Annotated in this window: 53 protein-coding genes, 1 tRNA gene and 1 pseudogene (1 of these 55 cut by a window edge); 26 read left to right on the plus strand and 29 right to left on the minus strand. The window is 60.6% G+C overall.

Annotated features, from left to right (window positions below):
• A pseudogene (locus OO25_RS04930) lies at positions 1-305 on the plus strand (DNA polymerase IV); the annotation flags it as partial.
• 12 nt (positions 306-317) lie between these two features.
• Here OO25_RS04930 and OO25_RS04935 read toward each other — a convergent pair.
• On the minus strand, positions 318-1,178 hold the full coding sequence (locus OO25_RS04935; RefSeq protein ID WP_040178757.1) for an N-formylglutamate amidohydrolase: 861 nt from the start codon (positions 1,176-1,178) through the stop codon (positions 318-320).
• Positions 1,179-1,337: 159 nt separating this feature from the next.
• Between OO25_RS04935 and OO25_RS04940 the strand changes: the two genes are divergently transcribed.
• The 3 genes from OO25_RS04940 to OO25_RS04950 all read left to right on the plus strand — a co-directional run bounded on the left by OO25_RS04940 (position 1,338) and on the right by OO25_RS04950 (position 2,864).
• Positions 1,338-1,412: transfer RNA gene (locus OO25_RS04940), tRNA-Val, on the plus strand.
• Positions 1,413-1,490: 78 nt separating this feature from the next.
• The gene (gene ykgO / locus OO25_RS04945; RefSeq protein ID WP_008562923.1) at positions 1,491-1,616 is read left to right on the plus strand and encodes a type B 50S ribosomal protein L36; all 126 of its coding nucleotides are present in this window, start codon (positions 1,491-1,493) and stop codon (positions 1,614-1,616) included.
• Between the two features lie 231 nt (positions 1,617-1,847).
• Complete coding sequence (locus tag OO25_RS04950) at positions 1,848-2,864, plus strand: Fe(3+) ABC transporter substrate-binding protein (RefSeq protein WP_040170233.1); 1,017 nt, start codon at positions 1,848-1,850, stop codon at positions 2,862-2,864.
• 105 nt (positions 2,865-2,969) lie between these two features.
• On the opposite strand, the gene OO25_RS04955 is transcribed toward OO25_RS04950, so the two are convergent.
• Positions 2,970-3,521, minus strand: coding sequence for a DUF2938 domain-containing protein (locus OO25_RS04955; protein ID WP_242406986.1), 552 nt, complete (start codon positions 3,519-3,521; stop codon positions 2,970-2,972).
• A gap of 287 nt (positions 3,522-3,808) precedes the next feature.
• Between OO25_RS04955 and OO25_RS04960 the strand changes: the two genes are divergently transcribed.
• On the plus strand, positions 3,809-4,675 hold the full coding sequence (locus tag OO25_RS04960; RefSeq protein ID WP_040178758.1) for a GTP-binding protein: 867 nt from the start codon (positions 3,809-3,811) through the stop codon (positions 4,673-4,675).
• A gap of 20 nt (positions 4,676-4,695) precedes the next feature.
• On the opposite strand, the gene OO25_RS04965 is transcribed toward OO25_RS04960, so the two are convergent.
• From OO25_RS04965 to OO25_RS04990, 6 genes are all read right to left on the minus strand, one after another.
• Positions 4,696-6,429, minus strand: a complete 1,734-nt coding sequence (locus OO25_RS04965) for an iron ABC transporter permease (RefSeq protein ID WP_040178759.1) — start codon at positions 6,427-6,429, stop codon at positions 4,696-4,698.
• Positions 6,430-6,626: 197 nt separating this feature from the next.
• Complete coding sequence (locus OO25_RS04970) at positions 6,627-7,844, minus strand: phenylacetate--CoA ligase family protein (RefSeq protein ID WP_040178760.1); 1,218 nt, start codon at positions 7,842-7,844, stop codon at positions 6,627-6,629.
• Between the two features lie 14 nt (positions 7,845-7,858).
• Positions 7,859-8,695, minus strand: coding sequence for an ABC transporter ATP-binding protein (locus OO25_RS04975; protein WP_014876149.1), 837 nt, complete (start codon positions 8,693-8,695; stop codon positions 7,859-7,861).
• 157 nt (positions 8,696-8,852) lie between these two features.
• Positions 8,853-10,136: an ABC transporter substrate-binding protein gene (locus tag OO25_RS04980; RefSeq protein WP_040170225.1), complete on the minus strand. Its 1,284-nt coding sequence runs from the start codon at positions 10,134-10,136 to the stop codon at positions 8,853-8,855.
• Between the two features lie 90 nt (positions 10,137-10,226).
• Complete coding sequence (locus tag OO25_RS04985; protein WP_014876151.1) at positions 10,227-11,303, minus strand: branched-chain amino acid ABC transporter permease; 1,077 nt, start codon at positions 11,301-11,303, stop codon at positions 10,227-10,229.
• A 3-nt stretch (positions 11,304-11,306) separates the two neighbouring features.
• Positions 11,307-11,564, minus strand: coding sequence for a hypothetical protein (locus OO25_RS04990; protein ID WP_040170221.1), 258 nt, complete (start codon positions 11,562-11,564; stop codon positions 11,307-11,309).
• A gap of 102 nt (positions 11,565-11,666) precedes the next feature.
• On the opposite strand from OO25_RS04990, the gene OO25_RS04995 reads away from it, so the two are divergent.
• Positions 11,667-12,011 (plus strand): SHOCT domain-containing protein, encoded by a 345-nt coding sequence (locus OO25_RS04995; RefSeq protein ID WP_040178761.1) that lies wholly within the window; start codon positions 11,667-11,669, stop codon positions 12,009-12,011.
• A 57-nt stretch (positions 12,012-12,068) separates the two neighbouring features.
• Here OO25_RS04995 and OO25_RS05000 read toward each other — a convergent pair whose 3' ends face one another.
• The 3 genes from OO25_RS05000 to OO25_RS05010 form a co-directional block, all read right to left on the minus strand.
• Positions 12,069-13,055: a branched-chain amino acid ABC transporter permease gene (locus OO25_RS05000; protein ID WP_040170218.1), complete on the minus strand. Its 987-nt coding sequence runs from the start codon at positions 13,053-13,055 to the stop codon at positions 12,069-12,071.
• A 74-nt stretch (positions 13,056-13,129) separates the two neighbouring features.
• Positions 13,130-13,939: an ABC transporter ATP-binding protein gene (locus OO25_RS05005; RefSeq protein WP_096790007.1), complete on the minus strand. Its 810-nt coding sequence runs from the start codon at positions 13,937-13,939 to the stop codon at positions 13,130-13,132.
• Between the two features lie 97 nt (positions 13,940-14,036).
• Positions 14,037-15,980: an AMP-binding protein gene (locus OO25_RS05010; RefSeq protein ID WP_040179138.1), complete on the minus strand. Its 1,944-nt coding sequence runs from the start codon at positions 15,978-15,980 to the stop codon at positions 14,037-14,039.
• Positions 15,981-16,251: 271 nt separating this feature from the next.
• Here OO25_RS05010 and OO25_RS05015 point away from each other — a divergent pair, with 271 nt between their 5' ends.
• The 7 genes from OO25_RS05015 to OO25_RS05045 all read left to right on the plus strand — a co-directional run bounded on the left by OO25_RS05015 (position 16,252) and on the right by OO25_RS05045 (position 23,027).
• The gene (locus OO25_RS05015; protein WP_040170214.1) at positions 16,252-18,153 is read left to right on the plus strand and encodes a PAS-domain containing protein; all 1,902 of its coding nucleotides are present in this window, start codon (positions 16,252-16,254) and stop codon (positions 18,151-18,153) included.
• A complete protein-coding gene (locus tag OO25_RS05020; RefSeq protein ID WP_014876158.1) occupies positions 18,150-18,854 on the plus strand; it encodes a response regulator transcription factor in 705 nt (234 codons plus the stop codon). Before OO25_RS05015 ends, OO25_RS05020 begins: the two co-directional genes overlap by 4 nt.
• 80 nt (positions 18,855-18,934) lie before the next feature.
• Entirely contained in the window at positions 18,935-19,162 is a 228-nt protein-coding gene (locus OO25_RS05025) for a WGR domain-containing protein (RefSeq protein ID WP_040178762.1), read from the plus strand.
• 312 nt (positions 19,163-19,474) lie between these two features.
• Complete coding sequence (locus tag OO25_RS05030) at positions 19,475-20,125, plus strand: histidine phosphatase family protein (RefSeq protein ID WP_040178763.1); 651 nt, start codon at positions 19,475-19,477, stop codon at positions 20,123-20,125.
• 48 nt (positions 20,126-20,173) lie between these two features.
• The gene (locus tag OO25_RS05035) at positions 20,174-20,788 is read left to right on the plus strand and encodes a glutathione S-transferase family protein (protein WP_040178764.1); all 615 of its coding nucleotides are present in this window, start codon (positions 20,174-20,176) and stop codon (positions 20,786-20,788) included.
• Positions 20,789-20,798: 10 nt separating this feature from the next.
• Positions 20,799-21,851 (plus strand): saccharopine dehydrogenase, encoded by a 1,053-nt coding sequence (locus OO25_RS05040; protein WP_040178765.1) that lies wholly within the window; start codon positions 20,799-20,801, stop codon positions 21,849-21,851.
• 33 nt (positions 21,852-21,884) lie between these two features.
• On the plus strand, positions 21,885-23,027 hold the full coding sequence (locus OO25_RS05045; protein ID WP_040178766.1) for a saccharopine dehydrogenase family protein: 1,143 nt from the start codon (positions 21,885-21,887) through the stop codon (positions 23,025-23,027).
• A gap of 148 nt (positions 23,028-23,175) precedes the next feature.
• Here the strand turns inward: OO25_RS05045 and OO25_RS05050 are convergent, their stop codons facing one another.
• The 8 genes from OO25_RS05050 to OO25_RS05085 form a co-directional block, all read right to left on the minus strand.
• Entirely contained in the window at positions 23,176-23,499 is a 324-nt protein-coding gene (locus tag OO25_RS05050) for a DUF3775 domain-containing protein (RefSeq protein ID WP_040170199.1), read from the minus strand.
• Positions 23,500-23,598: 99 nt separating this feature from the next.
• A complete protein-coding gene (locus OO25_RS05055; protein WP_040178767.1) occupies positions 23,599-24,900 on the minus strand; it encodes an adenylate/guanylate cyclase domain-containing protein in 1,302 nt (433 codons plus the stop codon).
• Positions 24,900-26,129 (minus strand): DNA recombination protein RmuC, encoded by a 1,230-nt coding sequence (locus tag OO25_RS05060; RefSeq protein ID WP_040178768.1) that lies wholly within the window; start codon positions 26,127-26,129, stop codon positions 24,900-24,902. Before OO25_RS05060 ends, OO25_RS05055 begins: the two co-directional genes overlap by 1 nt.
• Positions 26,129-28,081 carry a DNA mismatch repair endonuclease MutL gene (gene mutL / locus OO25_RS05065; protein WP_040178769.1) on the minus strand — a complete coding sequence of 651 codons (1,953 nt, stop codon included), beginning with the start codon at positions 28,079-28,081 and terminating at the stop codon, positions 26,129-26,131. The genes OO25_RS05060 and mutL overlap by 1 nt, the downstream gene beginning before the upstream one ends.
• Positions 28,082-28,159: 78 nt before the next feature.
• Positions 28,160-29,089 carry a metal ABC transporter permease gene (locus OO25_RS05070; protein WP_040170191.1) on the minus strand — a complete coding sequence of 310 codons (930 nt, stop codon included), beginning with the start codon at positions 29,087-29,089 and terminating at the stop codon, positions 28,160-28,162.
• The gene (locus tag OO25_RS05075; RefSeq protein ID WP_040170189.1) at positions 29,086-30,291 is read right to left on the minus strand and encodes a metal ABC transporter permease; all 1,206 of its coding nucleotides are present in this window, start codon (positions 30,289-30,291) and stop codon (positions 29,086-29,088) included. The genes OO25_RS05070 and OO25_RS05075 overlap by 4 nt, the downstream gene beginning before the upstream one ends.
• On the minus strand, positions 30,291-31,139 hold the full coding sequence (locus tag OO25_RS05080) for a metal ABC transporter ATP-binding protein (protein ID WP_040170187.1): 849 nt from the start codon (positions 31,137-31,139) through the stop codon (positions 30,291-30,293). Before OO25_RS05080 ends, OO25_RS05075 begins: the two co-directional genes overlap by 1 nt.
• Positions 31,140-31,153: 14 nt before the next feature.
• Positions 31,154-32,164 carry a metal ABC transporter solute-binding protein, Zn/Mn family gene (locus tag OO25_RS05085; RefSeq protein ID WP_082035286.1) on the minus strand — a complete coding sequence of 337 codons (1,011 nt, stop codon included), beginning with the start codon at positions 32,162-32,164 and terminating at the stop codon, positions 31,154-31,156.
• A gap of 220 nt (positions 32,165-32,384) precedes the next feature.
• On the opposite strand from OO25_RS05085, the gene deoC reads away from it, so the two are divergent.
• Positions 32,385-33,374, plus strand: a complete 990-nt coding sequence (gene deoC / locus OO25_RS05090) for a deoxyribose-phosphate aldolase (protein ID WP_040170182.1) — start codon at positions 32,385-32,387, stop codon at positions 33,372-33,374.
• Between the two features lie 86 nt (positions 33,375-33,460).
• The gene (locus OO25_RS05095) at positions 33,461-35,797 is read left to right on the plus strand and encodes an aldehyde dehydrogenase family protein (RefSeq protein ID WP_040178771.1); all 2,337 of its coding nucleotides are present in this window, start codon (positions 33,461-33,463) and stop codon (positions 35,795-35,797) included.
• A gap of 100 nt (positions 35,798-35,897) precedes the next feature.
• Here the strand turns inward: OO25_RS05095 and OO25_RS05100 are convergent, their stop codons facing one another.
• The 7 genes from OO25_RS05100 to OO25_RS05130 all read right to left on the minus strand — a co-directional run bounded on the left by OO25_RS05100 (position 35,898) and on the right by OO25_RS05130 (position 44,809).
• On the minus strand, positions 35,898-37,217 hold the full coding sequence (locus tag OO25_RS05100) for a pitrilysin family protein (RefSeq protein ID WP_040170179.1): 1,320 nt from the start codon (positions 37,215-37,217) through the stop codon (positions 35,898-35,900).
• Positions 37,214-38,638, minus strand: a complete 1,425-nt coding sequence (locus OO25_RS05105; RefSeq protein WP_040178772.1) for a pitrilysin family protein — start codon at positions 38,636-38,638, stop codon at positions 37,214-37,216. The genes OO25_RS05100 and OO25_RS05105 overlap by 4 nt, the downstream gene beginning before the upstream one ends.
• Positions 38,639-38,931: 293 nt before the next feature.
• A complete protein-coding gene (locus OO25_RS05110; protein ID WP_040178773.1) occupies positions 38,932-39,447 on the minus strand; it encodes a DUF3035 domain-containing protein in 516 nt (171 codons plus the stop codon).
• A gap of 53 nt (positions 39,448-39,500) precedes the next feature.
• Entirely contained in the window at positions 39,501-39,983 is a 483-nt protein-coding gene (gene lspA, locus OO25_RS05115; RefSeq protein ID WP_040178774.1) for a signal peptidase II, read from the minus strand.
• Positions 39,984-40,054: 71 nt separating this feature from the next.
• The gene (gene purH, locus OO25_RS05120; RefSeq protein WP_040178775.1) at positions 40,055-41,644 is read right to left on the minus strand and encodes a bifunctional phosphoribosylaminoimidazolecarboxamide formyltransferase/IMP cyclohydrolase; all 1,590 of its coding nucleotides are present in this window, start codon (positions 41,642-41,644) and stop codon (positions 40,055-40,057) included.
• 23 nt (positions 41,645-41,667) lie between these two features.
• Positions 41,668-43,410 (minus strand): heparinase II/III family protein, encoded by a 1,743-nt coding sequence (locus tag OO25_RS05125; protein WP_040178776.1) that lies wholly within the window; start codon positions 43,408-43,410, stop codon positions 41,668-41,670.
• Positions 43,411-43,543: 133 nt separating this feature from the next.
• Positions 43,544-44,809 carry an RsmB/NOP family class I SAM-dependent RNA methyltransferase gene (locus tag OO25_RS05130; RefSeq protein ID WP_040178777.1) on the minus strand — a complete coding sequence of 422 codons (1,266 nt, stop codon included), beginning with the start codon at positions 44,807-44,809 and terminating at the stop codon, positions 43,544-43,546.
• Positions 44,810-44,898: 89 nt separating this feature from the next.
• Here OO25_RS05130 and OO25_RS05135 point away from each other — a divergent pair, with 89 nt between their 5' ends.
• On the plus strand, positions 44,899-45,102 hold the full coding sequence (locus OO25_RS05135; protein WP_040178778.1) for a DUF1674 domain-containing protein: 204 nt from the start codon (positions 44,899-44,901) through the stop codon (positions 45,100-45,102).
• A 23-nt stretch (positions 45,103-45,125) separates the two neighbouring features.
• Positions 45,126-45,461 (plus strand): putative quinol monooxygenase, encoded by a 336-nt coding sequence (locus OO25_RS05140; protein ID WP_040179140.1) that lies wholly within the window; start codon positions 45,126-45,128, stop codon positions 45,459-45,461.
• A 3-nt stretch (positions 45,462-45,464) separates the two neighbouring features.
• On the opposite strand, the gene dapB is transcribed toward OO25_RS05140, so the two are convergent.
• The gene (gene dapB, locus OO25_RS05145; protein ID WP_040178779.1) at positions 45,465-46,286 is read right to left on the minus strand and encodes a 4-hydroxy-tetrahydrodipicolinate reductase; all 822 of its coding nucleotides are present in this window, start codon (positions 46,284-46,286) and stop codon (positions 45,465-45,467) included.
• A gap of 114 nt (positions 46,287-46,400) precedes the next feature.
• On the opposite strand from dapB, the gene rbfA reads away from it, so the two are divergent.
• The 6 genes from rbfA to rpsO all read left to right on the plus strand — a co-directional run bounded on the left by rbfA (position 46,401) and on the right by rpsO (position 50,769).
• Entirely contained in the window at positions 46,401-46,796 is a 396-nt protein-coding gene (gene rbfA / locus OO25_RS05150; protein WP_040170160.1) for a 30S ribosome-binding factor RbfA, read from the plus strand.
• 17 nt (positions 46,797-46,813) lie between these two features.
• Positions 46,814-47,551 carry a phosphodiester glycosidase family protein gene (locus tag OO25_RS05155; RefSeq protein WP_040179142.1) on the plus strand — a complete coding sequence of 246 codons (738 nt, stop codon included), beginning with the start codon at positions 46,814-46,816 and terminating at the stop codon, positions 47,549-47,551.
• Between the two features lie 131 nt (positions 47,552-47,682).
• Positions 47,683-48,588, plus strand: a complete 906-nt coding sequence (gene truB / locus OO25_RS05160) for a tRNA pseudouridine(55) synthase TruB (protein ID WP_040170158.1) — start codon at positions 47,683-47,685, stop codon at positions 48,586-48,588.
• Between the two features lie 43 nt (positions 48,589-48,631).
• Positions 48,632-49,150, plus strand: coding sequence for a DUF1643 domain-containing protein (locus OO25_RS05165; protein ID WP_040178780.1), 519 nt, complete (start codon positions 48,632-48,634; stop codon positions 49,148-49,150).
• Positions 49,151-49,252: 102 nt separating this feature from the next.
• Positions 49,253-50,287, plus strand: a complete 1,035-nt coding sequence (locus tag OO25_RS05170) for a calcium-binding protein (protein ID WP_040178781.1) — start codon at positions 49,253-49,255, stop codon at positions 50,285-50,287.
• Between the two features lie 212 nt (positions 50,288-50,499).
• Positions 50,500-50,769 (plus strand): 30S ribosomal protein S15, encoded by a 270-nt coding sequence (gene rpsO, locus OO25_RS05175; RefSeq protein ID WP_024098682.1) that lies wholly within the window; start codon positions 50,500-50,502, stop codon positions 50,767-50,769.
• Between the two features lie 81 nt (positions 50,770-50,850).
• Here rpsO and OO25_RS05180 read toward each other — a convergent pair whose 3' ends face one another.
• Positions 50,851-52,467 (minus strand): methyltransferase regulatory domain-containing protein, encoded by a 1,617-nt coding sequence (locus OO25_RS05180; protein ID WP_040178782.1) that lies wholly within the window; start codon positions 52,465-52,467, stop codon positions 50,851-50,853.
• Positions 52,468-52,817: 350 nt separating this feature from the next.
• Here OO25_RS05180 and pnp point away from each other — a divergent pair, with 350 nt between their 5' ends.
• A complete protein-coding gene (pnp, locus tag OO25_RS05185) occupies positions 52,818-54,956 on the plus strand; it encodes a polyribonucleotide nucleotidyltransferase (RefSeq protein WP_040178784.1) in 2,139 nt (712 codons plus the stop codon).
• Between the two features lie 122 nt (positions 54,957-55,078).
• Complete coding sequence (locus OO25_RS05190) at positions 55,079-55,795, plus strand: glycosyltransferase family 25 protein (RefSeq protein WP_040179144.1); 717 nt, start codon at positions 55,079-55,081, stop codon at positions 55,793-55,795.
• Positions 55,796-55,884: 89 nt separating this feature from the next.
• On the opposite strand, the gene OO25_RS05195 is transcribed toward OO25_RS05190, so the two are convergent.
• A complete protein-coding gene (locus OO25_RS05195; RefSeq protein WP_024098686.1) occupies positions 55,885-56,535 on the minus strand; it encodes a peroxiredoxin in 651 nt (216 codons plus the stop codon).
• A 322-nt stretch (positions 56,536-56,857) separates the two neighbouring features.
• On the opposite strand from OO25_RS05195, the gene OO25_RS05200 reads away from it, so the two are divergent.
• On the plus strand, positions 56,858-57,241 hold the 5' end (the start) of the coding sequence (locus tag OO25_RS05200) for an aldehyde dehydrogenase family protein (RefSeq protein WP_040178785.1). The gene runs 1,056 nt beyond the window's last position; 384 of the gene's 1,440 nt are visible here — the first part of the coding sequence; the start codon lies at positions 56,858-56,860; its stop codon lies off the right edge, out of view.

A 57,241-nucleotide genomic window follows, 5' to 3' on the forward strand; every position in this document is an offset into this window, starting at 1 on the left:
CGCTGAAGCTGAAACGCGCAAATCACAGCAGCCTCACCCGGAGGCACTCCCTGCGCGACGCCACGCAGATCGCCGACACCATTTATCGCACTGCCCGTGCCCTGCTGGATCAGGTTGGCAACGAAGGTCCCTACCGGCTGCTTGGCTGTGGCATTTCCGATCTGGTCCCGGAAACCCAGGCCGATATCACCGGTGATCTGCTCGACCCTCAGGCGGGTCAGCGCGCCAAAGCCGAGCGCGCGACAGATGCCATTCGCGAACGTTTTGGCAAATCTGCCATCCAGAAAGGTCGCGCCCTTCGCTAACAGCGGCCTGACTTACTCCGCTGCGAGAGGCACCGGATCACAATTCAGCCGCGACAGTTCCGCAATCACATCGGTCAGCACCATCTGCAGCGCGGCAAAATCAGCGGTTTTTTCCACGCGCGCCTCATTCATGTAGAGGCTCCGATCAATTTCGACCTGCACTGCATGTTGCGCACGCGATGGGCGACCATAGGTTTGCGTAATATAGGCTCCCGCAAAGGGGGTGTTGCGCGCCACGCGCAGCCCGGCGCCGACAAACGCCGCTTCGACCCGGTCCATAACCTCGGAGGAGGCGGCAGCGCCGAACCTGTCCCCCAGCACGACATCAGGCAGCCCAGCCCCCCGGCGCCCGGCAGCAGATATCGCCTCATGCGGCATCGAATGGCAGTCAATCAGCACCGCCTGTCCAAACCCGATCCGCGCCTGATCCAGAAGCTGCTGCAATGCAGCGTGATATGGCCGCCAATAGGAGGCGATCCGCTGACTCGCCTCGCTCTGGCTCAGCTTGCCACGATAGATCGCCCGCCCATGGGCCACCACACGTGGTACCACGCCCAGCCCCGAAGCCACCCGCGGGTTCTGCCCGCGTTTGATGACCCCCTCAATCAGCGCCGGGTCCAGCTCTTCTGTGGAACGGTTGAGATCGAGATAGGCGCGGGGCGCCCGCGCCGTCAGCAGGGGCATTCCGAATCGCGGCGCGGCTGCGAACAGCTGATCAACAAAGGCGTCTTCCGAACTGCGCAGCTGCAAAGGATCAAGAATCGTCTGCGCCAGAAACGCCGCGCTGTAGTCCGATCCGCTGTGCGGCGAGGCAAAAACAACCCCAGACCGCAATTCCTGTGGCATTTCCACCAAATATACTGTGTCAGACATGCAGGCTCCGGCCGATCAGATACAAGAAACAGCATAGACCGGAAATTTCTGCGGTCAAAAGCTCTTGCACCCCTCTCCGACTCATTTTATAGACCCCTCACCGGCGCGGTCATCCGCGCCCCTTTCAATTTGGGGCCGGCCGAAAGCGTAGGTATTCATGGGCGATTAGCTCAGTGGTAGAGCACTTCGTTGACATCGAAGGGGTCACAAGTTCGAACCTTGTATCGCCCACCATGAATTCATTGCTCTGGTCCAACGATCGGAGCCCCGCAACCCAGGCGCTGGTTCGCGCCGCAGAACAGGAGATAGGCCATGAAGGTCAAGAACTCGCTCCGCTCGCTCAAGAACCGGCACCGTGATTGCCGCGTTGTGCGTCGCAAGGGCCGTGTCTATGTGATCAACAAGACCCAGCGCCGCTTTAAAGCACGCCAGGGCTGATTGCCAGACGCAGCTTAGCTGATTTGAAAACCGCATCTTCGGATGCGGTTTTTTTATTTTGTCCCCCTCACATCGCCACAAATAACCAGGTCGCAGAGGCCTGCGTCTTTTTCTGATTCTTTTTGTCGGTTTTGCTTTGCAATTGTGCTGAAACTCTTTATCTGAGCAAATCAGTCGGGTTCGACGCCACTGGCCAAGACCCCTGAGTGTTTTGAATAGATGGGATGTACCATGCTGAAATCGACCACCATTCTTGCAGGCGCCTTGGTCGCCGCCGTCGCAACATCTGCCGCTGCCGAGGGTGAGCTGAACCTCTACTCCTCGCGCCACTATGATACCGACGAACGTCTCTACTCTGATTTTGAAGAGGCCACCGGCATCACCATCAACCGCATCGAAGGCAAAGCCGACGAGCTGATCGCCCGCATGAGCGCCGAGGGTGCGAACTCTCCCGCCGACATTCTGCTGACGGTCGACACCTCTCGCCTTGCCCGCGCCAAGAACGAAGGCCTGCTGCAGGCCATCGACAGCGACACGCTGGAAGCCCGCGTTCCCGGTTATCTGCAGGATGCAGACAACCAGTGGTTCGGCTTCTCGCAACGCGCGCGCATCATCTTCTTTGACAAGGCAGACGTCGCCAACCCGCCAAAAACCTATCTCGATCTCGCCGATCCCGCCTACAAAGGTCAGGTCTGCATCCGGTCGTCGACCAACACCTACAACCAGACCCTGCTGGCCTCGATCGTCACCCATCACGGTGAAGAGGCTGCAACCGACTGGGCAAAAGGCGTCGTTGCCAACATGGCCCGCGCACCGCAGGGTGGTGACACCGACCAGCTGCGCGGCATCGTCTCTGGCGAATGCGAAATCGCAGTCGGCAACAGCTACTACTTCGCCCGCTCCATCCGCAAAGACGTGAAAGGCCTCTCAGCAGATCGCGACATGATCGGTTGGGTCTTCCCTGCGCAGGATGCAGAAGGCGCGCATATGAACCTGTCCGGCGGTGGTGTGGCGGTAAACGCCCCCAACAAAGACAACGCGGTAAAGTTCCTGGAATACCTCGCCTCCGATCAGGCACAGCAGTATTTCTCTGCTGGCAATGACGAATACCCCGCGGTCCCCGGCGTCGCCTTGGCCCCCAGCATCGCAGCACTCGGTCACTTCAAGCCGGATGATGTTCAGCTGTCCGACGTGGCCAAGAACATCCCCACCGCCCAGAAAATCTTCAATCAGGTGGGCTGGGAATAATCCCCCCAGTGGGACGACCGGCGCATATGCGTCATTGATCTAAAGATAAAGGCGCAGGAAATTCTACTGCGCCTTTGTTGTTCTGAAGGACGCACCGCAACCGACCTATTCTGCCGGTGAAACCTGATCCCCAGATCCAGACTGACCCTTGGGCGCCAGACGGGACAGGCCATACGCCACCACATACAGCCCCAGCCCGAACGAGAAATGCGACATCAGGCTCTTCAGCCGCGCGGCATCCGGATTGGGTTTGTTTGCCGCCATGATACCCGCGCCCAGTGCCGGCTGCAGGATGAAGAACGGGGCCACTACCGTCACCAGACCAAAGAGAATCGGTGCAACCGGCCCCGGCTGCAGCAGTTGACGCTGCCCACCAACCGCCACGAAGACCGCCGCGAAGATCACGCCAACACTGTAGTGTGCAGTCCAGCCCAGTGCGGCCTCATTCGCCACCGGCGCCGCCTTGCGGATACTGTCGTGGGTGAACACCCCCTCAGGCATATGGCCAAGCCAGCGCCCGACCACCGCAAAATTGCTCTGCGGAACACCAAACAACGCATCGGCGGCAATCGCCCAGAGATCCATGAAGGCCGTCGCCCCCAGCCCCAACAGGACAATGCGAATAATCAATTCATTGCGGTTCAACACGGCTTCCATCCCTTTTTCATGGTTTTGCTGCCCGGCGGACAAAGCCCCTCTCGGGTCCCCGTGATTTTAGGGCGACCCCGCTGCCTATCGCCAATCGCATTGTCTGAGGTGCCCCCCCAACAAAGCGGATACGCCATAACTCAATCGCGGTAATTGCTGCCGATACCAACTTGAACAGACGTCGCGCCGTGGGTGGACGGACGGGATAAGACCACCTATAGCTGCAGCCCGAATTCAGTGATGCAGAGCGGGGGACGAGCCATGCGTGACCATATCATTCCATTGGGGCGCACCCGATGAACCGAATCCCCGTCACCATCATCAGCGGCTATCTTGGCGCAGGCAAAACCACCCTGATCAACCGTCTCCTGAGCGAGGATCACGGGCTGCGCCTAACGGTATTGGTTAATGATTTCGGCCGCATCAACATTGATGAAAGCCTTCTTCAAGATGCCAATTCACAGACCATCGCACTCAGCAATGGCTGCGTCTGCTGCACGCTAGGGGAGGATCTGACCGCCGCGTTGCACCGCGTTCTGGCAGAAGAGAGCCACCCGGATCACATCGTGATCGAGGCCAGCGGCCTCTCCGATCCGGTGGCCATCGCCAACACCGTGGTGAACGAAGCTCAGCTGTCCTACGGCGGGATCATCACCGTTGCCGACGGTGAAAACCTCTCGGATCTCCTTGGCGATGATCTCTTGCGTGATCAGGCAAGCCAGCAGATCCGGGCCGCAGATCTGGTGCTGATCAGCAAATGTGACACCCCGTCGAGCGCGGTTATGGAACAGCTGAACGCCCTTGGCGCCCGCACGCCAACACTTTTGGCAGACGCTCCTATTGCCGATCTCCTGTTTGACGTGTTGCCTTTGCCTGTGGGCAGGACCAGTGAGAAATCCGCCCATCATGCCTATGCCACCTGGCACCATCGCAGCACCGCCCCCATGGACCGCTGCCGCTTGGGTGACAAACTGGCGAACCGGCCCGATGGCCTTTACCGGATGAAGGGCTTTGTGCTGACCAACGGCGGCGGGTATGAGCTGCATGTGGTTGGCCGACAGGTCTCTGCCAAACGCTGCGAGGCGGAAGAAACCGTGCTTGTTGCCCTTGGCCCCGCGGCCCGGATCTCCCGCGAAGATATTGAGGATTGGTGGCACAGCTGAGCCACCAAAGGAGGCCGCACTTAGCTGCGCCGCCCCACCTGCCGACAGATCAGGATCACCGGCAACAGGCCAACCAGCACGATCACCAGCGAGGGTACCGCCGCGCCTTCCAGCCGCTCGTCCGATGCCAGACGATAGGCCTGAACCGCCAGCGTATCATAGTTGAAAGGACGCATGATCAGCGTCGCAGGCAGCTCCTTCATCACATCGACAAAGACAATCAGCAAAGCGGTCATCAGGCTGGGCGTCAGGATCGGCAGATGCACCCGGCGCAGCATACCCAGCGGGCTTTGCCCCAGCGAACGCGCAGCAGCGTCCATATTGGCATGCACCGTGGATTGCCCGCCCTCATAGGCGCCCAAGGCCGCCGCCAGAAAGCGCACCATATAAGCGGCCACCAGCAGCCAGATCGACCCGGTGATCAGCAGGCCGGTCCGGATCTCGAAATTCGCCCGCATCCAGGCATCAAGAACGTTGTCAAAGGCTGCAAACGGCACCATCAGCCCGACCGCAATCACCCCGCCCGGCACCGCATACCCCAACCGCGAGACATGCCCCGCCAACGCAGAGGGCCGACCCGGCCGCAGACGCTGATAAAACCCAAGGCAAACTGCTGCGACCACCGTCAGGATGGCCGCCGTCATCGCCAATGTAATCGAGTTCTGCAGGAACCCGAGATAGCGTTTGCTCAGCAGGGTCTGCTCCGACTCCATCCCCATCTGTGCCAGAATCACAACTGGCAACAAGAACCCCAAGAGAACCGGCAGGACACAGAGACCAAACGCCAGAACCGCCTTAAACCCACGCAAATCCACCGGTGGCATCTTGGCCTGATGCTTGCCTGCATGATGATAGCGCGCCCGTCCGCGTGTGGCCCGTTCCGCAACTGCCAAGGTCAAGGCAAACCCAAGCAGACATAGCGCCAACTGCGCCGCACCAGCCCGGTCAGCCAGAGAAAACCAGCTGGTATAAATCCCGGTGGCAAAGGTCTGCACGCCGAAATAACTCACGGTACCGAAATCAGCGATGGTCTCCATGACAGCCAGCAGAACACCGGACGCGATCGCGGGGCGCGCCATCGGCAGGCTGACCCGCCAGAATGCCTGCAGAGAGGTATTGCCAAGCGCACGCGCCGCCAGAAAGGCCCCCGCGCTTTGCTGCAGAAACGCAGCCCGCGCCAACAGGTAAACATAGGGGTAAAGCACCAGCACCAGCATCACCGCCGCCCCTCCGACAGAACGGATTTCCGGGAACCAATAGTCGCGCGGCCCCCAGCCGGTCACCTGTCGCAATGTCGTCTGCACAACGCCGGGGTGATCCAGAACAAAGGTATAGGCATAGGCCAACACATAGGCCGGGAAGGCCAGCGGCAGGATCAGCACGACCTCCATTATTCGCACACCTGGGAAGCGGGTCATCGTCACCAGCCAGGCCGCACCCACACCGACCATTCCGGTTCCCAGCGCCACCAGCAGGACCAGAACCAATGTGGTTCCGGCATACCCCGGCAACACCGTGTCCATCAGGTGCCGGATCGTCTCTGTCCCGCCTGTCAGAGCCGCAAGACTCACCGCCAGCATTGGCAATAGGCACGCCAGGGCCACCACCCAACCGACAGTGGCGAACAGCGCACCACCGGGTTTCTTTCGCCGCGCCCGACGGCCGCTTGGGCCTGCAATGGATGGCACAGCGCCTGCGGCGGCGACACGCTCAGCCTCTGCTGTTACGGGTGAAATAGGTGTGATCTTTGGCATGAATGCAGGACTACCTCAGTGCAGCCCTCTATTTCGATCATTTTCGTCGGAAATGCCAGCAACAATGGCAAAGCGCAGCCATTCGCCGCGCCCGCATACGTCACTGTGTTTGGCGAACCCAAAACTGGCGCAACCGGAGGGAGGAACCCGGTTGCGCCAGATATACCCGGATCGGGTGGTCCCCACAGGACAGGGGATCAGTCGTAGCTGCGCTGGTCCTCAATGACCAAACCGTCTTTAGGCAGGGCTCCGGGGGCGACCACTTCCACGCGCCCCTTCAGCTTCAGCACTTCCACAACCGAGCGGGAAAAGGCGATTTCATCCCCGTTCTGTGCTTCGATCTGGACGGTCATAGCATCCATTTCACCATCCCGGCTGGCAATGACCCGCGCCTTCACGATTTCATCGTGTTTGTCGACCAGTGCCGCAACCTGTTCGGGGCGGACAAACATGCCCTTGATCTTGGTGGTCTGATCGGCGCGGCCCATCCAGCCTTTGATCCGCATGTTGGTGCGGCCACAGGGGGATTCACCCGGCAACACAGCGCTGAGATCCCCGGTAGCAAACCGGATGAGCGGATAGTCCGGGTTCAGCGTGGTCACCACAACCTCGCCCACTTCACCCACCGCAACTGGCGTACCAGTGCCGGGGGTGACAATCTCGACGATGACCTGTTCATCGACGATCATGCCCTCCATTGCCGCGCTCTCATAGGCGATATTGCCCAGATCCGCCGTCGCATAGGATTGCAAACAGGTGATTCCACGATCTGCATATTCCTGACGCAGGGATGGGAACAAGGCCCCGCCTCCGACCGCCGCCTTGGTAAAGCCCAGCTGCACACCCATGGCGTCGGCCTTGTCCAGGATCACCTTCAGATAGTCTGGCGTCCCGGCATAGGCCGTGGCCCCGACGTCACGCGCCGCAGTCACCTGAAGCTCGGTCTGGCCAGTGCCCGCGGGCAGCACCGCGGCGCCAACGGCACGCGCCCCATTCTCAAAAATCATACCTGCCGGCGTCAGATGGTAGCCAAAGCAGTTCTGTACCACGTCACCGGGACCAATACCCGCCGCATGCAGGAACCGCCCCATACGCCACCAGTCATGATCCACCCCACCCGGTTCGTAGATCGGGCCTGGCGACTGGAAGATATGGGCAAAACCACTGGCCGGTTTCACGGTGAACCCACCAAACGGTGGATGCGCGGCCTGTGCCTTGCCCAAGTCGGATTTGCGCAGAACCGGCAGAGCCGCCAGATCCGCGACGGAAGTAATGGATGTGGCATCAACATCCCGCAAGCTGTCGCCATAACCGGGCGCGGCCATGGCACGGGCAATCTGCTGTGGCAACTGTTCCGCCAAATCCGAGGCACGGGCCTCTGCACTGCGGGTCTCAAGGCTGTCAAAATTTGTCATGTCAGCACCCCGCCTCAGCTCAACCACCGCTTCCGGCGGCGATAGGATCGCACATCCCGGAAACTCTTGCGTCCGTCGTCGGACATACCGAGGTAGAATTCCTTCACATCCGGGTTCTCGCGCAGTTCAGCGGCGGGGCCATCCATCACCACACGACCGGATTCCAGAATGTAGCCGTAGTGCGAGTAGCGCAGCGCCACATTGGTGTTCTGTTCGGCCAGAAGGAAGGTCACCCCTTCATTTTCATTGATCGACTTCACGATCTCAAAGATCTGTTCCACCAACTGCGGCGCCAGCCCCATTGATGGCTCGTCCAGCAGGATCGTTTCCGGGCGACTCATCAAAGCGCGGCCCATGGCAACCATCTGCTGTTCCCCACCCGAGGTATAGCCCGCCTGGCTGCGGCGGCGCTCCTTCAGACGTGGAAAGTAGCTATAGACCATTTCCAGATCGCGCTGGATGTTCGCATTGCCATCGCTGCGTGTATAAGCGCCCGTCAGCAGGTTTTCCTCAACGGTCAGATGTTCGAAACAGTGACGGCCTTCCATCACCTGAATAACACCTTTTTTGACCAGTTCGGCAGGATCCCGATCCTGAATGCGCTCCCCGCGATAGCTGATCGACCCTTTGGTGACCTCGCCCCGCTCCGAGTGCAGCAGGTTTGAAACCGCCTTGAGTGTTGTCGTCTTGCCCGCGCCATTGCCGCCCAGCAGCGCGGTGATCCCGCCCTTCGGGACCTTCAGGCTGACGCCCTTCAAAACGAGGATCACGTGGTTGTAGATCACTTCGATGTTGTTGACCTCAAGCAGGGTCTCTGCCTGAACATCGGTGGTTTTGGCTGTATCCAGCATCTTTTGTTGTCCTCACGCGGTCCTGACCCGATCGCCCTGTTCCGGGTCTGTCAGTGGGTGCGGCCCTCGCGCGCCGCACCGGATGATATGCGCGCCAGCTGCGACGCGGTTCGGCAGATCCGCCCCCGACCGAAAGCCGGGGACAGACCAGACTGCGTTACTTGCAGCCCGCCTCGATGTTGTTTTCCTTGGCATAGGCCATGGAATCTTCCTCGATCAGCGGCTGGATCACATCGCGGTCGCTGGGTGCGAAATCGCTGATCAGATTCCAGGTTTTGGCCGAGGCATCCCACTGGGTCATCCCAACCAGACCGGGGCCACCGTGGTTTTCACAGGAAACGTTGAAGGAGGGACCGAAATACGGCATTCCCAGCGCAGACATGCGCGCCTCGGGCATCTCCAAGGCTTCCATACCATCACGCATCATCGCCGGGGTGATGTCGTTGGTGCCATGGATTTCCTGGGCCGTCTTTGCCGCTTCTACAGCCAGCATCGCCGCATACATGCCGCGGTTATAGAGCACGTTGCCAATCTGATCGCCGGCACCAGCCGCAAGCCCCTTGTCCACAACATGCGTCTGGATATCCCCGAACACAGGGAAGTCACGACCCACACCATGGAAGGTCACAGCCTTGTAGCCATTGGCCTTTTCGCCTGCCGCCATCACGTCATGCTCAGCACCGGACCACCAGACGCCGATGAAATTCTCCATCGGATAGCGAATATTGGCGGCTTCCTGAATGGCGACCTGGTTCATCACGCCCCAGCCCCACATGATCACGAAATCCGGACGGTCGCGACGGATCTGCAACCACTGGGATTTCTGCTCCTGACCGGGGTGGTCGACGGGCAGTGTCGACAGGGTGAAACCGTGTTTCTTCGACAGCTCCTCCAGCGTCCGGATCGGCTCCTTGCCATAGGCGGAGTTGTGGAACAGCAGCGAGATTTTCTTACCGTTCAGATCACCGCCGTTTTCTTCCAGCAGATAGTTGATGATCCCCGAGGCACCATCCCAGTAGTTGGCAGGATAGTTGAAGACATTGCTGAACACTTCGCCATTTGCCGCCGATGTCCGGCCATAGCCCATGGTGTGCAGCGGAATGCCATCTGCGGTTACTTTTGGGATCAGCTGATAGGTGATGCCGGTGGACAGCGGTTGATAGACCAGCGCGCCTTCGCCCTTGGTCGACTCATAGCATTCCACACCTTTCTCAGTGTTGTAGCCAGTCTCGCATTCGATGACCTTTGCCTTCACGCCATTGATGCCGCCGTCGCGCTCATTGACCAGCGTAAAGTAATCCGCATAGCCATCCGCAAAGGGGATACCGCCGGCCGCATAGGGGCCGGTACGATAACTCAGCGACGGAAACACCAGGTCCGCCATGGCAGGGCCAGCGGCCATCACGGCGCCCAGCGCCAGAGTTGTCAGTTTCATTTTCATCGGGTCTCATCCTCCCTTGAATTGTCCGATGTGGGTCACAGCGGGGGTTGATCTTGTTATTGCCCCGCGGTCTTGCTTGGCCGGTCCCGCTTAGTGCGGGAAAGGCCAGAGTCTCAGTTTTTCCTTGGCCACGCGCCACAGCTGGGCGATGCCATGCGGCTCCGCGATCAGGAAGATCACGATCAGCGCACCAACAATTACCAATTGGATATGGGCCACGATATCCGTGGGCCAGCCGAGCACATCCACGCCCACGACCTTCAGAACGACCGGCAGCAGCACCAGGAACGCTGCCCCAGCAAAGGAGCCAAAGATCGAGCCCAAGCCGCCGATGATCACCATGAACAGCACCAGGAATGATTTGTTGATGCCAAAGGCTTCACCAACTTCGACGGCGCCAAGATAGACAGAAAAGAACAGCGCGCCGGAAACCCCGATGAAGAAGCCCGACACCCCAAAGGCCGAGAGCTTGGCCTTTAGCGGGTTCACCCCGATGATCTCAGCCGCAATGTCCATGTCACGGATCGCCATCCAGCTGCGGCCTACGGTCCCGCGGGTCAGGTTGCGGGCAACCAATGCGCAGAAGGCCAGAAAAATCAGGCTGAACATATAGGTGGCCCAGGCCGGTGCATTGGGGCCAGTGATGATGATGCCGAACACATCCCGTTCAGGCGCGCTGATCTGACCCGAGGCGGAGTAGTTGTAGAACCACGGCACCCGGTTGAAGAGCCAGACCAGAAAAAACTGCGCCGCCAGCGTCGCCACGGCAAGGTAGAACCCCTTGATCCTCAGCGATGGCAGACCAAACCCGATGCACACCAGCGCTGTGATACCACCGGCAAGCAACACGTGAATGAACATGCTCATTTCCGGAAACGCCGTCATCAGCTTGTAGCAGGCATAGGCGCCCACAGCCATGAAACCACCAGTCCCGAGGGACACCTGACCGCAGTATCCGACCAGAATATTCAGGCCAATTGCGGCGATTGAGTAGATCAGAAACGGCAGCAGGATCGCATTGGCCCAGTAATCATTTACCACAAAAGGCACCACCAGGAACGCTAGCGCCAGCACCACATAGTAGCGGATCCGGTCAAACTTGATCGGGAAGGTCTGACTGTCATCTTGGTAGGAGGTTTTGAAATCTCCGGCTTCACGATAGAACATGACTCAGATGCTCCCTTCTTGCTGCGCGCGGTTTCTCTGACCCGCGTCGAGTTGATTTGTCTTGCTTGCGTAGCCCGTTTGCTCGGCCACACGGGCCAGTCGCAAATAGGCAAGGATACCGGTGATCAGCCCCGCCGCCGCCAGCAGCGATGCTGTGACCATCTGCGCCTCCGAAAACCCTTCGGCAGTCAGCGCTAGGTAGCCAAAGGCCCAGAACCCGGCCCACGCAATCACATTGACGATGGCAATCAGCTTGGTCATCTGACCCCTCCGACGTTAACCATTTCTTCGGATTTCCGGCTTTCGCCACATTTCGCCCAATTCTCTGTGCCATCTTCTGCGTGGGAAAAGTGAGTGGGAACGATGAGTGCAATTTTGCAGGAAATCCGGCAGCTAGAGGCTGCCCGGGACAGGGGAGACATATCCCCCGAGGACTTTACAAAGGCGAAGAACCGGCTGTTGAGCACAGTCGAAGATGCGACAGTGCTACCGCAGGCCAATCGCCACCCCCCCGCGCGCGCCACAGCGCGGCAATCGGGGACCACGGCCTCTACGGCCTGGGGCATGTTGCTTTTGGCGCTATGCGCCGCTGCTGTCATGACGGTTCTTGTCGGCCAATTGGTCGGCGACATCACCATCGCCTTCACACTGGTGGTCACCGTCTTTGCCGCCATCGTCGTCGCCGCCTTCCGTCGCCTGGAAGGCTGAAGAGACCGGCATGGCGCGGCCGTATTCCGGTGGCGCCATGCAGACATGATAACGGCCTCAGACCCGTTCAATGATCTTCTCCCCGAACAGACCCTGCGGGCGGAACACCAGGAACAGCAGGGCCAGCACATAGGCAAACCAGTTCTCCGTCGCGCCGCCAACCATCGGGCCGACCAGGAATTCGAACAGTTTTTCACCAACACCGATGATCAGCCCGCCGACAATCGCGCCAGGGATCGAGGTGAAGCCGCCAAGCATCAGCACCGGCAGAGCTTTCAGTGCGATCAGCGACAGGGAGAACTGTACGCCGGATTTGGTGCCCCACATGATGCCGGCGACCAGCGCGACAAACCCCGCAACAGACCAAACCAGCACCCAGATGAAATTCAGCGAGATGCCAACCGACAAGGCCGCCTGGTGATCATCCGCAACAGCCCGCATCGCGCGGCCCTGTTTGGTGTACTGCGCAAAGGCGACCAACCCCATGACCAGCAGCGCGGCAATAACCGTCGCTACGATATCGAGGTTGTCGATGAAGAAGCCGTAGTCGAAGATCTGATAGGTGGTCTCGTCAATCCACAGGTTGATCCCCTGCGGCAGGCCGACATCCAGCGCTTTGATCTCTGACCCCCACATCAGATCCGCCACCCCTTCAAGGAAATAGGCAAGTCCAATGGTGGCCATGAACAGGATGATCGGCTCCTGCCCGACCAGATGGCGCATCACGAAATGCTGTACCATCCAGGCCAGCAGCACCATCACGCCCACTGTCATGAGAATTGCGATAAAGGACGGGACGGTCCAACCGAAATGGGTGATATGCCCCCCGAAGATCGCATTGATCACATGGGAGAACGGCACCTGGCCGTTCATAATTCCCACCAGTGTCATGGCCGCAAACAGCGCCATCACACCCTGTGCATAGTTGAAGATGCCCGAAGCCTTGTAAATCAGGACAAAACCCAGCGCGACCAGCGCATAAAGTACGCCCGCCATCAGGCCGTTCAGCGTGACTTCCATCGCAAAGACGAGTTGTTCAGGCATCCCGCTCTCCTCCCGCAAGTGTCTTCAGAGACGCTTGCCAAAAAATTTCATAATTTTTCCCGCCGAGCTGCTGATCAGTCATGGCTAACCCCCAGATAGGCATCAATCACATCCTGATTGTTGCGCACTTCGTCGGGGGTGCCGTCACCAATCTTCTTGCCATAGTCCATCACGACAACACGATCAGACAGGTCCATGACGACACCCATGTCATGTTCAATCAGCGCAATGGTGGTGCCGAATTCATCGTTCACATCAAGGATGAAGCGGGACATGTCCTCTTTCTCCTCGACGTTCATGCCCGCCATCGGCTCGTCCAGCAGCAAAAGTTTGGGTTCCGCGGCCAGCGCGCGCGCCAGCTCAACCCGTTTTTTCAGGCCATAAGGCAGACGTGCCACTGGTGTCTTGCGGATATGCTGGATCTCGAGAAAATCGATGATCCGTTCCACCGCCTCGCGGTTTTCGGTCTCTTCCGCCTCCGCCTTGCCGCGCCAGATCGCCTGCTGAAAAATATTGGTTTTCATGAAGTTGAGGCGCCCGGTCATCACATTGTCCAGCACGCTCATGCCATCAAACAACGCGATATTCTGGAACGTACGTGCGATGCCCTGACGGGCCACTTCATAGGGGCGCATCTGCGGGCGGGGTTTACCGCGAAACAGCACCTCGCCTTCCTGCGGCACATAAAACCCCGAGATCACATTCAACATCGAGGATTTTCCCGCGCCGTTGGGGCCGATAATGGCCCGGATCTCACCCTCGCGAATGTCAAAGGAGATATCCTTGATCGCAACCACGCCGCCAAAGCGCAGGGTGATGTTTTTCATCTCCATCACCACGCCGCCGATCTTGCGCCCGTCCTCGGTGATATAGCCGTCTTCCATATCCTTCACGACACCGCGCCTTTCGCATTGTTGTTTTGTTTTAGATGGCTTCGCGCCGCTGCCGACCGCATCGCTGCGGGTCTTGTCATCAACTGTCTCATTCCGCAGCCACCGCCTGCGTGGTAACCGGCACGACCTTGGCATCAATGATGTCCAGCGTGGCGCTGATCTCACCCTTGCGGCCATCCTCATAGGTCACTTCCGTACGTGTCGAAATCTGCGAAGAGCCATCGTAAAGCGCTGCGATAATGTCGGAATATTTGTCCTCGACCACCACACGGCGCACCTTTCGGGTCCGGGTCATCTCGCCATCGTCAGCATCCAGCTCTTTGTGCAGCACGACAAAGCGGTGCACCTGACACCCCGAGAGCATGACATCCTGTGCCACCGACTCGTTGACGGTTTCGACATGTTCCCTGATCGATTGCAGCACCTTGGGATGCCCCGCCAGCTCCTGATAGGAGGCATAGGCGATATTGTTCCGCTCCGCCCAGTTGCCAACTGCCGTCAGGTCGATGTTGATAAAGGCGACACAGCGGTCCCGGTCATTGCCGAACAGCACAACTTCCAGAATGTCCGGATAGAACTTCAGCTTGTTCTCGACGTATTTGGGCGCAAACATCGCGCCGTCCGCCATTTTGCCAACGTCCTTGGCACGGTCGATGATGCGAAGGTGGCCGCTGCCCTCTTCAAAGAAGCCGGCATCCCCCGTGGCGACCCAGCCCTCGGGATCCTTGGTCGAGGCCGTGGATTCCGGGTTTTTGTAATATTCGACAAAGGTTCCGGGAGAGCGATAGAAAATCTCGCCATTGTCCGCGATCTTGATTTCCACGTCAGGGGCCGGAACACCCACAGTATCTGCACGGACCTCGCCATCGGGTTGCACGGTGATAAACACCGTCGCTTCGGTCTGGCCGTAGAGCTGTTTCAGGTTGATGCCCAAGCTGCGGTAAAAATCGAAGATTTCCGGCCCGATCGCCTCACCGGCGGTGTAGCCAACGCGAATACGGCCATAGCCCAGCGTATCCTTCAGCGGACCATAGACCAGAAGATCCCCCAGTTTGTACTTCAGCCGGTCCATCAGCCCGACCGGGCGACCATCCAGAATGTCACCGCCGACCTTCTTGGCATGCGCCAGGAAGTGGTGGAACATCTTGCGCTTCAGCGTGCTCGCGTCTTCCATGCGGATCATGACGCTGGTCAGTTGACCTTCGAAAACACGCGGCGGCGCGAAGAAATAGGTTGGCCCGATTTCGCGCAGGTCCGTCATCATGGTGTCGGCGCTCTCTGGGCAGTTCACACAGAAGCCGCACCAATAGGCCTGCCCGACCGAGAAGATGAAATCGCCAACCCAGGCCATCGGCAGATATGACAGGATATTTTCGCCTGCCGTCAGCTTGTCAAATTCCGCAGAATTCTTGGCGCTTTCGATCACATTACGATTGGACAGAACAACGCCCTTGGGCTTGCCTGTGGTGCCCGAAGTGTAAAGCATCACGCAGGTGCTGTCGTAGGTCAGCTTGGCCTTGCGGGCTTCCAGATCAGGCATCCATTCATCGCGCGCAGCCCTGCCCTGCTCCTGCACATGGGCATATTCATGCAGCGTATGGTGGTCATATTTGCGCATGCCGCGCGGATCCAGATAGATGATCTGCTCCAGATTGCTCAGCTGCTCCTGAACCTCGAGCACCTTGTCCACCTGCTCCTGATCACCGGCGATGACGAACCGCGCACCGCAGTGATCCAGAACATAGGACATCTCTTCAGCGACCGCGTCCTGATAGAGAGGCACCGGAACCGCGCCCACCGATTGCGCCGCAACCATCGCCCAGTACAGCGATGGACGGTTGCGTCCGATGATGGCGATGAAATCCCCCTCGTTAACCCCGAGGTTGATCAACCCAAGCGCAAGCGCCTCGATTTCCTTCTGGGTCTCGGACCAGGTCCAGCATTGCCAAATGCCGAATTCCTTTTCCCGATAGGCTTGGCGGTCACCAATCTGCGCCGCATTGCGTTCAAGCAGCGCCGGCAGGGACATCATCCCTGCGGCACCCGACTGCGTCTGAGCCACGTTCTTTCTCCTCCCCTTTCCGACCCATGCGGCCGGACTGATCGCTACCCGCGATTCTGATCCCGATTAGGGACGGCCTCATGCTATGGCGTCAACTTTTTCCTGATGTTTTCCCAAATCTTACGAATTGTAACAGCCGTTCACCTGGCGTACGCAGGCCCTCTTGGGCGGTCCCCCTATGACAGGCTTGCCCCTTTGCGCAGGCCTTTCAGGATGCTAGCCATACGCCGTGGGAGACAGCATGAACCGATCCGAAAAACACCGCGCCACGATGACCACCGCCGGGCTCAACCTGATTGCCCAGGCGATGTCGATCTACGACAGCGATTTGCGTCTGGTGGTTTGCAACCAGCGCTTTCAGGAGATGTTCGACCTGCCCGATGCGCTGATCACTCCGGGCGCACGGTTTGAGGAAACCATCCGCCATATCGCCACCAGCGGCGAATACGGGCCCGTTGATGATATTGAGGGGTTCGTGCAGCAGCGGGTTGATCAGGCGCTCGACTTTGTGCCCCATTATCTGGAACGCGAACGCGCCAACGGGCAGGTGATTTCGATCGAAGGGGCGCCGCTGCCGCAGGGCGGCTGGGTCACGGTCTACACCGACATCACCCGCACCAAGCGGATCGAACAACTGTTGCGCGCCCGTTCTGAGGAAATGTCCGATCAGCTGATCGTCCATACCGAGGAACTCTCGGCCACCAACCGGAAACTGGCCGCCACGATCACCGCGCTTGAGGAGGCCAAACGCCAGCTCACCGAGATGGAGGCCCGCACCCGCCTCACAACCGAGATGATGCCCGCCCATATCGCCCATGTGGATGCAGAGGGTTACTATACCTATACCAACCGGCGCCTCAGCTCTGTCTTTCCCAGCCGTCCCTCTGAAATTCTCGGCATGCATATTGCGGAGGCACTCGGAGCTGCCGCCTATGACAAGATCGCCCCACATCTGATGGCCGCCTATCAGGGCGACAGCCCGGTGTTCGAATTCACCGAAAATCACGACAGCCGCCGGATCCGAGTCGCCTTCACCCCCGATGCCACTGGCGGCGTGTTCATCCTGTCCATGGATGTGACCGAGGAAACCCAAACACGCGTCGCCCTGCAACAGGCGCGCCGCCGCGAGATGGCGGCTCAGATGACCAGCGGGCTGGCGCATGATTTCTCTAACTTGTTGACCATCATCCTCGGAATGCAGGGCAAGCTGGCGAAATCGGACCTGAACCCGGAGGCCGCCGATCTGGTCCAAGCCACGTTGTCAGCCGCACGGCGCGGCGGACGGCTGCTGAACCGCATCGCGGAAATGACAGGCCATCGCAGCCTGCGCCCGCGCGCCACCGATCTGCATGCCCTGCTGCAAGAACTGAAGGTGCTGGCAACGCCCTCGCTGCCCCAGGGTATGGGCCTCAGCATCGTGGACCATACCCCAGATGTGCGGCTGCTGCTCGACCCCGGAAAACTGCAGGATGCCCTGCTGAACCTTATCCTGAATGCGCGTGATGCTTGCGGCACCCAAGGCCAGATCACCGTCAGCGCCCATGTCGTTGGCCAGACATGGTTGGAGGTCAGCGTGACCGACACCGGACCCGGATTTTCAAAAACCGCATTGGACAAGGCGCTCAATCCGTTTTTCACCACCAAAGGCGGCGAAGGCTCCGGCCTGGGACTGCCGATGGTCTATGACATGGCCAAATCCACCGGCGGCGACATGCGTATCGGCAATACTGTCTCCGGCGCCAGCGTGACCCTGCGCATCCCCTATCGTCTTGCGCCAGATGCTGCGGGCGGGCTGGCGCTTCTGGTGGAGGACAGCGAGGAGCTGCGCGCCACCTTCCGTGACATGCTGATCGATCTTGGCTATGCCGTGGTCGAGGCCACAAGCGTGGATGAAGCCTGCGCGCTGACCGCCGACATTGAGGGTATTTCGCTGGTTCTGTCAGATATCAAACTTCAGGGCAGCGCCACAGGTATTGATCTGGCCGACCGCTTGCAGAGCGCCCGGCTGCCCTGCATTCTGATGACATCCCTGCCAACCAGCGACCCTCTGTTTCGCACCGCCCTGAAACGCTGCCCGGTGTTGCAGAAACCTTTTACCACCCATCAGCTCTCAGCGCTGATCAAATCGGACTCCGCCGCATGAGCAGACCCCTTATTACCATTCTGGATGACGAACCTGAAATCCGGCGCATTCTGACCGACACGCTTGAGGAGGCCGGGTTTCGCACCCAGAGCTTTGCCCGTGCCCGCGAGTTCGAGGCCTCGCTCAACCGGGTGACCCCGGATGTCTGTCTCGTGGATCTGTCACTGCCAGATACCGACGGGCTGGCGCTGGTCCACCGGCTGGCACTGGAACAGGGGGCCGCTGTGATCATCATTTCTGGCCGCGCGCAGGTGCAGGATCGGGTCACCGGGCTGGAGCTTGGGGCGGATGACTACATCACCAAACCCTTTGACCCGGCAGAGGTCGTGGCCCGCATTCGCGCCCGCCTGCGTGGCGGCCCGCGCAGCGCCGCAACCACGGGAAACAGCGCCGAGTTTTCCGGCTGGACCGCGCATTTTGACCGCTACATCCTGGAAGATGACAGCGGCGCAGAGACACCATTCTCCCATGCAGAGGGCGAGGTGCTGCGACTGTTCCTCGAAAGCCCGAAACGCCTGATCTCCCGCGCGCAAATGCAGGAAAGCCTGGGCGGTGGCGCAGGAGAGAGTTTCGACAGAGCAATGGATGTTCGCATTTCCCGCCTGCGCACGAAACTGCGGGAGGACCCGAAGAACCCCCGGTTGATCAAAACGATTTACGGTGCCGGCTATATCTTTCTCGGCGATGTGACCTGGCTCTGACCGGCAGGCCGCACCGCAGAATATCGTGATGGCTGTAGCGCAGACTGGACGCAGCGAATCGGGGACGATATGATTCGTATATGGCTACCTGTCTGCTCTATCGCCAAGCCCCCGCGCGGGTTCCGCGCTTTTATCGGATCGAACTTGCGATGAACCTGTTCGCCGAGGTTTCCGTTCTGCGGGAATGGGGGGTTGCTGGCGGCAGCGGGCAAAGCACGATCAACATTTACGGCAACCTGCGAGAGGCGTCGATCGCCGCGGACTACCACCGCAAACGGATGCTGAAACGCGGCTACGACCGCGCCTGATCTTCGCTGCAGCCTCCGCTCCAACCGGGGTAAGATCTGGTCGCCACCTGTCCCAAGCGCGGCACAGTCTCTGGTTCTCATCACCGAAACCTGCCGTACGCCCACTGCGCAACAGCTGCAAAACCAGTGTATTTTTACGATCTGGCGTTAAGCCTTTGTTTGGTTGTTTCGCACGCGAAACATCTGGTCCGATCCGGACCTAAAATTCAATCCATGCGCCTGCCATACACGATTGGATCCGAAATCGCGAACTGGCTCTTTTCACCGTTGCAAAGCTTGCATAAGACTTGCCCGGACGCAAAGGAACACGCCATGACCCATATCACGCTGATCCGCCACGGACAGGCCAACACCGGCGCCCGCGACGAGGCGAGTTATGACCGGCTAAGCGATCTGGGCCATCAGCAGGCACGCTGGCTGGGCGCGCATTTGCGCGACACCCGCGCGCATTACACCCGCGTCTATTGCGGCACTCTGACCCGCCACATCGAAACGGCTGCCGGCATGGGGCTGGAAGATGTGGTGCAGGATCCCCGCCTGAACGAGATGGAGTATTTCAACCTCGCTGAGGCGATGCAGGACCAGCATGGTCTGGATATTCCCACCGAGCGTGAGGGGTTTGTCGATCACATGCCTAAAGTCTTTGCCGCCTGGGCCGCAGATGACATCGCAAACCCGCCCGAAAGCTGGCGCGACTTTGAAACCCGCACAAAATCTGCTCTGACAGAGATCGCGGCAGGGGACGGCCCGGCCTTGGTGGTTACATCGGGCGGATTGATCGCGATGGCGATGGGGCAAGCGATGGGGCTTGATACAACCGGAACCGCGCGGATCGCACTGGCGATCATGAACAGTTCCCTGCACCGGCTGCACCCGATCGGCGGTCAGCTGAGCCCGGTTCTGTTCAATGCTGTCCCGCATCTCGAACATCCGGAGCGCCACTACGCGCAAACGCATCTCTAGGCTCAGCATGGAGCACTGAGAACGCATGATCTGAGGGAGGACAGACTGATGCAGCTATATTACGCACCCAAGACGATTTCGGTGGCCGTCGCGATTGCGCTGGAAGAGGCAGGACTGGACTATGAACCCATCCGCATCGACTTTGCTGCCAAGGAGCAACTTGGCGACGCCTACGCCCAGATCAACCCCAAGGGCCGCGTGCCGGCATTGGTCGTCGATGGTGGCATTCTGACGGAGACCGGCGCGCTGCTGGAATATGTCGCCGATCTGGCCCCGGACGCTGGCCTGCGCCCCCAGGATCCCGTGATGCTGGCGCGCATGCGCGAGGTGATGTTCTACCTCGCGTCAACCATGCATGTGAACCACGCGCACAAGCTGCGCGGCAGCCGCTGGGCCAATGAGCGCAGCAGCTGGAAAGACATGCAGAAGATGGTACCCCAGACCATGGCGGCTTCCTGCGACTATATCTGCCAGTCGGGCCTGCGCGGCCCCTTGGTGCTGGGTGACACGCTCAGTCTCGCCGATTGCTACCTCTATGTGGTGTGCAGCTGGCTGGAAGGCGACGGGGTCGATGTGGCGGACTACCCCAAAATTCAGAAATTCATGGCGGCCATGGATCAGCGCGAGTCCATTCGCGCCGTGACCGCCAAGGGCATGCTGTAAAGGACAAGACATGACGCATCTATGGGTACGGGCCGAGCAGCGCCCCAATGAAGAGCGGGTCGGCCTGACCCCCGAAGGCGCCAAGGCGCTCCTCGACGCAGGCATCAAGGTCACGGTTGAGGAAAGCTCAGTCCGGGCGATCCCCTTGCAGGGCTATATCGATGCAGGTTGCGATATCGCAGCAGAGAACGCCTGGCCGGACGCCCCAAGGGAGGCCATCATATTTGGCCTGAAGGAACTGCCGGAGGACGGCACCCCGCTGCCGCATCGCCACATCATGTTCGGCCATGCCTTCAAGGGCCAGCATTCCGGCAAGGCACTGCTGGAGCGGTTCAAGGCCGGTGGCGGCACGCTCTATGATCTGGAATATCTGGTGGATGACACCGGTCGCCGGGTTGCGGCCTTTGGCTATTGGGCCGGGTATGCAGGTGCCGCCGTCACCCTTAAAACCTGGGCCGCACAACAGCGGGGCGAAATCTGCGGACCGGTGGGCGTCTACTCCGGCAAGGACGCGCTTTTGGCCGAACTCGGCGCCGAGTTGGACGCGCTCGCAACAGCCCGTCCCAGCGCCATGGTCATCGGCGCGCTGGGACGTGTCGGAACCGGTGCGGCGGATCTCTGCGAGGCGATGGGGGTCACGGTCACCAAATGGGACATGGCCGAAACCGCCAGCGGTGGCCCCTTCCCCCAGATCCTGGCCCATGACCTGTTTCTCAACTGCATCTTTGCGCGTCCCGGCACCCCGGTGTTCGTCCCGCGTGAGGCATTGGAGCAGGATCGCCAGCTGTCCGCCATCGGGGATGTCGCCTGCGACCCGGACAGCGACTATAATCCGGTGCCGGTCTATGATCGCGCGACAACCTGGGCCTCCCCCGCGCTGCGGGTCGCCGAACACCCGGTGCTCGACGTGATGGCCATCGACAATCTGCCATCCATGCTGCCGGTCGAAAGCTCGGAAGACTACGCCGCACAGCTGCTGTCCTCTCTGCTGACCCTCACCGATCTGCAAAGCGGCGTCTGGGGGCGGGCAGAAACCACCTTCAAGGATCATCTTCCGGGCTGACAGCCGACGGAACCAACAACGGAGACTGAGAAAATGACAATCCATTGGTGCGGCACCGGCCTGTCCGCAATTCCCGGCCTGCGCCGCCTGCTTGAGGCCGGTCATGATGTCGCGGTCTGGAACCGCACACCCGACAAGGCGCGCGAAGCGATTGGCGATCTGACCAGCAACATCCACAGCTTCAGCCTGGCCAACCTCGGCCAGATGCTGAGCCCCAAGGACGTGATCGTGTCGATGCTTCCCGGCGACTGGCATGTGCCTCTGGCGGAGCTGGCGATTGAGCATGGCGCGCATTTCGTGTCATCCTCCTACATTGCGCCGGAGATGCGTGCCCTGGATCAAAAGGCCAAAGATGCAGGCGTCTGCCTGATCAATGAGGTTGGTCTCGATCCCGGTATTGATCACCTGATGGCCCATGCGCTGGTGGCGGACTACAAGGCCTCGGACGCCTTCGATGCGGCAAATGAAATCAGCTTCATCTCCTACTGCGGCGGCATCCCCAAGACACCGAACCCGTTCCGCTACAAGTTCAGCTGGTCGCCGCTCGGCGTGCTGAAGGCGCTGCGCTCTCCATCCAAATCGATCCGCGATTTCAAAGAACTGGATGTCGCGCGCCCTTGGGATGCAATCTCATCTTATGCAGCACCGCTGCCCACAGCGGAGAGTTTCGAGGTCTACCCAAACCGCGACTCCCTCCCCTTCATGGCGCAGTATGAATTCGGTGACGACTGGAAGGTGAAGGACTTCGTCCGCGGCACCCTGCGCCTCAATGGCTGGGCTGAGGCCTGGGCGGATGTCTTCAAGGAAGTCGAGACCCTGGAAGGCGCCGAAGGGGACGCCCGGCTCAAGGATATGTCGGATCAATTCTGGACCGAAAACGCCTACGCCGAAGGTGAGGCAGACCGCGTCGTGCTTTGCGTTGGCCTCAAGGCTGAAAAAGACGGCTCGGAGGTCTGGCACAAAACCTACGTCATGGATGCCTGGGGGGATGAACGCGGCACCGCGATGGCGCGTCTGGTGTCTTATCCCGTGTCCTTTGCCATTGAGGCGGCGATGAACAGCAAAATCGCGCCCGGCGTCAGCGCCGCCCCCAGCGATCCTGCATTGGTGGATCAATGGATGACCAAGATCGGTGAACTGGCTCAGCACCTTGAGGTTGTCGACAACAAGGCCTGAGGTATCCCGCTGTTAGGGGCAGCGCCCCGGCAGAGAGACACATCATGCGGGCGCCGGTTTCCGGCGCCCTTCTGCATCAGGCCCCACAGATCAGAGGCAAGCTGAACGGGTCAGCCGACTGTGTTAGGCGTCTTTGCTAGCGATCCAGCTAGCGCCCGATGACATCCTCTTCGACGCCCTGCACATCAATCCCCAGCGCATCCAAACCGGCCTCCAGATTGTCCGCCAGATGCGGTGTGCCGATCAGGTAATCAGCAGTTGGGGTGGTCGCCTCCTGTCGGGCGGTGGCGATGGCCTCTTCCAGATCACCGGCCTCGAAACTGCCGCGACCGATCCACATGATCGCCACCAACTCGGCCTGTTCATCTTCGCCCATCCGGTCAATGAACGCCCTGAGTTCACCTTCGGCGCGGGTCAGCTCACGGGCCATCAGGGCCACCTGCGCCACCTTGCGGGTACTGATCTCAAGCATGGCGATTGTCCTCCGTTGTCCGCGCTTGCAACGGGGATCTAAGCCACATTTGCCGCCACCGTCCTTGATCTGAGGCAAAGACCGCAGCAAAGGCCCCGATCAGCCCTCTCTGCCGTAGATCTCAATCACCTTGCTGCGCCCACGCAGGGTGACCGGCGGCAGGGACACCCAGCGTTGGCGGGCGGGTTCGATCCCTGCCACCGTCAGTGTAACGGCAGAGGCAATGATGATCTGTGGCACTGTCTTGCTGTGTTGTTCCAGCCTTGACGCCGTGTTCACCGCATCCCCAAAGACCGAATATTCCAACCGCGCCGCATTGCCCACGACGCCGGAAAACACCTCGCCTGCGTGGACGCCGATGCCGATCTCGACCACCGGCTCCCCGGCTGCGACCCGTCGGTCCGACCAGCGGTGAATCGCCTCGCAGAGCGTCGCCGCACAAGCCAATGCCCGGGCCGCACCATTGGGGCCACCCATTGCGACCGGTGCATCATCAAACAGCAGCATCGCGGCATCGCCCATGTATTTGTCAATCATGCCGTCATGACGCGCTGCGCTGTCCTCGACCTCATTGCGGAAAGCGGTGATGAAATCTCCGACTTCTTGCGGGTCACGGGTTTCCGACCACCGGGTAAAGCCACGAATATCGACAAACATCACCGCCATCGGCTGCCGCTGACCTTGCTGCAGCGCCGACAACCCGCCATCCGCCAGCTGATCGGCCACCTGCGCCGGCAGGTAGCGGGTCAGATTGGCGCGCGCATCAGCTGCCTCCAACTCGCGGTAGAACAGCCGCCGCATGCGCGCCGCCGCCAGCACCATGACCAGACCCGCAAGGAGGATCATCGTCAACTTCATCACATTAGCCGGAGTATCCAGCACGCTGTGCAAGATCCCAAGCTGCCCGCCATCAAACCGGCCATCCGGCCAGAATATCAACGCCCCCAACCCGCCACTGAGCAGCACCGTTGTATAAAGCTGCAGGCGCGGGTCCATCCGCATCACACCATAAGCCAGCACCAGCGGCACCAGCCAGGCCGGCGGCAACAGCAACGCCACCCCGCCGGGATAACTGCTGTTTTCTAGGCTGAACCAGACATTGAAAAGAAGGAAACCGCAATCAGCCGTCACGCTGAACCACGACATCCAGGGCCGGAACCATCCGAGCGTGGTCGCGGCAAAGGTCACCACCCCCAGCATCAGATAGGCAAACATCGTCAGCACGGCGAACAACAGCTGGCGATGCAGAAACGGGGCCAATGTGCTGAAATCCAACCCGGCCACGGTGAGCACGAAGACCGTCAAAAGCCCCAATGTCACAGCGATACGGAGGACCGAAACCAACCGCTCTGCTGCGATTGAGGCATTGGTCAGCAGGGGCGCGATTGTGGTCTGCTGCATCAGCTCTCGGGCCGCCCCAGCGGAACGACATTGGCCGGATCACCGGGCTGGCCGATCCCTGCCGACGGTGCTGCGATTTCCTCAAAGTCGAAATTGTCCAGCCGCTGCGCGCGCCGTCCGGCCTTGTCGGCGCTGATCTTGATCTCGGCAATATCCTTGGCCGCCATGCCAAAATGCCGGTCCAGATTGCCGACCCGGTCGCCCAGACGCTCCACATCCTTGTGCAAATGCGCCAGCTCGCTGCGGATTGCCCCGGCCTGTTCCCGCATCCGGGCATCTTTCAGGATGGCACGCATCGTATTCAGCGTTGCCATGCAGGTCGTCGGAGAGACGATCCAGACCTTTGCGGAGAAGCCCTCCCGTACAATATCAGAGAAATTGGCATGCAGCTCGGCATAGACCGCCTCAGACGGCAGGAACATCAGCGCGCCATCTGCGGTCTCGCCGTCCAGAATGTACTTCTCCGAAATGGCCCGAATGTGGGCACGCAACGCAGCCTTCAGCTGGCGCGCCGCACTGGCGCGCTGCTCCTGTGTTTCCGCGTTGCGCAGCGCCTCATAGGGTTCCAGAGGGAACTTGCTGTCGATCACAATTGGGCCGGGTGGATTGGGCAGGTGGATCAGACAATCGGCGCGCTTGCCGTTGCTCAGGGTATGTTGAAACGCATAGCTGTCAGCGGGCAGCGCCTTGGAGACGATATCATTGAGCTGGATCTCACCAAATGCACCACGCGTCTGCTTGTTTGCCAAGATATCCTGAAGCCCCAGAACATCCCCGGACAGTTTGGTGATATTGTCCTGCGCCTTGTCGATCACCGCCAGCCGCTCTTGCAGCTGAGTGAGCGAGGTTACTGTGCGTTTGGTGGATCCATGCAGGCTCTCCTGCAGCCGTTCCTGCATATCCGCGAGGGCGCGCGCCTGTCGCAAAGCGTTATCTGACAGGCGATCATTGACCTGTTGCTGCACCGCGCTGAGCCGGGTCTCCACCGTCTGGATCATCTGCACCTGCGCATTGGCCTGCGCGTCCGAGACATGTTGCACGCCGCCGCGTAGCTGCTGAACACTTTGCCCCAGATGGGCCATCTGCTGTGCAATCGGCGCAATGCTCTGGGCGGCGCGGGCATTGGCGCGCAGCATCATGAGGAGCACCAGCAGCACGAGGCCCCCCAGTCCCAGCAGCGCGAGAGTCTGCGGGTCTGCAGTCTGCAGAAACAGCGCGATGGTCTCCATCAACTGCGTCCAAACAGGCGTTCGATGTCGGCCAGTTTCAGCTCAACATAGGTGGGGCGGCCATGGTTGCACTGGCCCGAATGCGGCGTGGCCTCCATTTCGCGCAGCAGCGCATTCATCTCCTCGCCCCGCATCCAGCGCCCGGAGCGGATGGATCCATGGCAGGCGACACGGCTGAGGATGGCTTCGATCTTGGCCTGAACCAGCTGGCTTTCGCCCTGATCATCCAACTCATCCAGAATGTCGCGCACCATTGCTTCGGCATTCACGGTCCCCAGAATGGCCGGTGTTTCCCGCACCGCGATGGCGCCACCGCCAAAGGCCTCGATCCCGAGACCAAAGCGGGCGAGGTCCTCTGCAACCGCCAGAATACGGGCACAATCGCCCTCGCTCAGCTCCACAATCTCGGGGATCAGCAGGGCCTGCGCGGCCACGCCTGTTTCCGCCATCTGGCGTTTCAGTTTTTCATAGACCAGCCGCTCATGGGCGGCGTGCTGATCGACGATGACCATCCCGTCGGCAGTCTGGGCGATAATGTAGTTTTCATGCACCTGCCCGCGCGCGGCGCCAAGCGGCAGTTGCTCGGCCCCGGGTGCGGAGGTCTCGGATTCTTTCAAAGGTTGACCCGGGGCTATGTCCGGGAAAGGGCGCTCCGGCGTTTCTGTCACCCGGCCACTATAGGCCTGTGCCAATTCGGCGAATCCTGATGAGGGCGGCACCTCGCCGCCAAAGGGGCGCGTCTGGTCTGTCGCCTGCGCCGCATAAGAGAGGCTCCGCGCGCCTAATGAAGGGCGGTCCATCTGGTAGATCCGAGGCGCCCCATCCGCGCCCGGCTGGCTGGCCATGGGTTCGGGACGCATTGCACCCAGTGTGGCGCCAGCCACCGTGCTGGAGGCCCGGTGACCGGCCTCAGCCAGCCCATGGCGCAGCGCGGAGACAATCAAACCGCGCGCCACACCTGGATCCCGAAACCGGACCTCGGATTTGGCGGGATGCACATTCACGTCCACCAGCGTCGGATCACAGTCCAGAAACAACGCCGCCGCCGGATGGCGATCCCGGCTGAGGAAATCGAAATAGGCCGCCCTGAGAGCCCCGGTCAGCATCTTGTCCTTGACCGGTCGCGTGTTCACAAACAGGAACTGCGCCACCGCCGCCCCGCGCGAATAGGTGGGCAACGCCGCATAGCCAAAGAGCCGCACACCGTCGCGGGTGGCGTCAATTTTCAGCGCGTTCTCTGCAAATTCCCGGCCAAGAACCGTCGCCAACCGCCCGTGCAGCGCATCAAAAAGATCACCAGTCAAGGGATCGGCGCGGAAGGTCACGCGCCCCTCCCCGCCACCGGACACATCGCGCAGGGTGAACCCCACTGAGGGTTCCGCCATGGCCAGACGCTTGATCACATCGCCGATGGCTTGCGTTTCTGCCCGGTCGCTGCGCATGAACTTCAACCGGGCTGGGGTCGCGTAGAACAGATCCCGCAGCTCCACCACTGTGCCGGCGCGCAGGGCCGCAGGTTTGACCGGTTCCATCCGCCCGCCGGCGACACGGATCTGGGCGGCGTCCTGATCCTTGGCACGACTGGTGATACTCAGCCGTCCGACCGCACCAAGGGAAGGCAGCGCCTCACCGCGAAAGCCAAAGGTATGGATGTTCAGCAGATCGGAGCCGTCGATCTTGGAGGTGGCATGCCGGGACAGCGCCAGCGGCAGATCCGCAGGCGACATGCCGCAGCCATCGTCGGTCACCCGGATCAGCGTCTTGCCGCCATCCGCGATGTCGATGGTGATCCGCGTCGCCCCCGCATCAATGGCGTTCTCCACCAATTCCTTCACCGCCGAGGCGGGGCGTTCCACCACCTCGCCTGCCGCGATGCGATTGATGGCGCTGTCGTCGAGCTGCCGGATAACCGGTTGAGAGATGCCGCTGATTTGGGGGTCTGCTTGTGCCATGCCGCAATATTTAGCATGGCATTGCGCGATTCTTCCAGCCGCAATCCTCGCGGCTGGACACTGTCAGTGGTACGAAAATCAGATGCCTGCGGGTGCTCCGGCCCGGTGTCGGCACGGCCCAAACCGCGCTGCGATGGCCAGTAACAGACCCGAAACTGTCGCGATCATCCCCGCTGCGCTGACCGCATCGGTCGCGCCAAGCCACAGCGGACCATATCCCGCCAGCACATAGCCGAGCACAGCCGACACAACAGCAAAGGCAACGCTCCAACCCAGTTGCCCTTCGAGGCGGTTCGACATCATCCGCGCCGCCGCAGGCGGGCAGATGAACATCGCAATCACGATGATCGATCCCACCGCATCAAAGGCGGCGACGGCGGCAATAGCGGCGGTGATCACCAGCCCCAATCCCAAAAGGTTGGTGCGAATGCCAAGGGTCCGGGCAAAGCCCTCGTCAAAGGTCGAGATCTTGAGCGACCGCCAAAACAGAGCAATGAAAAGAATGACACCAATCAGGGTCAGTGCCATGCGCGGCAGCTCGGCCGGCAGATAGCTGAGTGCCACCGGATCCAGCAGCGAGGCCCAGCCGGTGGCATCCAGCCAGATCAGGCTTTCGAGATTGCCATAAAGCGCATGCTCCACATCCAGATGCACCGTCGATGTGTCGGTCTGCTCCAGCAGCAGGACACCACCTGCAAACATGGTGGTGAAAACAACGCCCATCGCCGCGCCCGGCTCAATCCGGCCAAGGCGCCGGATCAGCTCAATCAGGATCACCGCAGCGATGGCCGCCCCAGCCGCGCCCAGCATCATCGGCCCGGCGGCGATTACCCCGGTCAGCAGGAAGGCCACCACAATGCCCGGCAGGACCACATGGCTGATGGCATCGCCGATCAGCGCCTGGCGACGCAGCAGCAGGAAGTTGCCGGGCAGCGCGCAGGCCACGGCTGCAAAAATTCCGATCAGCAGCGGCGTCAGCGACAGGGGGACAAATTCAGCGCCATTCATGCCGGAACCTCGCGGGGGCCGCCGATGCGGCGGTCAATTTCAGAAATCTGATCCTCGGTCAGGACCGTCTCAATCTCGCGCAGCCCATCATAAAGCGCGGCTGCCGCCTCATGGGTCTGATCGCTGCGGACCAGTGCCCAGCGATGTTCATCCCGCAAGGCCTTGGCGGCACGGGCCCGGCCTTTTTCCGTGGGCACACCATCCGCGCGCAGCAACCCGCGCTGACGCAGCAGCCGCAGGGTCAGTGGCTCATAGATCACCTGATCCTGCGCCAGCGCCAGCAATCCCTGCCGCAGATGGACCCGGCGCTGAAACCGCAGATGGCGCAACACAGCGGCAAGCACGCCACGATTGGGGGCCAGCAGAAGCGACAGCGCAAAGAGGCCAAAACTCATTAACACAATGATCGGACCGGTGGGCAGATTGGGCGCCGAGGCCGAGACCGCTGCCCCAAGATAGGCCGATAGCCCTCCGGCCACTCCGGCCAGCAGCACCACCATATCGGATCGCTCGGTCCAGAACCGGGCGGTGACAGCCGGGATGATCAGCAATGCCACGATCAGGATCAGACCGACGATCTTCAGCCCGACAACGGTGACGGCCATCACCAGTCCCATCATCATCATATCGATCCGCGACACAGAAATGCCCCGCGCCGCTGCGTATTCAGGGTCAAATGCAACCAGCGTCATCGGACGCCTGAGCAGCAGGATCAGCAGCAATGTGGCCGCACCACCGCCAGCGATCACCAGCGCATCATTCCACAGCATGCCCGCAGTGGAACCGAGCAGAAACCCCTCCAACCCGGCCTGACGGCCCACGCCAAGCGTCTGAATCACGGTCAGGATCACAATGCCGAACCCGAAGAACACCGACAGAACCGCGCCAATCGCGGCATCCTCGGCCAGGCGGGTGCGCCGCGTGAGCCAGTTGAGACACCAGAGCCCAGCCATCGCCGAGAGAGCCGATCCGGCCAGCAGACCAGCCAGATTGCGCCCATCCCCGCCAAGCGCGACCATGACAAGAAAGGCCAGACCAACACCGGGCAGTGTGGCATGGCTGATGGCGTCGCTGACAAGCGCCCGTTTGCGCAGGAACAAGAAGGTGCCGGTGATCCCGGATGAAATTCCAAGCAGCGTCGCGCCAATGGCCACCAGCGTGGCGTTATAGCCCATCTGCAGCAGCAGAGCGTCCCACAGCATCAGAGCGCCCCACCGGTCTGCGGGCGCCGCGACGCCGGTGCTGTGGCCAGTTGATCGACCTGCGCGGTGGCAAGCCGTCCGCCATAAGCGCTTTGCAGTGTTTGTGGGGTAAAGGCCTGCGCCACCGGACCTTCGGCCACTTTGCGGGTGTTGATCAGGAACACATTGTCAAAATACTCCCCCACCGTGGCGAGGTCGTGATGGACCACAACCACGGTCTTGCCATCTGCACGCAGCTGTTTCAGCACGGCGATGATGGCCTTTTCGGTCGCTGCATCTACGCCGGCAAACGGTTCATCCAGCAGGTAGAGATCCGCCCCCTGCGCCAAGGCCCTCGCCAGAAAGACCCGCTGCTGCTGACCGCCAGAGAGCTGGCCGATCTGGCGGGTGGCAAAATCGCCCATCCCGACCCGGTCCAGACAAGCCTGTGCGGCCGTCCGGTGGCGGCCGGTGATCCGTCCCAGAAGACCCAGCTCGCGGTAGAGACCCATCATGACCACATCAATCACCCGCGTCGGGAAATCCCAGTCCACACTGGCGCGTTGTGGCACATAAGCGATACGGCCACGCTGACTGTCCAGCGGTTTGCCAAAGACCTGCACCCGCCCCGAGACGGGCGGCACAATGCCAAGTGCCGCCTTCAGTAGCGTTGATTTGCCGGCGCCATTGGGGCCGATGATGGCGGTCATCCGACCCGGCTCCACCGTCATATCAACTGAGAAGACAGCGGGTTTCTCACCGTAGGTGACAGTCAGGCCGCGAATGGCCAGCGGCGATTGTTCAAGGTGTTTACGGCTCTCAGCTGCGCCAGCAGGTGCGCCATTTTCACGGGCCAATTCCACAGTCATCTCACTCGGTCCTATCAAAGCCCGGCACCGGAGAGACGGCCTGACATGCCCTTGGGCGGCACCTTGGCGCCGAGCGCGGCGGCGATGGTGGTCATATTGTGATCCAGCATCCCGACATAAGTGCCCTCATAGCTGCCATCCGCGCCCATAGCATCGGAGAACAATTCCCCGCCGATGCGGACCTCGTGACCCTGCGCAGCAGCGCCCTCAATCAGAGCGCGCACGGAACGATCCGAGACCGAGCTTTCGACGAAGACCGCGGAGACACCGCGCTCCACCAGCAGATCGACCAATTCGCCGATGCGGTTGAGGCCCGCCTCTGACTGGGTGGAGATGCCCTGAATGCCCAGAACCTCAAACCCGAAGTCACGCCCGAAGTAGCCAAAGGCATCATGTGCCGTGACCAATACGCGGTTTTCCTCAGGGACCTGGGCAAGAATCTCAGTTCCATAGGTGATCAGCTGATCCAGTTCCGCCAGATGCGCCGTAGCGTTGGCCGCAAACAGATCGGCCTGTTCCGGGCGCGCCTCGGTCAGCGCCGCCTGGACCTCTGCCACCATATCCTTCCACAGGGCGGGTGTCATCCAGACGTGCGGGTCGAATTTATCGGCATAGGTATCGTGACCACGTAGTTTGCCCCTGTCCAGCCCATCGGCAACCGCCACCACCGTCCGCTTGCGCGCCAGATCGTGGAAGAACTCCTCCATCTGCGCCTCAAGATACAGACCGTGCCAGAGCACCAGATCCGCGCGGGTCATCGCAACGATGTCGGACCGCGTCTGGCGATAGGCATGCGGGTCCACCCCCGGCCCCATCAACGCGCGGACCTCTACGGCATCACCGCCAACCTGACGGGCGGCATCCGCAATCATGCCGGTTGTTGCCACCACTTTCAGGGGTGCCTCTGCCCGCGCCGGGCCAGCACCAAGCCCCCCAATAGGTAGCGCGATAAGCCCGGTAAGAGCCATCATAACCGCCAGCATCATTCTGCGGGCCATCATTGGTGAGTTCAGTTGCAAACGCATTGGGCAGGTCCTTTGGATACCATCTGCCCCAATAAGAGCACGGCGCGGCGCCCTGTCAATGCTAATGCGAATTATTCGCAATAATAAATGCGAATCGTTCTCAATCTGAGTGAATTTTTGTCCAAACAGTCAAAAATTTACCCCCAAGACGGCCCCGCTTGCTTGCCAAGACAGGGTGGTCGTGCGATTTTCGCACCGAACTCGAACGAGGATTCCCGGCATGGAAAGCCAAATTGCAGAGCACACCGCGCAGCTGCCGCAGGTGGGCGAACCGCGTAACCCCGGCATGGAGCTGGATCTGGACTGGGCATTAGGGGTTGAGGCAAATACCTCCGCCATCGAACGCCGTTGCGCCACCCTGCCCGGTCGGCGCAGTGTGAAGAAAGACCATCAGGCGGCCTGGCTGCTGAAGGCGATCACCCTGATCGACCTGACCACGCTCTCCGGTGATGATACCGTCGGTCGGGTGCAGCGTCTATGCGCCAAGGCCCGTCAACCGGTACGTGCCGATCTGATGCAGGCGCTCGATATGGAGCCGATCACCACCGGGGCTGTCTGTGTTTATCACGACATGATCGAGACAGCCGTGGACGCGTTGGATGGCAGCGGTATTCCGGTTGCTGCGGTATCCACCGGCTTTCCCGGCGGGTTGTCACCGTTTCACCTCCGGCTGGCCGAAATCGAGGAAAGCGTGAAGGCAGGTGCCAAAGAGATCGACATTGTGATCTCCCGTCGTCACGTGCTGTCAGGCAACTGGCAGGCGCTCTATGATGAGATGAAAGCCTTCCGTGAGGCCTGCGGCGAGGCCCACGTCAAGGCCATTCTTGCCACTGGCGAGTTGGGCACATTGCGCAATGTGGCGCGTGCGTCGCTGATCTGCATGATGGCCGGTGCTGACTTCATCAAGACCTCCACCGGCAAGGAAAGCGTTAACGCCACATTGCCAGTCAGCCTGGTGATGATCCGCACCATCCGTGACTATCACGAGCGCACCGGCTACCGTGTCGGCTACAAACCCGCTGGTGGGATTTCCAAGGCCAAAGACTCGTTGGTCTACCTATCGCTGATCAAGGAAGAGCTGGGGGATCGCTGGTTGCAGCCTGATCTGTTCCGCTTTGGCGCCTCGTCGCTGCTGGGCGATATCGAACGGCAGCTCGAACACCATGTCACCGGCGCCTATTCCGCCGGCTACCGCCACGCGCTGGCCTAACATCCAGATGCCACCCCCGGACGCCCAAGGGCCTCCGGGCCGCTTCCCTCGCAAGGCAGGCGGCGACAGACCACAAGGCTCGACACATGACCATCAAAGAGATCTTCGACACCATGACTTATGGCCCCGCCCCCGAGAGTGCAGCCGAGGCGCTGGCCTGGCTGGTGGATCAGGGCGCCCGGTTCGGCCATTTCATCGACGGTGACTTCACAGCGCCCGGCGATGGGTTCGACAGTAAGAACCCCGCCACGGGTGAGGTTCTGGCCACTTTGAGCCAGGCCAGCCAATCCGATGTGGATGGCGCCGTTGCTGCTGCGCGCAAGGCGCAGGGCAAATGGGCGGCGCTTGGTGGCGCCGGGCGTGCGCGCTACCTCTATGCAATTGCACGTCTGATGCAGAAACACGCGCGCCTGTTTGCGGTTCTGGAAACGCTTGATAATGGCAAGCCGATCCGCGAAAGCCGTGACATTGACGTCCCCCTGGCACAGCGGCATTTCTACTATCACGCCGGCATGGCCCAGCTGATGGAAAGCGAACTGCCCGACCGTGAGGCATTGGGCGTTTGCGGTCAGATCATCCCCTGGAATTTCCCGCTGCTGATGCTGGCGTGGAAAGTGGCGCCCGCCATAGCCATGGGCAACACCGTGGTGCTGAAGCCTGCAGAATATACCTCCCTCACCGCGTTGCTGTTTGCAGATATCTGTCGTCAGGCGGGTCTGCCCAAAGGTGTTGTGAATATCGTCACCGGCGACGGCGCTGTGGGGGAAATGATCGTTGGCGCAGACGTCGATAAAATCGCCTTTACCGGCTCTACCGCTGTGGGTCGCCGTATCCGCGAAGCCACCGCAGGCAGCGGCAAGGCGCTGACCCTGGAGCTGGGCGGCAAATCGCCCTACATCGTGTTTGATGATGCAGACATTGATTCCGCGATCGAAGGTCTGGTCGATGCGATCTGGTTCAATCAGGGCCAGGTCTGCTGTGCCGGCTCACGCCTGCTGGTGCAGGAAGGCATCGCCGAGCGTTTCCACCGGAAGCTGCGCACACGCATGGACAAGCTGCGAATCGGCAACCCGCTGGACAAGAGCATTGATGTCGGAGCCATCGTGGATCCGGTTCAGCTGACCACCATCAGCGAGATGGTCGCGGCCAATACTGCGGGCCGCATGCATCAGGCACAGGTCGCTGTGCCGGAACGCGGCTGTTTCTACCCGCCGACGCTGATTGAAGGGCTGGCCCCCTCTGACGCGCTGATGCAGGAAGAGATTTTTGGCCCGGTTCTGGTCTCCACCACGTTCCGCACTCCTTCCGAAGCCGTCGAGCTGGCCAACAACACCCGCTACGGGCTGGCTGCGACCCTGTGGACTGAGAATGTCAATCTGGCGCTGGATATCGCGCCAAAACTGGTCGCGGGTGTGGTCTGGGTTAATGCCACCAACCTCTTTGATGCGGCGGCTGGTTTTGGTGGCACCCGCGAAAGCGGCTTTGGCCGCGAAGGTGGCTGGGAAGGGCTCAGCGCTTATACCAAACCCAAGGGCAAGGCAAAAACGCTTGACCAGGTGCAAGGTTTCAGCGGTGAAGGTGCGCCGGTTGACGCGGTGGATCGCACCGCAAAGCTGTATGTTGGCGGCAAGCAGGCCCGTCCAGATGGCGGGTATTCCAAGGCCGTACACGCAAAATCGGGCGCGCTGCTCGGCCACGTCGGGCTTGGCAACCGCAAGGATGTGCGCAACGCCGTGGAGGCCGCAGCGGGCGCAAAAGCGTGGTCCAAAACCACCGGCCACCTGCGGGCTCAGATCCTTTACTATATTGGGGAGAACCTGTCGGCGCGGGCCAGCGAATTTGCGGATCGTATCGACCGGATGACCGGCAAATCGCAGGGCGCGCAGGAGGTCGAGGCCTCAATCCAGCGCCTGTTCACTGCTGCTGCCTGGGCCGACAAATATGACGGTCAGGCGCATGGGGTGCCGATCCGCGGTGTGGCACTGGCAATGAAGGAACCAGTCGGCGTAATCGGCGCGCTCTGCGCGGATGAAGCTCCCCTGCTGGGTCTGGTGTCGGTGATGGCACCGGCGATTGCCATGGGCAACCGCATGGTTCTGGCCGCCTCCGAGGCCTATCCGCTGGCCGCCACCGATTTCTATCAGGTGCTGGACACATCCGATTTGCCCGGCGGTGTCGTCAACATCTTGACCGGTCGTCACGCCGAGCTGGCCGAGCCACTGGCCGCCCATCTCAACGTCGATGCTGTCTGGAGCTTCTCCTCTTCGGATCTCTCCTCCACGATCGAAGCGGCTTCGGCTGGCAACCTGAAGCGCACCTGGGTCAATAACAGTCGGGCGCTGGACTGGTCTGCCGATCACAGCCGCCGGTTCCTTGAGGCCGCAACAGAAGTGAAAAACATCTGGATCCCCTACGGCGAATAAACCGATTGGGGCAGCTGTGGCTGCTTCGATCACATCCAGCAAAAAGGGCGCGACCAGAGATGATCGCGCCCTTTTCCGTTTGATCGGCTCTGCGCTGATCTCAATTGGTGGATTGCAAACCTTCCGGTCGACCAACCACGATGAAGTGCAGCTGATCCGGCAATAGGATTTCGCTGGCCACCTTGTTGATCTCTTCCAATGTGACAGCGTTCACCTTGTCGTTTCGGGTGGCGACGTAATCAATGGGCAGATCATCCATCTGCATCCCCGCCAGGATCGACGCGATGCGGCTATTGCCGTCGAAACGCAACGGATACGCGCCAGTCAGATAGGTTTTGGCGTCTTCCAGCTCTTTCTCCGTCACGCCTTCAGCTGCCAGTTTCGCCCATTCCGTCTGGATGACCTCAACCGTTTCGGCAATCTTGCCGTTGGCCGACGCGACCGAGCCCATGTAGACGGCCCCCAGATCACGCGGCACCAGATAGCTGTAGACGCCATAGGTCAGCCCGCGTTTTTCGCGCACTTCCGACATCAGGCGACTGTCAAAAGACCCGCCGCCAAGGATCTGGTTCAACAGGTAGGCTGCGAAATACCGCGGGTCGTCGCGTTCGATCCCGGCATGACCAAACAGAGCCACAGATTGCGGTGTGTCGTAGTCAACCACAGTCACACCACCCTCTATGGTGACCTCCGCCGGTCCCGGAATTGGCGCCCCTGCGTCTGGCAAATCGCCCAGCAAAGTATCCAGCAGCGCCCCCAACTCAGCCTCAGTGATATCCCCAACCGCCCCAACATAGAGCCGATCACGGGCAAACACCGCATCATGGGCATCGAACATATCCTGACGGGTCAGCGCGGTAACGCTTTCGATGGTGCCGTTGCCTTCGGTGCCATAGGGGTGATCGCCAAAGGCCATCTGCGAAAACACCCGCCCTGCGATATCGTTGGGATCCTTGGCATCAGCGCGCAGACCGGCCAGAACCTGTGCGCGCACCCGGTCCAGCGCATCCTGATCAAAGCGTGGCTCATGGATGGTCTGGCGCAGCAGATCAACGGCCTGATCGCGGTTCTCGCTCAGAAACTGCGCTGAGATCGACACCGTGTCCTTATCCGCATCATAGGAAAACCCGGCAGCCAGGCTTTCGACTGTGCGGGCGTAGTCCTGCGCAGCCAGCGGCCCGGCCCCCTCCTCAAGCAGCCCCGCCATCAGATAGGTCGCGCCACGTTTGCCCGGCTTGTCGAGCGACGTGCCGCCGCGAAAGCGCAGCTCCAGCGCTGTGAAGGGAATGCTGTGATCTTCGACCAGCCATGCGGTTATGCCGCCGGGAGAGGTCACCTCTTTGATCTTCACCTCTGCCCAAACCGGCAGGGCGAGGAAACAGGCGGCCAATGCGGCCGTGACAAGCTTTAGCGCCTTCATTGGCTTACCTCTTCGTCTCGCATCATCCAGCCGGTGACCGATACCTCCGGCCGCAACACCTCGCGGGCGACGGCGATGATTTCATCTGCGGTGATGGATTGCAGGATACGCGGCCAAGCCTGCACATCCTCAACTGTCAGACCCGACGCAAGCGCCCGTCCATAGCGGTTGGCAATTCCGTCGACGTTGTCGCGGGCGTAGATTTCTGCGGCCCGCAGTTGCAGTTTGATCCGCTCCAGCTGCGCCTCATCAACGCCGTCTTCCAGAAACCGGGTAAAGGTGGCATCCAGCGCGGCCTCGGCCTCCTCAAGGCTCACATCAGCCCCGGGCACGACCAGAAAATCAAAGGTCGTGTCATCCAGAGACACGTCGGAGTAAAACACACCGGTGTAGACCGCCACCTGCTGATCAAACTGCAGCGCGTTGGTTAGGTAAGAGGTGCTGCCACCGCCCAAGAGTTCAGCCAGAAGATAGAGCGCCGCTGCGCGTTCTTGCGCACCTTTGTCACGTTCCGGCGCCAGATAGGAGCGCTGAACAAACGGCTGCGCCACGCGCGGGTCTTTGAAGACAATGCGACGGGCGGCGGTCTGCGGCGGCTCCTTGCTGCGAACCCGTTCCGGCAGATCCGGGTTGGCCGGGATCTGCCCATAGGTCTCCTCGGCAAGGCGACGCACCTCCTCCGGATCAACGTCACCGGAGACAACCAAAATCGCATTGTTCGGCGCGTAATAGGTTCCGTAGAACGAGAGCGCATCCGCCATGTCCAGCTCTTCCATCTCATGACGCCAGCCAATAATGGGCTGGCCATACCGATGGTTGAGATATTGCGCGGCGTTCAACTGCTCACGAAACAGCGCCCGCGGCTCGCTGTCCGTGCGCTGGTTACGCTCTTCCAGAATGACCTCCCGCTCGGTCTCGATATCCTGCTCGGTGAGGCGGATGTTGACCATCCGGTCGCTTTCCATCTGCATCATCAGCCCCAGGCGGTCCGCCGCGACACGCTGGAAATACGCCGTGTAGTCATAGCTGGTGAAGGCGTTGTCCCGGCCGCCGTTTGCAGCAACAGTGGCCGAAAGTTCCCCTGCCTCCAGCTTATCAGTGGCCTTGAACAGCAAATGTTCCAGAAAATGTGCAACACCGGACTGGCCGACAGGTTCATCGGCGGAGCCTGCACGGTACCAGACCATATGCTGCACAACAGGCGCGCGGTGGTCTTCGATCACCACGACCTGCATCCCGTTATCAAGGACAAAGCTGGTGACCATATCGCTCGCGTCGGATTGAGCGGCAGTGTCCTGCGCCTGAGCGCCCTGAACCAGACCTGAGGCCGTCAAACCAGCGCTGTCCAGAGCAACAAGGGCCGCGACAATGGCGGTGGCCCGGGTGATCCGCCGGATCACAGGCTTCATAGGGGGGATCATTCGGTGATCTCCTTTTTGCGGTGCGCCACCGGCACCACAAGCACCGGTCGCGTCAAAATAGACTCATGCAGCCGGTCAGATCCCGCAGCCTGCCCTGACGGGCGATGCAGCGCGACCCTGTCCGTGTGGTCTGCGGTGCAACAGAAACAAGTCCGATCCAGCAACATATCAATGGTAATCAGCCCGAAAACCGAGCCAACATCGCTAACGTCAAACTACGCTCTGGAGGGGCATGTGCAAGGGAAATGGCGTTTTTGTGATCGCCCGGAGCCGCTGGTACGGCCTGTTCGGCGTTACTCTGCCGGTGGGGCTGACGGTGTCTCAAAACCCGCACGGCGGAAACGTTCGCTGACCTGATCCGGCGCGATGGCCTCGCGCTTGTAGGCCTCCTGATAGCGATCGACCGGGAACAGTTTGAACCGCGCAGTGCGGTTTTCACGCTTGCGTTTCTTCGCATCGCGCGCCGCGAGATCCGCGCGGACGTCGGGGTCGACGCCATAGCGGCTCACGGCGGTGACCAATGCGCCGTCGCTGGCGGGAATGCCCTCACCGGGCACCAGCGCAGCCGGGTTGCCGCCAAGCACGGCGACGGCTTCACCCTTGGGGTTTCGGTCGGTGAGATTGGCCGCGCCGGGTGTGGGCTGCGGCAGCGTCTGATAGCTGGTCGGCTCGGCCAGTGGCTTGGCGGGCAGGACCATGAATTCATCCGGGCCGGTTCCGGCCGGGCGCAGATCGCGCAACCCTTTTTGCCCGCAAGCAGATACGGCCAGCGCGCCCATCAGAACAATCACACCAAAAGGGATCCGCATGACCCGTTACTCCTGCCTGTTTGAGCCGCTTTTATCGCATTTCCCCAGCGAGGTCACGCAGGGTTTTTCTGCCGCCCATCAAATAGGATCAAGCCGGCCGCGCCCACAAAGATGAAGATGTCCGCCACGTTGAAGACAAAGGGATTGTTGATACCGCAGCAGGACATATTGAGGAAGTCCAGCACATACCCGTAAAGCAGTCTGTCCACCACATTGCCAAGCGCGCCGCCGATCACCAAACCGGCTGAAAGCTGCATCATGCGCGCATTGGCAGGCAGCCGCGCGATCCAGACCACCAGCACCACGCAGATCACAAGTGACAGAGCAATAAGAACCCATCGCGTAGTATCGGCCCCACCGCCGAACAGACCGAAATTGATGCCGGTATTCTCGCCATAGCGAAACCGCAGCAGCGGTGGCAGCACATCAATGCCGCCGCGATTGGCCACATCCATGACCCGCACCACCAGATATTTGCTGATCTGATCGGCAAGCAGCGCCAGTATCGCGGCCCAGATCATCACTTTGGCTCGCATTGTGCGGCCCCCTTTGCCCGGAATTTGAGGCGAGATCGGGCCAAAGCCGGCCCGATCTGCGTTAGCCGCGTTTAGTGTCGGAAGTGACGCATGCCGGTGAAGACCATTGCCAGGCCTGCGTCATTGGCGGCCTTGATGACCTCATCATCGCGCATGGAACCACCGGGCTGGATCACGCAGGTGGCACCGTTTGCCGCAGCTTCCAGAAGACCGTCCGCAAAGGGGAAGAATGCATCGGATGCAACCGCAGACCCTTTTGCCAAGCTCTCCGGCAATTCCAGCGCATCAGCCATCCGCTGCGCTTTCACGCCTGCGATGGTGGCACTGTCCAGGCGGCTCATCTGGCCGGCGCCGACACCAACGGTCTGGCCAGATTTGACATAAACGATGGCGTTGGATTTCACGTGTTTTGCTACCTTCCAGGCAAACAGCAGATCCTGCATCTGCTCATCGGTCGGGGCCTTCTCGGTGACCACCTTCAGGTCGTCCATGGCACGGTGACCGACGTCCTTGTCCTGCACCAGCATTCCGCCAGACACCTGACGGGTGGTCAGACCCGTGTCCTGCGGGTTGGGCAGACCATCCGTCAGCAACAGACGCAGGTTTTTCTTGGCCGCAAAAATTGCCTTGGCCTCATCCGAGGCACCGGGGGCGATGACCACTTCGGTGAAGATCTGCACGATCTCTTGCGCGGTTTCGCCGTCCAACGGCTGGTTCAGAGCCACAATCCCGCCAAAGGCAGAGGTCCGGTCGCAGTCGAAGGCCTTTTGGTACGCATCTTTCAGCGTTGTGCCACGGGCCACGCCGCAGGGGTTGGCGTGTTTGATGATCGCCACGGCCGGGCCATCAGCGGGTGCAAACTCGCTGACCAGTTCAAAAGCCGCATCGGTGTCGTTGATGTTGTTGTAGGACAGCTCCTTGCCCTGCACCTGCTGCGCGGTGGCGACACCTGCGCGGGCGGAGCCATCAAGGTAGAAGGCCGCCTGCTGATGCGGGTTCTCACCATAGCGCAGGGTCTGCGCCAGCTGTCCTGCCACGGCGCGGCGGCGCGGCGCCTCAAGATTCAGTGCGCCCGCCATCCAGTTCGATACTGCCGCGTCATAGGCGGCCGTCCGGGCATAGGCGTTCTGTGCCAACCATTGACGGAATCCATAAGAGGTCTGGCCATCATTGCGATCCAGCTCTGCGAGCAGCGGTTCGTAGTCCTCGACATCGACCACAACGTTCACGAACAGGTGGTTCTTTGACGCCGCACGGATCATTGCCGGGCCGCCAATATCAATGTTTTCAATGCAGGTGTCGTAGTCGCCGCCCTTGGCCACGGTGTCCTCAAACGGGTAGAGGTTCACCACCAACAGTTCGATGGCGCCGATCCCATGCTCTTCCATCGCGGCCACATGCGTGTCGTTGTCGCGCAATGCCAGCAGCCCACCATGCACCATCGGATGCAGCGTTTTGACTCGGCCATCCATCATTTCCGGAAAGCCAGTGATCTCGGAGACGTCCTTGACGGTCAGCCCTGCGTCGCGCAGCGCCTTGGCCGTGCCGCCAGTTGAGAGCAGCTCAACGCCGCGTGCCGCCAAGGCCTTGCCCAGGTCGATCAGCCCGGTCTTGTCGGATACGGAAAGCAACGCACGGCGTACGGGGTGAAGGTCAGTCATGGCAGGGCAGGTCCTTTTCAGGCTCAGTCGGTTAACGCGGGATCATCCCGGTTCAGGTCTCGCACGGCAACGGCAGTCTCCTGCGCCTTACTGAGCGTCCACCGGATGCGCGTGGCATAGTTCATTGCCCGCCCGGAGAGAACGATCTGTTTTGCCGCACGCGGCTTCAAGCGGGTTTTTTCCAAGTATACGCTGGGTTCCAGCTTCAACTCGCAGGTTCCATCATGACGGAACACCCAGATCTCCCCGCTCTTGAGCGCCATGGATACTGCTGCGCCCCCCAAGTCAAGGGCTGCGTCCACATCCGGGTGCAGATGCAGCCGGATCTCAAAGCCAATACCGCCCAGCGAATGGGCGTCCATCGCCTTGTCGAAACGGCGTTTGTTGCGGGTATCCAGCGCCAGCAACATGTCCTCACCAGCCAGACCACGGCCATCCACCGCCAGTTCCAGCGTGCGCGCATGGGTCAGGCCGAAATGGCGCTCATAGCCATTGTGCCCGCCTTGGAAGCGATAGCCGTCTTCCAGATCAGACACATCCAGCGGCACGTTATCGGGCGCCTCAGTCATGATCTCATGGCCGCTGCCGCGTTCCGGCGGGGCCAGGCGGGCGCTGGAATGCCCTTCGATACAGAGCGTGGAATGGGACGGTGTTGCCCGCCCCGCTCGGCGCCACTCAACACCAAAGGTTTCGCCCGAGCCGCAGTTGACGATCAGCGGGCGACGACCGGATGTCAGCTCAAACGCCAGGGTGGAGGCATGACCATTCCAAGAGGCGCGCCCTGTCGGCGGAACAGACGCATCAATGATCACCGAGGTGCGCCGCCCGGACAGGCGGGCATAGCCCATCGCCAAACCATCGGCGTGGCGCGTGGTGACATGGCTTGCCGCAAGCGCATGATCCAGCCGCCCCTCCAGCCCGCGACCACCGCCGTGGAACCGCGCGAGACCGCCATCCGCATGACGCAATGTGCGCAGGGTCGGTGCGATCCGCTCAATCGCGGCCAGTTGCGCGGGTGGAACGCCGCGTCCGGCATCCTGTAACGCAGCCGCAGCCCAGGTCAGCAGGGTAAAGACCTCCAGCAGCTCCTCAGGGTTGCGGGTCGGCAGGCCACCCTGATCATCAATCTGGCTGGAGCATTCCTCGGCCAGGGCCTTCAGAGCGGGGTCGACCTGATCCTCATGCCCCTTGAGAGCAAGGCCCGCGTAGATCAACCCGGTGAGTGCCTCAAATCGGGGCAATCCGGGGGAGGCCCCTTGCCAGCGGCGGGAGAGGAACCAGGTCTGGCGGGACAGGGCCCCGAAAAACGCCTCCGATTGCTCCGCCGTGCGGGCCGCCAGCAGGAACAGCGCGTGGTTGATCCAGCGGATCACCCGACGACCGGTCAGATCCGGCGACCAGCCCGGCCCGCTGCCGTTGCCATGGGTGTCGATCCATCCCCAGACCCAGAGCTGTGCCTTTTCCCGGGCCCGAAAATCACCGACAGCGGCCAGATCATCAAGCCAGGCAAACCCGTGCCGTTCTGCATCAAAAGCGAGATCGGGCGCCACCACATCCCAGAGCCCGGTGGTCGGCGATTCGACGAGGTAACCCGCAAACAGAAGATTGCCCGCCACCAGTTGCCGACCGCGGGCAAAGCTGCCGATGGTGCGCGGCTCAGGCTGCGACACAAAGGCCGTGGCGCCGGGCTGCCGTCGCGCGCGCCGTGCGTAAAAGCGGTTCAACAGGCGGGTGCCGCGCCGCGCCATTCTATCGTATCGGGACATGCTCTCTTGCCTCACGCCAGAGATTTTTTCCGGGGCGTTTTGCGCTGAGCATAGCGAGGCTTACAGGCCAAGTCACCGATAATGCGGCAGGCGACCCGATGGCCGAGCGGCGAAGGACCGCCGAGACCTGAGGTCAGGCCGCGCCCTTGCGCAATTCCGCCATGTAGAAACCGTCCATACCGCCCTGATCAGCCCAGTAATCAGGTCGCAGACGCAGCCCGCCTTCTTCTGTGATCCAGTCGGGGTCGATGCCCGCGACCGCGTGGATCCGATCGCCGACCGACATATCGGGAAACATCTCAAGCGCATCTTCAACTTGGCATTCACCCTCATCCGGCAGGAGCGAACAGGTGCAGTAAATCAACCGTCCACCCGGTTTCACCAGGCTCCAGGCATGGGCAAGCATCTGTGCCTGCAATTCAATCAGCGCGCCAAAGCCACTGCCATCCTTGGCATGGGGCAGATCCGGGTGCCGGCGAATCGTGCCCGTTGCGGAACACGGCGCATCCAGCAGGACCGCATCATATTGGCCGGTCTGTTCCAGCGCATCACCGACAACCACCGTGGCGCTGAGGCCGGTCCGGTCAAGGTTCTCCGACAGGCGCGCCATCCGACCAGCGGATTGATCCACGGCCGTCACATTCGCACCTGTGGCAGCGATCTGCATCGTCTTGCCCCCCGGCGCCGCGCAGAGATCCAGCACCGATTCGCCCGGCTGTGCCGCCAACAGCTGCGCAGGCAGCGCGGCGGCGGCATCCTGTACCCACCAGTCACCGGCCTCAAATCCCGGCAGGCCAGAAACTTGAACCGATCCGTGGAGACGGTAAGACCCGGTTGGCAGGCGGGTTGCCTCCAACGCCGACAGATCGGCACCAGGTTTCGCCGTCAGATCAAGCGGCGCGCCCGCCAGATGAGCCGCCTCAATCGACAGCATCGCAGGTGCGCCCCAGGCCTGAGACAGCGGGCTGCGCAGCCATTTCGGCAGGCGCGGGACCCGCAGCTTGGCCCATTCAGCAGGCCCCTGATCCGCCACCTTGCGCAGAACCGCGTTGACCAGCCCCTTCAGTTTACCGTGGCGGCGGTGACGCGCGATAATGTCCACCATCTCGTTTACCACCCCATGTGCCGCCCCGCCCTGACACAGTTCGACGGTGCCAATACGCAGGGCATTGTGAACTGTCAGCGGCGTCGATTTCTTAAGATGTTTCTGCAGGATCCGGTCCGCGCGTTCCAAATTGCGCAGCGTATCTGTTGCCAGTCGCTGACTGCGCGCCCGCTCCTCCACCGGGAGCTTGTCCAAGGCGCCAGCTGCATAACATTCAGACAGCAGCTTGCCCTCCCCGAGCACCTGATCCAGCAGGTGAATAGCGCGGCGGCGGGCTTGGCTTGCGTTGGACATGCGGGTCTCCTGATATAGGGCAGCGGCGCAATGGGTTGTCGCCGCCGGACGCGGGCGTATATCATAGAACGACAACAAGGGAACCCGGCATGAGTGACGCTGACAAAACCAAAATCGATCCGGCAACAGATCTGCCGCCCGCCGCACAGCGGGCGCTGGCGGAAGCCGCAGAACGGCGCAAGGCCGCTGAGGCCGAGGCGGCCAATCGCCCGGTTGAGCTCGGCGGTCGCGATGGTCCAGATCCCGCGCGTTACGGTGATTGGGAGAAAAAAGGCATCGCCATCGATTTCTGACGGTGTCACCGCAGGAGGCCTGCATGATCATCGAGATCCGCCGCTACAGGCTGCACCCCGGCAAACGCGAAGCCTTTATTGAGGTCTTTGAACGGGTGAACAGACCAGCATTGCGCGACGCGGGCATGCTGGTTTTTGGTCCGATGCGCGATCTAGAGGATCCGGATGTCGTCCACTGGATGCGCGCCTTTGCAACGCTATCGGACCGCGAACGCATCAAGGATGACTTCTACGACGGGCCTGTCTGGCTGAAAGAACTGGAGCCTCAAGTGATGCCATTGATCGCCCATTTCGAAGCTTCGGTGGTGGAAACCACCGAAGGGTTCGAGACGTTCAGCGGCGCCGCATCCCTGCTCTGAGGATCAGAGGCCCAGCACATCCAGCATGTCGTATTGACCGGGTTGCTTATCCTGACCCCAAAGTGCGGCCTTAATGGCCCCGCGGGCAAAGATCGCACGGTCCGTCGCCAGATGGCGCAGGACGATACGCTCTCCCTGGCCGGCAAACAGCACGTCATGTTCCCCGACAATATCACCACCGCGAATGGCGCTGAAACCGATATCACCGCGCTTGCGCGCGCCGGTGATGCCATCGCGCCCGCTGTCGCTGACATCTGAGAGCACCACGCCGCGCCCTTCGGCGGCGGCCTCTCCCAACATCAGCGCGGTGCCGGAGGGGGCGTCGACTTTGTGATGGTGATGCGCCTCAATCACTTCGATATCAAAATCTTCATCAAGGGCGGCGGCGACCTTCTTGGTCAACTGGACCAGCAGGTTCACGCCAAGGCTCATATTGCCAGCGCGCATCTGCACCGACTGACGCGAGGCCGGTTCCAGCTGGGCGATCTCTGCGTCGCTCATCCCGGTGGTGCCGATGACATGGACAACACCGGCCTCGGCCGCCAACCCGGCAAAGGCAATAGTCGCCGCTGGGCTGGTGAAGTCGATCACGGCCTGCGCCTTGGCAAAGGCAGCAGCCGCATCGTCGGTCACTGTCACACCGATTTCAGAGCCGCCCATGGCCAGCCCCACATCCTTGCCGACCCAATCGTGGCCTGCCCGCTCCACCGCGCCGACCAGATGCGCGCCGGGATGATCCGCAACCGTCTTGATCAGCATCTGCCCCATGCGCCCAGAGGCGCCGGTGATCACGATGCCGGGTGTATCCGTGCGGGAAGCTGTCATGTCAGTGGTCCTTAGGTGTTGCGCTGGATCGCGGGTGGTCTGTTTCGGGCTGGTTTTGTCCTAACCGCTTGTGCTGCGCTTGGCAAAGCCCCGCTTTCGGCATAAATCGGATATATGGCTAAGAACAAACTCCAAGAGGGCTCAGGGCCCTCACAACGTCAGCTCCGCGTCGGCGAATTGATTCGCCGCGCCTTGTCCGAGATCTTTGCACGCGGTGACCTGCATGATCCCGAATTGAACCGGCTGTCGATCACCGTTGGTGAGGTTCGCACCTCGCCCGATCTGCGTATTGCCACGGCTTATGTGCTGCCGCTTGGTGGCAAGGGGCAGGAAGACACGCTCAAACTGATGGCTCGCAACAAGGGCGAACTGCGTCGGATGATCGGCAAGAAGCTGGCACTGAAATTCACGCCGGAACTGCGGTTCCAGCTGGATGACACCTTTGACCGGATGGATGACACCCGCCGGATGCTGTCGCAGGACGCGGTGCGCCGCGATATCGGCGAGTGATTCGCTGGGCGGTGGCTGTGGTGTTGGCCCTTTGGGCTGCGCCTGCAGCGGCGGTGGACTGCCGCGACATCGCCTATGACGGCAATCGCTACACGATCTGCGAGGTCGACGTGGCCGAAGATGAGCTGCGCCTGTTTCTGAAAAACGGCGCGGGCGAGGTCTACGGTCATTTCTCGACAATCGAAAACGATCTGGCTGCCAAGGGGCAGAGTCTGCCCTTTGCGACCAATGCCGGCATGTACCATCGCGACCGTTCTCCTGTCGGATTGTACCGGGACGGCGACGGCGAGGAGATGCGGCTGATCACAACCCCCGGTCCGGGCAATTTCGGACTGTTGCCCAATGGGGTGCTGTGTATCGGCGCTGCCCGCACGGATGTGATCGAAACACTGACCTTCGCCGAGACAGAGCCATCGTGCCGCTATGCCACGCAATCCGGCCCGATGCTGGTGATCGACGGCGCGTTGCACCCGCGGTTTCTGCCGGACTCGACCTCGTATTTCATTCGCAACGGCGTCGGCACCAGCGCCGACGGCAAGCGCGTGGTCTTTGCCATCTCGCGGAACGCTGTGACGTTTCACCAGTTTGGCAGCCTGTTCCGGGACCATCTGAAACTGCCAAGCGCGCTCTATTTTGATGGCAATATATCGCGGCTCCACGCACCGCAGATCAATCGCAGTGATGCCGGTTTCATGATGGGGCCGGTGGTGGGCGTGGTGGCAGACGGCACCAAGAGCGACGCGGCGACCAACTGAGCCAACCACGCGCGTTGGGCCAGCCCGCGCCGCAGTTGGCTGACGGTTTCGCCACCTCCCGCGATTGACAGCCCGGGATGGCTGGGCTACCTCGCGCGCCTCTCTCACCGACGATGACATTGGGGTACGATATGGGACGCAAACGCAAAGGGCGCGATATTTCCGGCTGGCTGGTGGTCGACAAGCCTGCGGGGCTGACGTCCACTGCGGTTGTCAACAAAGTCCGCTGGGCCTTTGATGCGAAGAAGGCAGGCCATGCCGGCACATTGGATCCCGAGGCAACCGGCGTTCTGGCAGTCGCCCTCGGCGAAGCCACCAAGACCGTGCCTTATATCACCGATGCGCTGAAGGCCTACACCTTCACCGTGCGGCTCGGTCAGGCGACCAATACCGATGACGCCGAAGGCGAAGTGATCGCCAGCAGCGACACACGGCCAAGTGATGAGGACATCGTGGCGGCGCTGCCGCAATTCCTTGGTGATATCATGCAGGTGCCACCAAAATTCTCAGCGGTGAAAATCGACGGTCAGCGCGCTTATAAACTGGCCCGCGACGGTGAAGACATCGAACTGGCCGCCCGCCCGTTGTGGGTTGAGGAGCTGATCCTGGTGGATCGTCCTGATGCTGACCATGTCGTGTTGGAAATGACCTGCGGCAAAGGCGGCTACGTGCGGTCCATCGCGCGGGATCTGGGCGCCGCGCTTGGGTGTCAGGGCCATGTCAAATGCCTGCGCCGGATCTGGTCGGGGCCGTTTGACGCCGAGGATGGCATCAGCCTTGAGACGCTGGATGAAATGGCCAAATCGCCGGATCTTGATGGCTATCTGCGCCCGCTTGAAGAAGGGCTCGCCGATCTGCCGCAGCTGACCTGCACACCTGAAGGCGCGGCCAAGCTGCGCAATGGCAATCCCGGAATGGTGCTCGCCTCCGATGTTGAATACGGCGAGGAAGCCTGGGCCTCACTGGATGGTCTGGCTGTTGCGGTTGGACACTACAAAGCCGGCGAGCTGCATCCCAGCAGGGTCTTCGTCCGCTAGGCTGCGGTTGACAGCGGCGCGAGGTCTGGGCACGACGGGCACCATGATCCATCGCAGCCACACCAAGGGCGACGCGCCTTCAAACGCGGTCTATTCCGACTGCGAGCAGTATCGATATAGCCTCAGCCGGATCTGGGATCCGGCAGGGACACGGGTGATGATTGTGATGCTCAACCCGTCCACCGCAACTGAGGTGCAGAACGATCCAACGATTGAGCGCTGCGAAAGACGCGCGCGCACCTTGGGACATGGCGGATTTCGCGCCACCAATATCTTTGCCTTTCGGGCCACCGATCCGCGCGACATGAAACGCGCAGCGGACCCGGTTGGCCCTGATAATCTCGGAATAATTCTGGAGGGTGCGGCCTGGGCGGATCAGGTGATCTGCGCCTGGGGCACCCACGGCGCGTTTCGTCAGCAAGGTGATCAAGTTGCGGCGGCGCTTGTCGAAACCGGTAGTCCGTTGTTTCATCTCGGACTAAGCAAGGCCGGTCATCCCAAACACCCGCTCTACATTCGCTACGACCAGAAACCTGAACCCTGGCGGCCCAAGTCGGCATAAGATCTTGCTAACCATCGCTTTCGATTTGGTTTGATATACAACCATTGCGTGTTCAATATTGATCATGCGGGTGTTCCGCGTGTTTTGTAAGGGGTCGCCGGAATGTTGATGCTGGCTGCAATGTTGGGGGTCGCCGCCGTTGGTGGCATCTTGTTGATTGACGAGGGGGGCGATGACCCGGAAAGCTCTGACGTCAATGACCACGCGGCAGAGGGAAATACCGATGAAACCTCCTCCCTAGCTTCACTTGTCTCCACGGGGACCTCCGGGAGCGATCAGCTTGGCGGCGGCGATGCGGATGATTCTCTACAAGGTCTTGCGGGACACGATCAGCTGAACGGCTACTCCGGCGATGACGGGGTGCTGGGCGGCGATGGTGACGATTCTTTGCATGGTGGAGAGGGCCACGACACGCTGCAGGGTGGGGATGGAGATGATCTTCTGCACGGTGACGATGGCGATGACCTGCTGTCCGGAGACGACGATGACGACAGGTTGTTCGGCCACTTCGGTGAGGACATGCTTGACGGCGGTGCAGGCGATGATCAGGCCCACGGCGGTCACGGCAATGATACGCTGGTCGGGGCTGACGGGCGCGACGCGCTGCACGGGAACGACGATGATGATCATCTGACAGGTGGGCAGGGGCAGGACACGCTGTTCGGCGGCACTGGCGATGATCGTCTGGTCGGCAATGATGATGGTGACGCCACGGATTATCTGAACGGCGGTGACGGCGATGACACGATACTTGCCGGGGCCGGTGATATCGTGACCGCCGGCACAGGCGCCGATAGTATCCTTGTTGGCGCCGGAGATTTCTATATCAGCGAGGACGCAAATGGGGACAACGCGGCCCCCACCGCCCCCATCGATTTATCCGATTTCAATAGCAATGAGGATCAGCTGGTTGTCATCTGGGACAAATTCGGCTCTGACACGCCTGTCGTTGACGTGAGCAGCAATCCAGATACCCCCGGTGAGCATATCGTGACCATCGACGGCGAGGAGGTGCTGCGCGTTATCGGACTGGCAGAGTTAACTGCGTCCGACATACTGGTGGTCGACCAAGATGCCGCTGTCGGCTTTGGCGTGATTGCCAAAGAATCGGGGGATGGCGGACTGACGCTCGAGTGACCCGGATCTGGTCGGGTCGACATCCGCTGCGCTGACAGAGACCACTCTTCAAAACCTTTTGCTATTTCCGAAGAATCTGCGTATACGCGCGACCTGTTCAACGGCACTGCGACTTTCTACGGAAAACTGCAGTGCCCGAGACGCCTCCATGGGCCTGTGCTGGACGACATCCCGGCCTGCGCCATTCACACAAACCTTCAAAGGAGACCCCGATGTCGATCACTGCTGAAGAAAAAGCCCGCCTGATGAAAGAATTCGCAACCAAAGACGGCGACACCGGTTCCCCGGAAGTCCAGGTTGCAATCCTGACCTCGCGCATCAACACCCTGACCGAACACTTCAAAACCCACAAGAAGGACAACCACGGTCGTCGTGGCCTTCTGAAAATGGTTGCTCAGCGTCGTAAGCTGCTGGACTACACCAAAGGCAAAGACGTGGCCCGCTATCAGGACCTCATCAAACGTCTCGGCATCCGTCGCTAAGCGCGACGACCTGACGAATAAAAAACGCCCGCGCCTCTCGGCTGCGGGCGTTTTTTATTTCAGTGCATGATCCGTGGTCAGCTAGGCGACAGCGCCGCTCTGTGACGAGGCAGCCGTCGGATGGGCCATTTCCGGCTGCGATGGGTCGGCCTGAAGCAAGCTCACACCAAGGCCTGCGAGAATACCCAGACGCCGCGCTGAAAAAGCATGGGCGCGGGCGCGCAAGACGGCAAGGTTTTCCTCTGGTAGGTCCAGAACGCGACCCTCCTGCTCCAGCCGTTGCCCTTGGGGCTCAAGAATTCGCCAGACGAAGGTCGCCCAGTCATTTGGTGTCTGATGACCCTCGCTTTGAGCCAGTAGGAACAGCTGCTCCATTCGGTCAACCGCGACACCGCCCCCCGTCACCGGGGATGCCAGGAATCCCAGGCGCTCGCTGTCCTCAGCATTCTTACAAACCGCCATATTGAAGTCGCGGCACCGCACAATCCGATCCGCATATCCCGCTTGCGGCAAACAGGGCACGATATGGCCCGCACCGGTCAGAATCGTCAGCATCCGCGTAATGTCGCCCCAAGTCATATCTGAGAACACCCCTTGCTCCAGCAAGGCACGAACGGTGTGGTGCCCATCGGACAAAGCCTGCAAGACAGGCTCATACTGGCTCGCTTCCAGCGCGATATCGCCCTTGCGCCAGCTGACTTTCAACGGGCCGGTTCCATAATGACGCGCCAGCGCAAAGGGGGTCTGAAACCACCCTCCGACGCCGCCACGTTGTGTCTGTGGCAGCCACCCCCGTACAAAAACATCTGCGCGGAACTGCTCGTTCAACAGAATATCACGCAGGCCCTCGCGCCTGACTGAATTGCTTTCTTCTGCGAGCAGCGCCTGCTGTGGCCTGCTGAGACAGATATCGTCGATGTGATCCAGAGGGTTCGCCGCGCCCATAAACTCCAGTTTTGCCTGCGCAAGATCATCTGCAACATCGGCAAAATGGAAGGGGGTCCAATCTTTGTTGAAGAACTCATGCGCGAGATAATTCCGGGACATGGACTTCATCTCGCTCAGCCGGGTCAGCTGACCAGGATTGGAGGCAAAGAAACCGGCGTCGGCCAGCTTCAATCGCTCGGCGAAATCCAAGGCCTCATCGATGCGTTGTTCCAGTGACCCGTTGCCTTGGGCCGCGCGATCCGTCAGCAATCGGCGCAATGGCATCGATGGTGCCCAGCCCGGTTGTGTATTGTAACTGATATAGACCAGTCCACCGGGTTTCAGGCGACGGGCAATAAAGTCGATAATCCGTTCCTGATTCTCACGCGAAACCCAGCTATAAACACCGTGGAGCGCAATCACGTCGAAGCTGTTTGGCAGGGTTGCCTCCTCCTCAAAATCCTCAAAGGACCTTTCGTAGAAGGTGACATTGGGCACCGCGGCCTCCCGCGCCAATCGATGTGCGCCAGCGATATGCGCCGGATTGAAATCCATGGCATGTACATCAACATGCGGGTTTGCAGCGGCCAGCAGATTGGCGGTGAACCCCTGCCCACAGCCCAACTCACAATAGGTTAGACGGTTGTCGTCCAACCCATGCCGATGCCCCCGCGACAACGCAGCAAACGCCAAGCGCGATGGCGTCATCTCATGAAAGAAATCATGCGTGTAGTCGAGCTCGGCAACATAGCCGGAGGTCCAATCGTTCATTCAGCACCTGTTCGTTCGTGGTGGGGGCGACGGCGTCTTTCCCTTCTGGGGTGAGCAATGTTTTCATAAAAACGTTGAGGATCTGGTTAATGCATCAGTGTTTTGAGTTGCCAAGTTTGCCGGTGCGGCCTGCTGCATTGGCCCGGCGCCAAAATTTCAATGCACTGGCTCGGCCAGCGCTTGCCCTTTCAATCTGTGCAAAAATCCTGTAAGGGCGGCCTATCTGAGACGTGCTGCCAAGACCCCGGCAGTCGAAAGAAAGATAGAGAGGGGTCGGCGGCAATGGGGCCGCCACATCAAACGGGAGACCCGGGATACGCCCGGGAGTGCTCCCAGCTAGGATAAGCTGAATGTTTAACGTTACAAAGAAATCGATGCAGTGGGGCGAAGAGACGCTCACACTGGAGACCGGCAAGGTTGCCCGTCAGGCTGATGGCACCGTGATTGCCACCCTGGGCGAGACCTCGGTCATGGCAAATGTCACCTTTGCCCGCCAGCAAAAACCGGGTCAGGACTTCTTCCCTCTGACCGTCCACTACCAGGAAAAATACTACGCGGCGGGCAAGGTCCCCGGTGGTTTTTTCAAGCGTGAAGCACGCCCCACCGAAAAAGAAACACTGACTGCGCGTCTGATTGACCGTCCGATCCGCCCGCTGTTCGTCCCCGGCTTCAAGAACGAAGTTCTGGTGATGTGCACCGTGCTGAGCCACGATCTGGTCAACGATCCCGACATGGTCGCAATGATTGCAGCCTCTGCGGCGCTGACCCTGTCCGGCGCACCCTTCATGGGTCCGATCGCAGCTGCGCGCGTTGGTTTTGAGGGCGGCGAATACGTTCTGAACCCGACTGTCGACGACATGCAGGACCTGCGCCTGAACCCTGATCAGCGTCTGGATCTGGTTGTTGCCGGCACCAAAGATGCCGTGATGATGGTTGAATCCGAGGCTTACGAGCTGACCGAAGCAGAAATGCTGGGTGCGGTGAAATTTGCTCATGAGCAGATCCAGCCGGTGATCGACCTGATCATCTCTCTGGCAGAAGACGCGGCGAAAGAGCCGTTTGACTTCCAGCCGGCGGATTATTCCGAGCTGTTCGCCGTCGTGAAAGCCGCAGGTGAAGAGCAGATGCGCGCTGCATTCGCAATCACCGACAAGCAGGAGCGCACCGCCGCTGTTGCCGCTGCCCGCGACGCGATCAAAGCCTCGCTGACAGAAGAACAGCTGGAAGATGCCAACCTCGGTTCCGCCCTGAAGAAGCTGGAAGCTGGCATTCTGCGTGGCGACGTCGTCAAGACCGGCAAGCGGATCGACGGACGGTCAACCACTGACGTGCGCGCCATCGAGTCGGAAACCGGCATGCTGCCGCGGACCCATGGTTCGGCGCTGTTCACCCGTGGTGAAACTCAGGCACTGGCCGTGACCACGCTGGGCACTGGTGACGACGAGCAGTTCATCGACGCGCTGCACGGCAACTTCAAATCCAACTTCCTGCTGCACTACAACTTCCCTCCCTATTCGGTTGGTGAAGTGGGTCGTGTCGGCTCTCCGGGTCGCCGTGAAATCGGTCATGGTAAGCTGGCATGGCGCGCGCTGCAGGCGGTTCTGCCTGCGCCGACCGACTTCCCCTACACCATCCGCGTGGTGTCGGAGATCACCGAATCGAACGGTTCCTCCTCGATGGCATCGGTCTGCGGTGGTTCGCTGTCCATGATGGACGCCGGCGTTCCGCTGAAGGCACCGGTTGCCGGTGTGGCCATGGGTCTGATCCTGGAAGACGACGGCTCCTACGCGATCCTGTCGGACATTCTGGGCGACGAAGACCACCTCGGCGACATGGACTTCAAAGTGGCAGGTACTGCGAACGGCATCACCTCGCTGCAGATGGACATCAAGGTTGCGGGCATCACGCCTGAGATCATGGAAAAAGCACTGGATCAGGCCCGAGACGGCCGTCTGCACATCCTGGGCGAAATGTCCAAGGCCCTGTCGGAAACCAACGCGTTTTCCGTCCATGCACCCCGCATTGAAACCATGCAGATCCCAACCGATAAAATCCGTGAAGTGATCGGTTCCGGTGGCAAGGTCATCCGCGAGATCGTGGAAACCTCCGGCGCGAAAGTCGACATCAACGACGACGGCGTGATCAAGATCGCATCCGCCGACGGCACCGCCATTCAGAAGGCCTATGACATGATCCACTCGATCGTGGCAGAGCCGGAAGAAGGCGCCATCTACACCGGTAAAGTTGTGAAGATCGTCGATTTCGGCGCCTTCGTGAACTTCTTCGGCAAGCGCGATGGCCTGGTACACGTGTCCCAGATCGAAAACCGCCGCCTGAACCACCCTTCGGACGTTCTGAAGGAAGGCCAGGAAGTGAAAGTGAAGCTGCTGGGCTTTGATGATCGCGGCAAGGTCCGCCTGTCCATGAAGATCGTGGATCAGGAAACCGGCGAAGAGATCAAGGATGAGAAGAAAGAAGACGCAGAATAATCTGCCTCTTGTTTTGAAAACACATGGAACCCCGCCAGAGATGGCGGGGTTTCTTCGTTTTCGGGTCCGCAGGCTGCGGCCTCCCTCTTTTCACCGCTGGGCAAGATCGCTACCTCTGGCTTATGCGATCCTATATCATTCATATGGCAGGTGATCAGAAACGCGCCCCAAACGTGGCACGGCTGATGACGGAGCTGCCACAGCCGGAGGTCATTGAGGCGGTCAACGGCCGCGCGGTTCTGGAGGCAGGCGGGATCACCGTGCGCAATGGCGACCTGCACCAGCCATGTTACCCCTTTGCGCTGAGGGCTGGGGAGATCGGCTGTTTCCTGTCCCACCGCAAATGCTGGCAGAAGATCGTCGACAGCGCTGATGAGTTCGGCCTGATCGTCGAGGATGATCTTGCCTTGGATCTGGGGATCTGGCGCAATGCCATCGCATTGGCCGAAAATCACGCCACCACCGAGAGTTTTTTCCGGCTGCCTGCCAAACACCGCGAAACCGCGACGCAGCTTATCGCGACCGAGGGCGAAGCGCGCCTGTTCCTGCCAAGACGCATCGGATTGCAAACCGTCGCGCAGATGGTGGGAAAAGCCGCGGCGGCGCGTCTACTGGCTGCCACAGAGACGCTGGACCGTCCGGTTGATACCTTTCTCCAGATGCACTGGATCCATGGGCAAATAGTCCACACCATCTGGCCCAATGGTGCATCAGAACTGACGGAGGAATTGGGGGGCTCAACCATCCAATCGCGCCCCACAGGAGGAAAGATCGCGCGTGAAGTGAAACGCGCGCTCTACCGGAGCCAAGTCGCCCTGCGCCCACAAAAACACTCGTAGTGGAGCCATAGAAAAGGGGCCGGTCGGCCCCTTTTCCACAGCGGTCAGTTCACAAGGGCACGACGCCCCCGTTTGGATGTTTCAGTCGGTTATTCCGGCGCCTTGGTTTTGCGCAGATAGGGGAAGATCGTTTCGAACTCACCGAACTTGGCTTTGGCGTCCTCGTTCGACACGCTTGGCGGAATAATCACATCTTCGCCGGGTACCCAGTTCGCAGGGGTCGCCACGCCTTTGCCAGACATCTGCAGACCGTCCAGAGCGCGCAGAATTTCGGCAAAGTTACGTCCCACGGTCATCGGGTAGGTCATCGACAGTTTCAACTGCTTATCCGGGCCGATGATGAAGACGGAACGAACCGTGGCGCTGTCTGCAGGAGTGCGGCCATCGGGAAGATAGGCCTCTGCAGGCAGCATGTCGAAGGCCTTGGAGACGGCCAGTCCTTCATCGGCAATGATCGGAAAGCCCGCGCTGGCCTTGCCGTAGCTTTCGATGTCACCTTTCCATTTCTTGTGATCCTCGACGCCGTCAACGGACACACCGATCACCTTGGTATTGCGGGCTGCCCATTCGTCAGCCAGCTGCGCCACAGCCGAAAACTCCGTGGTGCAGACAGGTGTAAAATCTTTGGGGTGGGAAAACAGGATCGCCCAGCTGTCGCCGATCCAATCATGAAACGAGACGGTGCCCTGATCGGTTTCTGCGGTGAAATCCGGAACCACATCATTGATACGCAAACCCATGGGTCTCTCCTCTGCTGTCAAATAATTGTTCTCTGGTAGATAACCTAACCACTCAACGCGCAGGTTAAACCCTTGATCGGGTGCAAGCAGCCGAAAAGATCAACCCACGCGCAAATCTGACCCGTCCGGGACATGCGTGTAGTTCGATTGATGAGACCGCGCAGCCATCCCAAAACAGCGGTAAAATGGTGGATTTTTATCCATTTCTATAATTTGATCAAATTATTCATTCCCCCCTTGCCCATCCGAAACACCGGTGACAGAGTGTCGGCCAATTGCGGGGTTTTGCCCCGTCACACCCTGATACCTGGGAGATCGACAGATGATCGAGAAACGTGATTTTTACATCAACGGCCAATGGGTCGCCCCTGCTGCACCCAATGATTTCGAAGTGATCGACCCCTCGACTGAGGCGCCCTGTGCCGTCATTTCCCTGGGCGATGCTGCGGATACCAATGCCGCTGTCGCAGCAGCCAAGGCCGCCCTGCCGGGTTGGATGGCGACACCGGTTGAAGATCGTATCGCGCTGGTCGAAAAGCTGATCGAAGTCTACGAGAGCCGCACCGAAGATCTGGCGCAGGCGATGAGCGTCGAGATGGGGGCTCCCATCGACATGGCCCGCACCCAGCAGGCAGGCGCAGGCAGCTGGCATCTGCGCAACTTTATCAAGGCGGCGAAGGCGTTCTCCTTCGATGCTCCTCTGGGC

It is taken from the genome of Phaeobacter sp. S60 (assembly GCF_000826845.1).
Lineage (GTDB): Bacteria > Pseudomonadota > Alphaproteobacteria > Rhodobacterales > Rhodobacteraceae > Phaeobacter > Phaeobacter piscinae.

Bases quoted from the DNA above. Each gene is read 5' to 3' on its own strand.
- OO25_RS05190 (WP_040179144.1), top strand. From the start codon at position 55,079: ATGCGATCCTATATCATTCATATGGCAGGTGATCAGAAACGCGCCCCA.
- OO25_RS05135 (WP_040178778.1), top strand. From the start codon at position 44,899: ATGAGTGACGCTGACAAAACCAAAATCGATCCGGCAACAGATCTGCCG.
- OO25_RS04955 (WP_242406986.1), bottom strand. From the start codon at position 3,521: ATGGAAGCCGTGTTGAACCGCAATGAATTGATTATTCGCATTGTCCTG.
- OO25_RS04960 (WP_040178758.1), top strand. From the start codon at position 3,809: ATGAACCGAATCCCCGTCACCATCATCAGCGGCTATCTTGGCGCAGGC.
- OO25_RS05080 (WP_040170187.1), bottom strand. From the start codon at position 31,139: ATGACTGTGGAATTGGCCCGTGAAAATGGCGCACCTGCTGGCGCAGCT.
- OO25_RS05165 (WP_040178780.1), top strand. From the start codon at position 48,632: ATGATCCATCGCAGCCACACCAAGGGCGACGCGCCTTCAAACGCGGTC.
- OO25_RS05030 (WP_040178763.1), top strand. From the start codon at position 19,475: ATGACCCATATCACGCTGATCCGCCACGGACAGGCCAACACCGGCGCC.
- OO25_RS04980 (WP_040170225.1), bottom strand. From the start codon at position 10,136: ATGAAAATGAAACTGACAACTCTGGCGCTGGGCGCCGTGATGGCCGCT.
- OO25_RS04985 (WP_014876151.1), bottom strand. From the start codon at position 11,303: ATGTTCTATCGTGAAGCCGGAGATTTCAAAACCTCCTACCAAGATGAC.
- OO25_RS05020 (WP_014876158.1), top strand. From the start codon at position 18,150: ATGAGCAGACCCCTTATTACCATTCTGGATGACGAACCTGAAATCCGG.
- OO25_RS05070 (WP_040170191.1), bottom strand. From the start codon at position 29,089: ATGAATGGCGCTGAATTTGTCCCCCTGTCGCTGACGCCGCTGCTGATC.
- OO25_RS05085 (WP_082035286.1), bottom strand. From the start codon at position 32,164: ATGCGTTTGCAACTGAACTCACCAATGATGGCCCGCAGAATGATGCTG.
- OO25_RS05040 (WP_040178765.1), top strand. From the start codon at position 20,799: ATGACGCATCTATGGGTACGGGCCGAGCAGCGCCCCAATGAAGAGCGG.
- pnp (WP_040178784.1), top strand. From the start codon at position 52,818: ATGTTTAACGTTACAAAGAAATCGATGCAGTGGGGCGAAGAGACGCTC.
- OO25_RS05140 (WP_040179140.1), top strand. From the start codon at position 45,126: ATGATCATCGAGATCCGCCGCTACAGGCTGCACCCCGGCAAACGCGAA.
- OO25_RS04950 (WP_040170233.1), top strand. From the start codon at position 1,848: ATGCTGAAATCGACCACCATTCTTGCAGGCGCCTTGGTCGCCGCCGTC.
- OO25_RS05180 (WP_040178782.1), bottom strand. From the start codon at position 52,467: ATGAACGATTGGACCTCCGGCTATGTTGCCGAGCTCGACTACACGCAT.
- OO25_RS05035 (WP_040178764.1), top strand. From the start codon at position 20,174: ATGCAGCTATATTACGCACCCAAGACGATTTCGGTGGCCGTCGCGATT.
- OO25_RS05125 (WP_040178776.1), bottom strand. From the start codon at position 43,410: ATGTCCCGATACGATAGAATGGCGCGGCGCGGCACCCGCCTGTTGAAC.
- OO25_RS05195 (WP_024098686.1), bottom strand. From the start codon at position 56,535: ATGGGTTTGCGTATCAATGATGTGGTTCCGGATTTCACCGCAGAAACC.
- deoC (WP_040170182.1), top strand. From the start codon at position 32,385: ATGGAAAGCCAAATTGCAGAGCACACCGCGCAGCTGCCGCAGGTGGGC.
- rbfA (WP_040170160.1), top strand. From the start codon at position 46,401: ATGGCTAAGAACAAACTCCAAGAGGGCTCAGGGCCCTCACAACGTCAG.
- OO25_RS05000 (WP_040170218.1), bottom strand. From the start codon at position 13,055: ATGCCTGAACAACTCGTCTTTGCGATGGAAGTCACGCTGAACGGCCTG.
- OO25_RS05075 (WP_040170189.1), bottom strand. From the start codon at position 30,291: ATGCTGTGGGACGCTCTGCTGCTGCAGATGGGCTATAACGCCACGCTG.
- OO25_RS05025 (WP_040178762.1), top strand. From the start codon at position 18,935: ATGGCTACCTGTCTGCTCTATCGCCAAGCCCCCGCGCGGGTTCCGCGC.
- OO25_RS04990 (WP_040170221.1), bottom strand. From the start codon at position 11,564: ATGACCAAGCTGATTGCCATCGTCAATGTGATTGCGTGGGCCGGGTTC.
- OO25_RS04995 (WP_040178761.1), top strand. From the start codon at position 11,667: ATGAGTGCAATTTTGCAGGAAATCCGGCAGCTAGAGGCTGCCCGGGAC.
- OO25_RS05015 (WP_040170214.1), top strand. From the start codon at position 16,252: ATGAACCGATCCGAAAAACACCGCGCCACGATGACCACCGCCGGGCTC.
- OO25_RS05045 (WP_040178766.1), top strand. From the start codon at position 21,885: ATGACAATCCATTGGTGCGGCACCGGCCTGTCCGCAATTCCCGGCCTG.
- OO25_RS05105 (WP_040178772.1), bottom strand. From the start codon at position 38,638: ATGATCCCCCCTATGAAGCCTGTGATCCGGCGGATCACCCGGGCCACC.
- OO25_RS05055 (WP_040178767.1), bottom strand. From the start codon at position 24,900: ATGCAGCAGACCACAATCGCGCCCCTGCTGACCAATGCCTCAATCGCA.
- OO25_RS04965 (WP_040178759.1), bottom strand. From the start codon at position 6,429: ATGCCAAAGATCACACCTATTTCACCCGTAACAGCAGAGGCTGAGCGT.
- OO25_RS05060 (WP_040178768.1), bottom strand. From the start codon at position 26,129: ATGGAGACCATCGCGCTGTTTCTGCAGACTGCAGACCCGCAGACTCTC.
- mutL (WP_040178769.1), bottom strand. From the start codon at position 28,081: ATGGCACAAGCAGACCCCCAAATCAGCGGCATCTCTCAACCGGTTATC.
- OO25_RS05050 (WP_040170199.1), bottom strand. From the start codon at position 23,499: ATGCTTGAGATCAGTACCCGCAAGGTGGCGCAGGTGGCCCTGATGGCC.
- OO25_RS05100 (WP_040170179.1), bottom strand. From the start codon at position 37,217: ATGAAGGCGCTAAAGCTTGTCACGGCCGCATTGGCCGCCTGTTTCCTC.
- OO25_RS04935 (WP_040178757.1), bottom strand. From the start codon at position 1,178: ATGTCTGACACAGTATATTTGGTGGAAATGCCACAGGAATTGCGGTCT.
- rpsO (WP_024098682.1), top strand. From the start codon at position 50,500: ATGTCGATCACTGCTGAAGAAAAAGCCCGCCTGATGAAAGAATTCGCA.
- OO25_RS05170 (WP_040178781.1), top strand. From the start codon at position 49,253: ATGTTGATGCTGGCTGCAATGTTGGGGGTCGCCGCCGTTGGTGGCATC.
- OO25_RS05130 (WP_040178777.1), bottom strand. From the start codon at position 44,809: ATGTCCAACGCAAGCCAAGCCCGCCGCCGCGCTATTCACCTGCTGGAT.
- OO25_RS05095 (WP_040178771.1), top strand. From the start codon at position 33,461: ATGACCATCAAAGAGATCTTCGACACCATGACTTATGGCCCCGCCCCC.
- dapB (WP_040178779.1), bottom strand. From the start codon at position 46,286: ATGACAGCTTCCCGCACGGATACACCCGGCATCGTGATCACCGGCGCC.
- OO25_RS04970 (WP_040178760.1), bottom strand. From the start codon at position 7,844: ATGACAAATTTTGACAGCCTTGAGACCCGCAGTGCAGAGGCCCGTGCC.
- OO25_RS05110 (WP_040178773.1), bottom strand. From the start codon at position 39,447: ATGCGGATCCCTTTTGGTGTGATTGTTCTGATGGGCGCGCTGGCCGTA.
- truB (WP_040170158.1), top strand. From the start codon at position 47,683: ATGGGACGCAAACGCAAAGGGCGCGATATTTCCGGCTGGCTGGTGGTC.
- OO25_RS04975 (WP_014876149.1), bottom strand. From the start codon at position 8,695: ATGCTGGATACAGCCAAAACCACCGATGTTCAGGCAGAGACCCTGCTT.
- OO25_RS05005 (WP_096790007.1), bottom strand. From the start codon at position 13,939: ATGGAAGACGGCTATATCACCGAGGACGGGCGCAAGATCGGCGGCGTG.
- purH (WP_040178775.1), bottom strand. From the start codon at position 41,644: ATGACTGACCTTCACCCCGTACGCCGTGCGTTGCTTTCCGTATCCGAC.
- lspA (WP_040178774.1), bottom strand. From the start codon at position 39,983: ATGCGAGCCAAAGTGATGATCTGGGCCGCGATACTGGCGCTGCTTGCC.
- ykgO (WP_008562923.1), top strand. From the start codon at position 1,491: ATGAAGGTCAAGAACTCGCTCCGCTCGCTCAAGAACCGGCACCGTGAT.
- OO25_RS05010 (WP_040179138.1), bottom strand. From the start codon at position 15,980: ATGATGTCCCTGCCGGCGCTGCTTGAACGCAATGCGGCGCAGATTGGT.